This window comes from Streptomyces sp. NPDC088097 (genome assembly GCF_044741845.1).
GTDB lineage: Bacteria > Actinomycetota > Actinomycetes > Streptomycetales > Streptomycetaceae > Streptomyces.
Genome location: NZ_JBIUTJ010000001.1, coordinates 568,804 through 624,601, shown reverse-complemented (window position 1 = coordinate 624,601; position 55,798 = coordinate 568,804). Strand labels below are relative to the sequence as shown.

Annotated in this window: 50 protein-coding genes and 1 pseudogene (1 of these 51 cut by a window edge); 27 read left to right on the top strand and 24 right to left on the bottom strand. The window is 72.9% G+C overall.

Annotated features, from left to right (window positions below):
• The first annotated feature begins 57 nt into the window (after positions 1–57).
• From ACIOD1_RS02800 to hutH, 5 genes are all read left to right on the top strand, one after another.
• Complete coding sequence (locus ACIOD1_RS02800) at positions 58–924, top strand: biotin--[acetyl-CoA-carboxylase] ligase (protein WP_365618012.1); 867 nt, start codon at positions 58–60, stop codon at positions 922–924.
• A 201-nt stretch (positions 925–1,125) separates the two neighbouring features.
• A complete protein-coding gene (locus ACIOD1_RS02795) occupies positions 1,126–2,298 on the top strand; it encodes an adenylate/guanylate cyclase domain-containing protein (protein ID WP_401899778.1) in 1,173 nt (390 codons plus the stop codon).
• A 41-nt stretch (positions 2,299–2,339) separates the two neighbouring features.
• Positions 2,340–3,143: an enoyl-CoA hydratase-related protein gene (locus tag ACIOD1_RS02790; RefSeq protein WP_365618071.1), complete on the top strand. Its 804-nt coding sequence runs from the start codon at positions 2,340–2,342 to the stop codon at positions 3,141–3,143.
• A 105-nt stretch (positions 3,144–3,248) separates the two neighbouring features.
• Positions 3,249–4,367 carry a sensor domain-containing diguanylate cyclase gene (locus ACIOD1_RS02785; protein ID WP_365618009.1) on the top strand — a complete coding sequence of 373 codons (1,119 nt, stop codon included), beginning with the start codon at positions 3,249–3,251 and terminating at the stop codon, positions 4,365–4,367.
• Between the two features lie 85 nt (positions 4,368–4,452).
• Entirely contained in the window at positions 4,453–5,994 is a 1,542-nt protein-coding gene (gene hutH, locus ACIOD1_RS02780; protein WP_365618069.1) for a histidine ammonia-lyase, read from the top strand.
• Positions 5,995–6,082: 88 nt separating this feature from the next.
• Here the strand turns inward: hutH and ACIOD1_RS02775 are convergent, their stop codons facing one another.
• A complete protein-coding gene (locus tag ACIOD1_RS02775; protein ID WP_365618007.1) occupies positions 6,083–6,445 on the bottom strand; it encodes a hypothetical protein in 363 nt (120 codons plus the stop codon).
• Between the two features lie 146 nt (positions 6,446–6,591).
• Here ACIOD1_RS02775 and ACIOD1_RS02770 point away from each other — a divergent pair, with 146 nt between their 5' ends.
• From ACIOD1_RS02770 to ACIOD1_RS02745, 6 genes are all read left to right on the top strand, one after another.
• Entirely contained in the window at positions 6,592–6,894 is a 303-nt protein-coding gene (locus tag ACIOD1_RS02770) for a hypothetical protein (RefSeq protein ID WP_365618006.1), read from the top strand.
• A gap of 144 nt (positions 6,895–7,038) precedes the next feature.
• Positions 7,039–8,292 (top strand): Ig-like domain-containing protein, encoded by a 1,254-nt coding sequence (locus ACIOD1_RS02765; protein WP_365618004.1) that lies wholly within the window; start codon positions 7,039–7,041, stop codon positions 8,290–8,292.
• A gap of 160 nt (positions 8,293–8,452) precedes the next feature.
• Positions 8,453–9,931, top strand: a complete 1,479-nt coding sequence (locus ACIOD1_RS02760) for an ABC transporter permease (RefSeq protein WP_365618002.1) — start codon at positions 8,453–8,455, stop codon at positions 9,929–9,931.
• Positions 9,932–10,037: 106 nt separating this feature from the next.
• Entirely contained in the window at positions 10,038–10,715 is a 678-nt protein-coding gene (locus tag ACIOD1_RS02755) for an ABC transporter ATP-binding protein (RefSeq protein WP_365618000.1), read from the top strand.
• 34 nt (positions 10,716–10,749) lie between these two features.
• The gene (locus ACIOD1_RS02750; RefSeq protein ID WP_365617998.1) at positions 10,750–11,718 is read left to right on the top strand and encodes a GNAT family N-acetyltransferase; all 969 of its coding nucleotides are present in this window, start codon (positions 10,750–10,752) and stop codon (positions 11,716–11,718) included.
• Between the two features lie 108 nt (positions 11,719–11,826).
• Complete coding sequence (locus ACIOD1_RS02745; RefSeq protein WP_401899774.1) at positions 11,827–12,432, top strand: hypothetical protein; 606 nt, start codon at positions 11,827–11,829, stop codon at positions 12,430–12,432.
• 21 nt (positions 12,433–12,453) lie between these two features.
• Here the strand turns inward: ACIOD1_RS02745 and ACIOD1_RS02740 are convergent, their stop codons facing one another.
• Positions 12,454–13,377 (bottom strand): helix-turn-helix transcriptional regulator, encoded by a 924-nt coding sequence (locus ACIOD1_RS02740; protein WP_365617994.1) that lies wholly within the window; start codon positions 13,375–13,377, stop codon positions 12,454–12,456.
• Positions 13,378–13,574: 197 nt separating this feature from the next.
• Between ACIOD1_RS02740 and ACIOD1_RS02735 the strand changes: the two genes are divergently transcribed.
• On the top strand, positions 13,575–14,621 hold the full coding sequence (locus ACIOD1_RS02735) for an NAD(P)-dependent alcohol dehydrogenase (protein WP_365617992.1): 1,047 nt from the start codon (positions 13,575–13,577) through the stop codon (positions 14,619–14,621).
• A gap of 165 nt (positions 14,622–14,786) precedes the next feature.
• Positions 14,787–16,949, top strand: coding sequence for a sulfatase-like hydrolase/transferase (locus ACIOD1_RS02730; protein ID WP_401899772.1), 2,163 nt, complete (start codon positions 14,787–14,789; stop codon positions 16,947–16,949).
• Positions 16,950–17,025: 76 nt separating this feature from the next.
• Here ACIOD1_RS02730 and ACIOD1_RS02725 read toward each other — a convergent pair whose 3' ends face one another.
• The 6 genes from ACIOD1_RS02725 to ACIOD1_RS02700 form a co-directional block, all read right to left on the bottom strand.
• A complete protein-coding gene (locus tag ACIOD1_RS02725) occupies positions 17,026–17,481 on the bottom strand; it encodes a hypothetical protein (RefSeq protein ID WP_401899770.1) in 456 nt (151 codons plus the stop codon).
• Positions 17,474–18,148: a peptide-methionine (S)-S-oxide reductase MsrA gene (gene msrA / locus ACIOD1_RS02720; protein WP_401899768.1), complete on the bottom strand. Its 675-nt coding sequence runs from the start codon at positions 18,146–18,148 to the stop codon at positions 17,474–17,476. Before msrA ends, ACIOD1_RS02725 begins: the two co-directional genes overlap by 8 nt.
• Before the next feature lie 72 nt (positions 18,149–18,220).
• Positions 18,221–19,381: a hypothetical protein gene (locus ACIOD1_RS02715; protein ID WP_401899766.1), complete on the bottom strand. Its 1,161-nt coding sequence runs from the start codon at positions 19,379–19,381 to the stop codon at positions 18,221–18,223.
• Positions 19,381–21,081: a M48 family metalloprotease gene (locus ACIOD1_RS02710; protein WP_401899764.1), complete on the bottom strand. Its 1,701-nt coding sequence runs from the start codon at positions 21,079–21,081 to the stop codon at positions 19,381–19,383. Before ACIOD1_RS02710 ends, ACIOD1_RS02715 begins: the two co-directional genes overlap by 1 nt.
• Before the next feature lie 160 nt (positions 21,082–21,241).
• On the bottom strand, positions 21,242–22,282 hold the full coding sequence (locus ACIOD1_RS02705) for a hypothetical protein (RefSeq protein ID WP_401899762.1): 1,041 nt from the start codon (positions 22,280–22,282) through the stop codon (positions 21,242–21,244).
• A gap of 96 nt (positions 22,283–22,378) precedes the next feature.
• Positions 22,379–23,491 carry a hypothetical protein gene (locus ACIOD1_RS02700; protein ID WP_365617980.1) on the bottom strand — a complete coding sequence of 371 codons (1,113 nt, stop codon included), beginning with the start codon at positions 23,489–23,491 and terminating at the stop codon, positions 22,379–22,381.
• 126 nt (positions 23,492–23,617) lie between these two features.
• On the opposite strand from ACIOD1_RS02700, the gene ACIOD1_RS02695 reads away from it, so the two are divergent.
• Positions 23,618–24,775 (top strand): cystathionine gamma-synthase, encoded by a 1,158-nt coding sequence (locus ACIOD1_RS02695; RefSeq protein ID WP_365617978.1) that lies wholly within the window; start codon positions 23,618–23,620, stop codon positions 24,773–24,775.
• A 42-nt stretch (positions 24,776–24,817) separates the two neighbouring features.
• On the opposite strand, the gene ACIOD1_RS02690 is transcribed toward ACIOD1_RS02695, so the two are convergent.
• From ACIOD1_RS02690 to ACIOD1_RS02680, 3 genes are all read right to left on the bottom strand, one after another.
• Complete coding sequence (locus ACIOD1_RS02690) at positions 24,818–25,069, bottom strand: hypothetical protein (protein WP_365617976.1); 252 nt, start codon at positions 25,067–25,069, stop codon at positions 24,818–24,820.
• Positions 25,066–25,536: a sigma factor-like helix-turn-helix DNA-binding protein gene (locus ACIOD1_RS02685; protein ID WP_401899759.1), complete on the bottom strand. Its 471-nt coding sequence runs from the start codon at positions 25,534–25,536 to the stop codon at positions 25,066–25,068. The genes ACIOD1_RS02690 and ACIOD1_RS02685 overlap by 4 nt, the downstream gene beginning before the upstream one ends.
• Positions 25,537–25,631: 95 nt before the next feature.
• On the bottom strand, positions 25,632–26,153 hold the full coding sequence (locus tag ACIOD1_RS02680) for a MarR family transcriptional regulator (protein WP_365617973.1): 522 nt from the start codon (positions 26,151–26,153) through the stop codon (positions 25,632–25,634).
• Between the two features lie 301 nt (positions 26,154–26,454).
• On the opposite strand from ACIOD1_RS02680, the gene ilvA reads away from it, so the two are divergent.
• The 3 genes from ilvA to ACIOD1_RS02665 all read left to right on the top strand — a co-directional run bounded on the left by ilvA (position 26,455) and on the right by ACIOD1_RS02665 (position 29,821).
• The gene (gene ilvA / locus ACIOD1_RS02675) at positions 26,455–27,687 is read left to right on the top strand and encodes a threonine ammonia-lyase (RefSeq protein ID WP_365617971.1); all 1,233 of its coding nucleotides are present in this window, start codon (positions 26,455–26,457) and stop codon (positions 27,685–27,687) included.
• Between the two features lie 215 nt (positions 27,688–27,902).
• Positions 27,903–28,967 carry an ATP-binding cassette domain-containing protein gene (locus tag ACIOD1_RS02670; RefSeq protein ID WP_365617969.1) on the top strand — a complete coding sequence of 355 codons (1,065 nt, stop codon included), beginning with the start codon at positions 27,903–27,905 and terminating at the stop codon, positions 28,965–28,967.
• Positions 28,964–29,821: an ABC transporter permease gene (locus ACIOD1_RS02665; protein ID WP_401899757.1), complete on the top strand. Its 858-nt coding sequence runs from the start codon at positions 28,964–28,966 to the stop codon at positions 29,819–29,821. Before ACIOD1_RS02670 ends, ACIOD1_RS02665 begins: the two co-directional genes overlap by 4 nt.
• Positions 29,822–29,900: 79 nt before the next feature.
• Here ACIOD1_RS02665 and greA read toward each other — a convergent pair whose 3' ends face one another.
• Together greA and ACIOD1_RS02655 are read right to left on the bottom strand one after the other, a co-directional pair.
• Positions 29,901–30,398 (bottom strand): transcription elongation factor GreA, encoded by a 498-nt coding sequence (gene greA / locus ACIOD1_RS02660; protein WP_365617968.1) that lies wholly within the window; start codon positions 30,396–30,398, stop codon positions 29,901–29,903.
• A 243-nt stretch (positions 30,399–30,641) separates the two neighbouring features.
• Entirely contained in the window at positions 30,642–31,055 is a 414-nt protein-coding gene (locus ACIOD1_RS02655) for a DUF4307 domain-containing protein (protein ID WP_365617966.1), read from the bottom strand.
• Between the two features lie 105 nt (positions 31,056–31,160).
• On the opposite strand from ACIOD1_RS02655, the gene mca reads away from it, so the two are divergent.
• Both mca and ACIOD1_RS02645 read left to right on the top strand, forming a co-directional pair.
• Entirely contained in the window at positions 31,161–32,048 is an 888-nt protein-coding gene (mca, locus tag ACIOD1_RS02650; RefSeq protein ID WP_365617964.1) for a mycothiol conjugate amidase Mca, read from the top strand.
• On the top strand, positions 32,045–32,278 hold the full coding sequence (locus ACIOD1_RS02645) for a hypothetical protein (protein ID WP_365617963.1): 234 nt from the start codon (positions 32,045–32,047) through the stop codon (positions 32,276–32,278). Before mca ends, ACIOD1_RS02645 begins: the two co-directional genes overlap by 4 nt.
• A 141-nt stretch (positions 32,279–32,419) precedes the next feature.
• Here ACIOD1_RS02645 and ACIOD1_RS02640 read toward each other — a convergent pair whose 3' ends face one another.
• A complete protein-coding gene (locus ACIOD1_RS02640) occupies positions 32,420–35,752 on the bottom strand; it encodes a tetratricopeptide repeat protein (RefSeq protein ID WP_401899755.1) in 3,333 nt (1,110 codons plus the stop codon).
• Between the two features lie 122 nt (positions 35,753–35,874).
• On the opposite strand from ACIOD1_RS02640, the gene ACIOD1_RS02635 reads away from it, so the two are divergent.
• Positions 35,875–36,618, top strand: coding sequence for a DUF4344 domain-containing metallopeptidase (locus tag ACIOD1_RS02635; protein WP_401899753.1), 744 nt, complete (start codon positions 35,875–35,877; stop codon positions 36,616–36,618).
• Here the strand turns inward: ACIOD1_RS02635 and ACIOD1_RS02630 are convergent.
• The gene (locus ACIOD1_RS02630; protein ID WP_401899751.1) at positions 36,611–37,558 is read right to left on the bottom strand and encodes a hypothetical protein; all 948 of its coding nucleotides are present in this window, start codon (positions 37,556–37,558) and stop codon (positions 36,611–36,613) included. The two genes, ACIOD1_RS02635 and ACIOD1_RS02630, sit on opposite strands and share 8 nt — an antisense overlap.
• Positions 37,559–37,607: 49 nt before the next feature.
• Positions 37,608–39,035 carry an APC family permease gene (locus ACIOD1_RS02625; RefSeq protein WP_401900446.1) on the bottom strand — a complete coding sequence of 476 codons (1,428 nt, stop codon included), beginning with the start codon at positions 39,033–39,035 and terminating at the stop codon, positions 37,608–37,610.
• A 283-nt stretch (positions 39,036–39,318) separates the two neighbouring features.
• Between ACIOD1_RS02625 and ACIOD1_RS02620 the strand changes: the two are divergent.
• The 4 genes and pseudogenes from ACIOD1_RS02620 to ACIOD1_RS02605 form a co-directional block, all read left to right on the top strand.
• A pseudogene (locus tag ACIOD1_RS02620) lies at positions 39,319–39,477 on the top strand (DUF255 domain-containing protein); the annotation flags it as partial.
• Between the two features lie 212 nt (positions 39,478–39,689).
• Positions 39,690–40,235 (top strand): Uma2 family endonuclease, encoded by a 546-nt coding sequence (locus ACIOD1_RS02615; RefSeq protein ID WP_401899748.1) that lies wholly within the window; start codon positions 39,690–39,692, stop codon positions 40,233–40,235.
• Between the two features lie 259 nt (positions 40,236–40,494).
• Complete coding sequence (locus ACIOD1_RS02610; protein WP_401899746.1) at positions 40,495–42,549, top strand: thioredoxin domain-containing protein; 2,055 nt, start codon at positions 40,495–40,497, stop codon at positions 42,547–42,549.
• Positions 42,550–42,810: 261 nt separating this feature from the next.
• Positions 42,811–44,052 (top strand): glycosyltransferase, encoded by a 1,242-nt coding sequence (locus ACIOD1_RS02605; protein WP_401899744.1) that lies wholly within the window; start codon positions 42,811–42,813, stop codon positions 44,050–44,052.
• An 85-nt stretch (positions 44,053–44,137) separates the two neighbouring features.
• Here the strand turns inward: ACIOD1_RS02605 and ACIOD1_RS02600 are convergent, their stop codons facing one another.
• Positions 44,138–44,851, bottom strand: coding sequence for a hemolysin III family protein (locus ACIOD1_RS02600; RefSeq protein ID WP_401899742.1), 714 nt, complete (start codon positions 44,849–44,851; stop codon positions 44,138–44,140).
• A 218-nt stretch (positions 44,852–45,069) separates the two neighbouring features.
• Here ACIOD1_RS02600 and ACIOD1_RS02595 point away from each other — a divergent pair, with 218 nt between their 5' ends.
• Positions 45,070–46,902: a phosphoenolpyruvate carboxykinase (GTP) gene (locus ACIOD1_RS02595; RefSeq protein WP_401899739.1), complete on the top strand. Its 1,833-nt coding sequence runs from the start codon at positions 45,070–45,072 to the stop codon at positions 46,900–46,902.
• A 69-nt stretch (positions 46,903–46,971) separates the two neighbouring features.
• On the opposite strand, the gene ACIOD1_RS02590 is transcribed toward ACIOD1_RS02595, so the two are convergent.
• Genes ACIOD1_RS02590 through ACIOD1_RS02575 form a run of 4 tightly spaced genes read right to left on the bottom strand, consistent with a single transcriptional unit; the run spans position 46,972 to position 51,533 of the window.
• Positions 46,972–47,592: a hypothetical protein gene (locus ACIOD1_RS02590; protein WP_365617946.1), complete on the bottom strand. Its 621-nt coding sequence runs from the start codon at positions 47,590–47,592 to the stop codon at positions 46,972–46,974.
• Positions 47,579–49,216, bottom strand: coding sequence for a VWA domain-containing protein (locus tag ACIOD1_RS02585; RefSeq protein ID WP_365618064.1), 1,638 nt, complete (start codon positions 49,214–49,216; stop codon positions 47,579–47,581). Before ACIOD1_RS02585 ends, ACIOD1_RS02590 begins: the two co-directional genes overlap by 14 nt.
• 32 nt (positions 49,217–49,248) lie before the next feature.
• Positions 49,249–50,436: a toxic anion resistance protein gene (locus ACIOD1_RS02580; protein ID WP_365617944.1), complete on the bottom strand. Its 1,188-nt coding sequence runs from the start codon at positions 50,434–50,436 to the stop codon at positions 49,249–49,251.
• Entirely contained in the window at positions 50,433–51,533 is a 1,101-nt protein-coding gene (locus ACIOD1_RS02575; protein WP_401899735.1) for a hypothetical protein, read from the bottom strand. Before ACIOD1_RS02575 ends, ACIOD1_RS02580 begins: the two co-directional genes overlap by 4 nt.
• Positions 51,534–51,676: 143 nt before the next feature.
• On the opposite strand from ACIOD1_RS02575, the gene ACIOD1_RS02570 reads away from it, so the two are divergent.
• The gene (locus ACIOD1_RS02570) at positions 51,677–52,111 is read left to right on the top strand and encodes a hypothetical protein (protein WP_401899733.1); all 435 of its coding nucleotides are present in this window, start codon (positions 51,677–51,679) and stop codon (positions 52,109–52,111) included.
• 123 nt (positions 52,112–52,234) lie between these two features.
• Here the strand turns inward: ACIOD1_RS02570 and ACIOD1_RS02565 are convergent, their stop codons facing one another.
• The 3 genes from ACIOD1_RS02565 to ACIOD1_RS02555 all read right to left on the bottom strand — a co-directional run bounded on the left by ACIOD1_RS02565 (position 52,235) and on the right by ACIOD1_RS02555 (position 55,295).
• Positions 52,235–52,627: a hypothetical protein gene (locus tag ACIOD1_RS02565; RefSeq protein WP_365617937.1), complete on the bottom strand. Its 393-nt coding sequence runs from the start codon at positions 52,625–52,627 to the stop codon at positions 52,235–52,237.
• A gap of 171 nt (positions 52,628–52,798) precedes the next feature.
• Positions 52,799–54,010 (bottom strand): pyridoxal phosphate-dependent aminotransferase, encoded by a 1,212-nt coding sequence (locus ACIOD1_RS02560; protein ID WP_365617935.1) that lies wholly within the window; start codon positions 54,008–54,010, stop codon positions 52,799–52,801.
• 802 nt (positions 54,011–54,812) lie between these two features.
• Positions 54,813–55,295, bottom strand: coding sequence for a hypothetical protein (locus tag ACIOD1_RS02555; RefSeq protein WP_401899730.1), 483 nt, complete (start codon positions 55,293–55,295; stop codon positions 54,813–54,815).
• Positions 55,296–55,677: 382 nt separating this feature from the next.
• Here ACIOD1_RS02555 and ACIOD1_RS02550 point away from each other — a divergent pair, with 382 nt between their 5' ends.
• Positions 55,678–55,798: the 5' end (the start) of a macro domain-containing protein gene (locus ACIOD1_RS02550; RefSeq protein ID WP_365617933.1), read on the top strand. Its footprint extends 356 nt past the window's final position; only the first 121 of its 477 coding nucleotides appear in the window; its start codon is at positions 55,678–55,680; the stop codon falls past the right edge of the window.

The following is a 55,798-nucleotide window of genomic DNA, read 5'->3' as shown; positions in this document are numbered from 1 at the left end:
GTATCGGCGGGCATGGCGCTCGGCAGTGCGGCGTTTGACACACCTACATTGGCTTGCATGACGCCTTCAGATGCTTCAGCCGGAGCTTTCGCCGGACGCTGGTCGAGTCTGGACCGGCCGCCCCTCAACACCGCGGCCCTCACCCGGGCCCTCGTCACCGGGGACGGGCTGTGGACCTCCCTGGAGGTGGTCACGGCCACCGGGTCCACCAACACCGACCTCGCGGCGCGGGCCGCGGACCTGCCCGAGGGCGCGGTGCTGGTCGCCGAGGAGCAGACCGCCGGGCGCGGCCGGCTCGACCGCACCTGGACGGCGCCGCCCCGCTCGGGGCTTTTCTTCTCCGTCCTGCTCAAGCCGGGCCCCGACGTGCCGCAGGAGCGGTGGGGGTGGCTGACCCTGCTCGCCGGGGTGGCCGCGGCGCGCGGGCTGTCCCGGGCGGCGGGCGTGGAGACGCAGCTCAAGTGGCCCAACGACCTCCTCGTCGCGGTGGAGGGGGAGGAGCGCAAGACGGGCGGCATCCTCGCGGAGCGGGTCGCGGAGGGCGTGGTGCTCGGGATCGGCCTCAACGTCACGCTGACCGAGGACGAGCTGCCGGTGCCCGTCGCGGGGTCCCTGCTCCTGGCGAAGGCCTCCGTCACGGACCGCGAACCGCTGCTCAAGGCCGTGCTGCGCTCGCTGGAGGAGTGGTACGGCCGCTGGCGCGAGGCCGGCGGGGACCCGGCCGAGAGCGGGCTCCAGGAGGCGTACGCCGCGGGCTGCGCGACGCTGGGCCGACACGTGCGCGCGGAGCTGCCGGGCGGGCGCACCCTCACCGGAACGGCCGAAGCGGTGGACGCCGACGGGCGGCTGGTGATCCGTACGGTCGAGGGCGAGCGCGAGCCGGTGGGCGCGGGCGACGTGGTCCACCTCCGCTCGGTGCGCTGACCCGGGCGCGGCGGGCCCGCCGCGGTGCCCCGCCGGGCGACCCGGTCGAAAGTCGCCTCCGGGGCTGCGGGCTCCCGGAGGCGGACCGGCCTCCGGGAGAAGGAGTGAGCTACGGCACACCTGCCGTATGGTTTAGGCGATCCCGGTCCCGCGGTGATCACCCGGTTCGGAAGTGCGCACGGAATGGACAGGAGGCGGCCCTTGCCCGTCGACGACTCTGCGTCCGGCGCGTCCGGCGCGTCCTCGTCCCCCTCGGGCGCCGCACCCGGCCCCGCCGGGCCGATCGGGCGTGATCAGCACACCCCGATGCACGAGGTGGACCACACGGCGCAGCCGACGGCCGATCCCCTCGCGATCCGGCTGGAGCAGCTCATCCTGGGGGCCGAGCGGCGCTACACGCCCTTCCAGGCGGCCCGTAGCGCCGGGGTGTCCATGGAGCTGGCCTCCCGGTTCTGGCGGGCGATGGGCTTCGCGGACATCGGCCAGGCCAAGGCCCTGACGGAGGCCGACGTGCTGGCGCTGCGGCGCCTGGCGGGTCTGGTCGAGGCGGGGCTGCTGAGCGAGCCCATGGCGGTGCAGGTCGCGCGCTCCACGGGGCAGACGACCGCCCGCCTGGCGGAGTGGCAGATCGATTCCTTCCTGGAGGGGCTGACGGAGCCGCCGGAGCCGGGCATGACCCGCACGGAGGTCACGTACCCGCTGGTCGAGCTGCTGCTGCCGGAGCTGGAGGAGTTCCTCGTCTACGTGTGGCGGCGCCAACTGGCCGCGGCCACCGGGCGGGTGGTGCAGGTCGCCGACGACGAGGAGATGGTCGACCGGCGGCTCGCGGTGGGCTTCGCGGACCTGGTGGGCTTCACGCGCCTGACGCGGCGCTTGGAGGAGGAGGAGCTCGGCGAGCTGGTCGAGGCCTTCGAGACGACGGCGGCGGACCTGGTGGCCGCGCACGGCGGCCGGCTGATCAAGACGCTCGGCGACGAGGTGCTGTACGCGGCGGACGACGCGGCGACGGCGGCGGAGATCGCGCTGCGGATGATCGAGACGATGGAGGCGGACCCGCAGATGCCGGAGCTGCGGGTCGGGATCGCCTTCGGGACGGTGACGACCCGGATGGGCGACGTCTTCGGCACGACGGTGAACCTGGCGAGCCGGTTGACCTCCATAGCCCCCAAGGACGCGGTCCTGGTCGACGGGGCGATGGCCGAGGAGCTGAGCCGGACGGGCGCGGCGCCGAAGTCGGAGAAGGACGCCGAGACGGAGGAGGGCGGCGGCACCTACCGCTTCGCGCTCCAGCCGATGTGGCAGCGGCCGGTGCGCGGGCTGGGCGTCGTGGAGCCCTGGTCGCTGACGCGGCGGACGCCTAAGATCCCCGGGTAACGTTCGTTAACCGTTTCCGGGGAGAGTGCGGCGTGGCTGCTGTGGACGAGGTCCGTTTCGGCGAGTTCGTGGCGGTGCGACGGCACGGCGAGGGCGGCGTGGTCGCCGAGCTGGTGCTCGACCGGCCCAAGGCGATGAACGCGGTCTCGACGGAGATGGCCCGTTCGATCGGCGCCGCGTGCGCGGCGCTGTCCGCCGACGCCTCGGTGCGGGTGGTGGTGCTGTCGTCCACGCACGAGCGGGCCTTCTGCGTGGGCGCCGACCTCAAGGAGCGCAACTCCTTCTCGGACGCCGAGCTGGTGCGCCAGCGGCCGACCGCGCGCGCCGCGTACGGGGGCGTCCTGGAGCTGCCGATGCCGACGGTGGCGGCCGTGCACGGGTTCGCGCTGGGCGGCGGCTTCGAGCTGGCCCTGGCCTGCGACGTGATCGTGGCCGACGAGACGGCCGTGGTCGGGCTGCCGGAGGTGTCGGTGGGAGTGATCCCCGGCGGTGGCGGTACGCAGCTGCTCCCGCGCAGGGTCGGGGCGGCCCGGGCGGCCGAGCTGATCTTCACCGCGCGCCGGGTGGAGGCGGCGGAGGCCCTGTCGCTGGGGCTGGTGGACTCGCTGGCCCCGGCGGGCGAGGACCGCGCGCGGGCCCTGGAGCTGGCGGCGTCGATGGCGGCGAACTCCCCGGTCGGGCTGCGGGCGGCCAAGCGCGCGCTGCGGCTGGGGCACGGGATGGACCTGGCGGCCGGGCTGGAGATCGAGGACGCGGCCTGGCGGACGGTGGCCTTCTCGGGGGACCGGGCGGAGGGCGTCGCGGCGTTCAACGAGAAGCGGAAGCCGAACTGGCCGGGGGAGTGACGGGCGCGCCCCCGCGCGGCTCTGCGTGACCTCGGACGGGGTGGCGGGGGGCCAAAAGCCGCGCCCAATTGTCTACAAATAGGACAAACCCTCTAGCCTGGGGTGATGGGACTTGACGGGCGGCTCCGGGCCGTCGTGAGCCTCGCGCAGGCGATGGCGGCCGCTTGCGCGCCGCGGGACAGTGTCCGGGCCGCCGCGCGGGGGGCGAGGCTGGCGCTGGACGGTTCCTTCGCGGCGATCTCGGCCTGGGAGCGGGAACGGGGGCGCCTGCGGGTCCTCGTGAACGAGGGGGAGCGACGGCCGGGGGAGGTGGAGTTCCCCGAGGACGAGTCCTACCCCGTGCACGACTTCCCCGAGATCACCGAGTTCCTGCACGAGCGGTGGGTCGGCGGCGGCGGGGCGCACGCCTGGGTGGAGAGCGCGGTCGGCGACCGACCCGGCCGGCGCGGCGAGGTCCTGCGCCGACGTGGCCGCGGGACCTGCGTGGTCGCGCCGATCGTGCTCAGCGGGCGGGCCTGGGGCGAGCTGTACGTGGCGCGGGACGAGGGTCTGGCCGACTTCGACGAGGACGACGCCGAGTTCGCGACGGTGCTGGCGGCGGTGATCGCGGCCGGGCTCGCGCAGAACGAACGCCTCGAAGAGGCCCGACGGCTCGCCTTCACCGACCCGCTGACCGGTCTGGCCAACCGCCGCGCCGTCGACATGCGGCTGGACGAGGCGCTGGAGGAACACCGGCGCACGGGCGCCGTGGTGAGCCTGGTCGTCTGCGATCTCAACGGCCTCAAGAAGGTCAACGACACCCTGGGCCACGCCACCGGCGACCGGTTGCTGGAACGGTTCGGATCGGTGCTGAGCCTGTGCGGCGCCATACTCGGCGGCGGCGCTTTGGTGGCCCGGCTGGGCGGCGACGAGTTCTGTCTGGTCAGCGTGGGGGCGTCCGCCGACGAGGTGGTACGGGTCACCGAGGAGGTCTGCGTACGGGCCGCCGAGCTGGAACTCGGCGAGGGGGTGGCCTGCGGGGTCGCCTCGACGGGGGACCCGATCGGGCCCGTGAAGTCCTCGCGGCGGCTCTTCAGGCTCGCGGACGCCGCCCAGTACAAGGCCAAGGCCGCTCGGGCGGCGGGGCCCGTGGTGGCGGGCCGGGACACCGCGGTGGTGCGGCTCGCCGACGCCGCCGCCCGGGAGACCCCGGGGGACCGTCGACGCTTCCGCGGTCGTCCGTGACCTGCCGGTGGGCCGCGTCCGGGGGCGGCCGGGACGGGAGCTAGTGACATGAAGGGATTCAGTCCGTAGGGTGCTGAATATGGATATGCACACTGTCGTGGTGGGAACGTCCGGGACCACCGCCGAGGACGTCATCGCCGTCGCCCGCGGCAACGCGCGGGTCGAGCTGTCCGGCGAGGCGCTCGCCGCCCTCGGCCGCTCCCGCGCGATCGTCGACGCGCTCGCCGCCAAGCCCGAGCCCGTCTACGGGGTCTCCACCGGCTTCGGCGCCCTGGCCTCCCGGCACATCAGCCCCGAGCTGCGCGCGCAGCTCCAGCGCAACATCGTCCGCTCGCACGCCGCCGGCATGGGGCCGCGCGTCGAGCGCGAGGTCGTCCGCGCGCTGATGTTCCTGCGCCTGAAGACGGTGGCCTCCGGGCACACCGGCGTACGCCCCTCCGTCGCCCAGACCATGGCCGACGTGCTCAACGCCGGGATCACCCCCGTCGTCCACGAGTACGGCTCCCTCGGCTGCTCCGGCGACCTCGCGCCGCTCTCCCACTGCGCCCTCGCGCTCATGGGCGAGGGCGACGCCGAGGGCCCCGACGGGGCCGTCCGCCCCGCCGGCGAGCTGCTCGCCGAAGCCGGCATCGAGCCCGTCGAACTGCGCGAGAAGGAGGGCCTCGCCCTCCTCAACGGCACCGACGGCATGCTCGGCATGCTGGTCATGGCCCTCGCCGACCTCGGCAAGCTCTACACCTCCGCCGACATCACCGCCGCCCTCACCCTGGAGGCGCTCCTCGGCAGCGAGAAGGTCCTCCAGCCCGAGCTGCACGCCATCCGCCCGCACCCCGGCCAGGGCGCCTCCGCCGCCAACATGGCCGCCGTCCTGCACGGCTCCGGGCTCACCGGCCACTTCCAGGAGGAGTCCGCCCCGCGCGTGCAGGACGCGTACTCCGTGCGCTGCGCCCCGCAGGTCGCCGGCGCGGGCCGCGACACCATGGCGCACGCCGCCCTGGTCGCCTCCCGCGAACTGGCCGCGGCCGTCGACAACCCGGTGGTGCTGCCCGACGGACGCGTCGAGTCCAACGGCAACTTCCACGGCGCCCCCGTCGCCTACGTGCTGGACTTCCTGGCCATCGCCGCCGCCGACCTCGGCTCCATCGCCGAGCGCCGCACCGACCGCCTCCTCGACAAGAACCGCAGCCACGGCCTGCCGCCGTTCCTCGCGGACGACGCCGGCGTGGACTCCGGGCTGATGATCGCCCAGTACACGCAGGCGGCCCTGGTCAGCGAGATGAAGCGGCTCGCGGTACCGGCCTCGGCCGACTCGATCCCCTCCTCGGCCATGCAGGAGGACCACGTCTCCATGGGCTGGTCGGCCGCCCGCAAGCTGCGCACGGCGATCGACAACCTGACGCGGATCATCGCGATCGAGCTGTACGCGGCCACCCGCGCCATCGAGCTGCGCCACGGGCTGACCCCCGCGCCGGCCAGCCGGGCCGCCATCGCGGCGACCCGCGCGGCGGGCGTCGAGGGCCCCGGGCCGGATCGTTTCCTCGCCCCCGACCTGGCCGCCGCCGACGCCTTCGTGCGCTCGGGCGGGCTGGTCTCCGCCGTGGAGCCGGTGACGGGGCCCCTGGCCTGACGGCACCCTCGGCCCACGCCGGGGCGGACACACCAAGGGCCGCACCCCTCGCCGGGGGTGCGGCCCTCGTGCGTGCGGCGCCGGGGCGCTACGGGGTGCGGGAGCGGCGTACGGAGAAGGCCACGAAGCCCGCTCCGACGCCCAGGCACAGGGTGCCGCCCATGACGTACGGGGTGGTGTCGATGCTGCCGGTGTCGGCGAGCGCGAGGCTGACGGGGGAGCCCTGTGACGCCGAGTCGGAGAGGGGGTGTCCCTCGCCGTCGGAGCCGTTCGCGATGCTTCCGGTTCCCGTACCGGTGCCGGTGACGGTGCCCGTGTTGGCCGCCGCCGGGGCGGCGTCCGAGCCCGTGGAGGGCCCGGGCGCCGTGGCGTTGGCCGACGGGACGAACCAGAGGACGGCGAGGAGGGTGGTCGCTCCGAGAGCGGTGAGAAGAGGTCGTCGTGCGGACACGGTGCGATCCCCCTTGCGGACGAAGCGAATTGGCCGTGTGCGCCGATGCTAGTGAAAGGGGCGGGTCGTGGGAAAGTCGGGGCTGTCGCGGGCTTACTCTCCGTCGTATGAACCCTTCTGAGACATCACGATACGTACGGCTTCGGGTGGATTTGGTCCTTGAGGTCTCCGACTCCGACGCACTCACCGGCGCCGCCCTCGCGCACATCAAGGCCGACGAGTTCATGCCGGACGAGGAGCGCGGCCACGCCGAGGCGGCGGTCCGCGAGGACGAATCCGAGGCGCTGGCCTACCTGGTGGACCCCACGGACCTGGTCGCCGAACTGGTCGGAGTGGAACTCGCACAGGCCTCTTGGAGCAGCGAACCGGTCGAATACGACCCCGAGTCCCTGGAGTGGGACCTCGACGGGGAAGATGGGGACTTCGAGGAAGAGGCCGACAACGCCTGACCGTGGGGTTCCACACAGTCGAACGGAATGTGGAACCGAAACACGTTGTTCACGCGTTGTCAGGACGAGCAGGGGGTCATGCCCCCTGCCCGGCCCGATCCCGGGAATGCAGCCTCGGGATTTCCGGCAACGATGGAGTGACGTGTGAGGACGTACAGCAAGCGGCGGAACAGGTCCCTTGTGGCCGTGTCCGCCGTGCTCGGCGGCGTACTGATGCTCTCGGCCTGCAACGACGGGGGCACCGAGAAGTCGCAGGGCAGCGCGGAGACGGGGAAGTCGCAGAAGGATGTCGACGCGGCCGCGGCGAAGGACACCTCCAAGGCGCGAATAGCGATCACGCCCAAGGACGGTGCCACCAACGTCGGTCTGAACGACGCGACGAACGTCACCGTCAGCGACGGAACGCTCACCAAGGTCGAGCTGAAGACCGTCGACGGCGCGGCGGTGACCGGCAAGATCTCCACCGACGGCAAGAGCTGGAAGCCGGAGGGCGCGCTCAAGCGCTCCACCAAGTACGCCCTGTCGGCGACAGCGAAGGACGAGGCCGGGCGCGAGGCGCACGAGAACGCCTCCTTCACGACCGTCTCCCCGGAGAACAGCTTCATCGGCTCGTTCGTGCCGGACGAGGGCGAGACCGTCGGCGTGGGCATGCCGGTGTCGATCACCTTCAACAAGCCGATCAAGGACCAGAAGGCCGTTCTGGCGGCCATCAACGTCTCCTCCAGCAGCGGCCAGGAAGTCGTCGGCCACTGGTTCGGCAACCAGCGCCTGGACTTCCGTCCCGAGGAGTACTGGAAGGCGAACTCGACCGTCACGCTGAAGCTGGCGCTGGAGGGCGTGCAGGGCGCCCCGGGCGTCCAGGGCGTGCAGAGCAAGACCGTCACCTTCAAGATCGGTCGCAGCCAGGTCTCCACGGTCGACGCGAAGACGAAGACGATGACGGTCACCCGTGACGGACAGGTCCTCAAGACCATCCCGATCTCGGCGGGCTCCCCGGACAACCCCACCTACAACGGCCAGATGGTGATCTCCGAGAAGTTCAAGGAGACCCGGATGGACGGCGCCACCGTCGGCTTCAAGAACGGCGAGGGCAAGGGCGAGTACGACATCAAGGACGTCCCGCACGCGATGCGGCTGTCCACCTCCGGCACCTTCATCCACGGCAACTACTGGGGATCCGACTCGATCTTCGGCAGCGTGAACACCAGCCACGGATGCGTCGGTCTGAACGACTCCAAGGGTGCGAACGACCCGAGCACGGCCGGTTCCTGGTTCTTCGACAACTCGCTCATCGGCGACGTGGTCACCGTGGTGAACTCCCCGGACAAGACCATCAAGGCGGACAACGGGCTCAACGGCTGGAACATGAGCTGGGCGGAGTGGAAGGCCTCCGCGTGAGGCCTCCGCACCACGGCTGACGGCTGACCGCCGACGGCGGGCACCACGGGCGGCGGGAACCCCGAAAGGGTTCCCGCCGCCCGTTTTCCGTTCCGTCTTCTCATACGACTCTTACCCGGGCCTTATCCGCACATCAGGGCGGCTGCCTAGCTTCACCCCCATGTTCTTCACCTACCTCCGGCGCGAGTTGCGCCGACGCAGGAAGGCCGCGCTCGTCGTGGCCTCCGGACTCGCCCTCGGCATCGCCCTCGTCATCGTCGTCACCTCCGTCACCGCCGGCATGAGCGCCGCCCAGGACAAGGTCCTCCAGTCGCTCTACGGCCTCGGCACCGACATGACCGTCACCAAGGCCCAGAAGCCCGCGGAGGAGGGCTCCACGGCCGCCCGGCCGCGCTTCCGCTTCGACGCCAAGGGCGAGGGCGAGGGCGGTGACGCCGACACCGAGCAGAGCAGCGACCTGGTCATGCCGCAGGGCTTCGAGACCCTCGACGCCGCCACCGTGGGCAAGGTGGCCGGCCAGGACGGGGTGTCCGGCGCCGTCGGCGGGCTCAGCCTGCAGGTGATGAAGGTCAACGGCCAGTTCAGGCGCGGCGAGTTCAAGCGCGCCGAGGGCAGCGGCGCCGCGCAGACCAAGCCGGGCGCGACCGCCGGCGGCCAGGGCGGAGCCGTGCAGGGCGGCGGCGCCGACTTCGACGTCAACTCCTTCTCCGTGTACGGCACGGACGTCACCCGGCCCGAGCTGGGCCCGCTGACCACCTCGAAGATCACCGCGGGCCGCGGGTTCGCCGCCGGCGAGACCGACGCGGCCGTGGCCGTCCTCGACAGCGCCTACGCCAAGAAGAACAAGCTGGAGGTCGGCGCCGAAATCACCGTCAAGAAGGCCAAGTTCAAGGTGGTCGGCATCGCCACCGCCGACAGCGGCGACGCCGCGGCCAACGTCTACCTGCCCCTGAAGCAGGCCCAGACCCTCGCCGAGACCCCCGACAAGATCACCACGGTCTACGTCCAGGCCAAGGACTCCCAGGGGATCGCCTCCGTCAAGCAGGCCATCCAGAAGAACGTCCCCGACACCACCGTCACCACCTCCGCCGACCTCGCCGACACCGTCTCCGGCTCGCTCTCCACGGCCTCCTCCCTCGCCTCCACCGTCGGCACCTGGCTCTCCTACACCGTCCTCGCCGCCGCGTTCCTCGTCGCCGGCCTGCTGACCTCCTCCGCCGTCTCCCGGCGCGTGCGCGAATTCGGCACCCTGAAGGCCCTCGGCTGGAAGAGCGGCCGCGTCACCCGCCAGGTCGCCGGAGAAGCCCTGGTCAACGGCCTGATCGGGGGAGTCCTCGGCATCGCCCTCGGCCTCGGGGCCGCGTACGTCATCACCGCCGTCAGCCCGAGCCTCACCGCACAGCTCGCCGGCGGCGCGGGCCGCGGCGCCGGTGGCGGGGGCGGTCCGCGCATGTTCGGCGGGAGCGCCCGTCAGGCCGCCGGCAAGGCCGTCGACGTGGCCCTCACCGCGCCCGTCTCGCTCGCCACCATCGGCCTGGCGGTGGCCCTCGCGGTCGCCGGCGGACTCATCGCGGGCGGCTTCGGCGGCTGGCGCGCCTCCCGCCTGCGCCCGGCGGACGCCCTGCGCCGCGTCGAGTAGCGGCGGGCGGCGCCGACGCCCAACCGCGCGGTCCGCGCGGCCCGTCGGCGCCGAGGCCCGCACCGGCCCCGCCCCGTACACCCCACCGCACGATCGAGGGAACCAGATGTACCAGCTCACCGGAGTCACCAAGCGCTACCAGCGCGGCAAGGAAACCATCGACGCCCTCGCCGGCGTCGACCTGACCATCGAGGACGGCGGCCGGCTCGTCATCCAGGGCCCCACGGGCGGCGGCAAGTCCACCCTCCTGCAGATGCTCGGCGCCCTGGACCGACCGACGGCCGGACAGGTCGTCCTCGACGGGCTCGACCTGGCCACCGTCTCGGAGGCGAAGCTCACCCGGGTCCGCGCCGAGAGCATCGGCTTCGTCTTCCAGTCCTTCAACCTCATCCCGACCCTGACCGCCCAGGAGAACGTCGAGACGGCCCTCGTCCCCCTCTCCCTGAAGGCTGCCGAACGGCGCGCGAGGGCCGCCGAGGCCCTGGAGTCCGTCGGCCTCGGGGAGCGGATGGGCCACCTCCCCGGGGAGATGTCCGGAGGCCAGCAGCAGCGCGTCGCCATAGCCCGGGCCCTGGTGAAGAAGCCCAAGGTGCTCCTCGCCGACGAACCCACCGGCAACCTCGACGAGTCCATGCGCGACGAGGTCATGGAGCTCCTCGAAGGCCTGTGGAAGGAACACGGCCTGACCTTCGTGATGGTCACCCACGACAGCGCCCTCGCCAAGCGTGCCCCCCGGGTGGCCACCATCCGCCGCGGCCGGGTCACGGTCACCGAAAACCCCTGAGCGTCGGAGGGGGGCCCGGCCTAGGGTCGTCGGCATGACGAGGATCCAGCGGCTGTCCGTGCCCCCGACCGACGCCGAGACCGACCTGTGGTGGGCGCTCCAGGTGGCCGCCCACGCCGCCGACGCGGCCGACCTGCCCGGTCTGCCCGCGCCGGCCCGGGTGGAGACGGCGGGCCGATTGCGGGTGGCTCCCGTCCGGGGCCGCCTGGTGCACTGGGCCACCGGGGACGGCGACGGACACGCCGCCCTGCTGCTGTTCACCGACCCGGGCAACACCCACACCGCGTTCCTGGAGGAGCTGACCGTACGGCCCGACGCGCGCCGGCGCGGGCTGGGCACGGCCCTGTGGGAGCGGGTCCGGGAGGAACTCCTCGCCGGGGGCCGCACCTCCGTGGAGCTCGTCGCCGACCTGGGCGGGCCGGGGGCGGCCTTCGCCGGGTCACTGGGCTTCCGGAACGTCCTCCCGATGGGCTGGTACGTCCAAGAACTGGCCGACCGGGCCCCCGAGGCGCCGGCCGCCCCCGGCTACGAGTTCCACACCTGGCCCGGACCGGTCCCCGAGGAGTGGGCCGGCGCCGCCGCCGTGGCCCACGGGGCCATGGAGGACGCCCCGGGCGGGGACGGCGACGAGCGGTTCCCGTCCTGGACGGGGGAGCGGGTCCGGGCCGTCCAACAGCTCGTCGTGGACCGGGGCGGGGAGATCACCACCGTCGCCGCGGTCACCCCGGACGGGGAGGTGGCGGCGTACACGGTGCTGGTGCTGCCCGATCCGCAGGGCTCGCGCGCCCTCCAGTACGACACCGTCGTCGTCCCCGCCCACCGGGGCCGCGGCCTCGGCCGCGCGGTCAAGCTGCGCATGGTCGCGGAGGCCGCCGCGCGCCGTCCCGGACTGCGCCGCATCGGCACCACGGTCGCCGACGAGAACACCGCGATGCGGGCCGTGAACGAGGCCCTGGGCTACCGGCGCGAGCGCGCGGCGGCCCTCTTCCAGCTCAAGCTCTGACCACCCCCACGGGGTGCGGGGTCCGGCGGGATCGGAGAAGCTGGGCATGGTCGCGCAGCGTCGGCGACCGGCCGCACGCACGGACGGACGGGCGAGGAGGGTGGTCGCGTGGACACCTCAGGAAACGGCGGAACCGGGGCGTCGAAGACGTCCGAGGAGTCGAGGAAGTCGAACGGCCCGAGCGGGCCGAACGGGCCGATGGGCTCGGACGGGCCGAAGGCGGCCCGGGGCACCACCGCCGCCAGGGCCCGCAGGGTCGCGCTGCTGTGCGCGGCGGCGGCCCTCGCGGTGGGCGGCGCCGTACCGGCTTCCGCCTCGGTCGCGCGGGCCCGTACCGCGCCGGTCGTGGACCTCGACGAACCCGTGGTCGTCGACTGCGGCTCCCAGGGCCAGGTGCGCCCCCAGGACTTCCTCCTCGCCTGCGGCGACGGCAACAGCCGACTGGTCGGGCTCGACTGGAACACCTGGGGAGCCAAGACCGCGACGGCCGTCGGCACCGACATGGTCAACGACTGCCGCCCCTACTGCGCGGCGGGCCGCTTCCGTCCGTTCCCGGTCGAGGTCACCCTGGCCAACCCGAAGCCCTGGCCGGCCCACCCCGAGATGAGCCGCTTCACCACGGTCCGGCTGCTCTACCCGAAGACCGTTCCCGCGCCCATCCCCAAGGACGTCACCTACAAGATCGTCTACGGGCCCGACGACTCGCTCCCCTAGGGCATGTCCGAGGGAGCGCCGTCAGGTCGTCGTCCCCTCGCCCGACGGCGGCGCCGGAGCCGGAGCCGGAGGCGCCGTCGGGTCCGGCCTGAGGTGGGCCGGGGCCGACCAGGACGACAGCAACCGCAGGGCGTCCGCCGCCGGCGAGCCCGGCTCGGCATGGTAGGTCACCAGGAACTGCGCGGGATCGTCCGGCAGCGTCAGCGTCTCGAAGGACAGCACCAGCTCGCCGACCAACGGGTGCCGCAGCCGCTTCAGCCCGTGCGTTTTGTCGGCCACCGTGTGCGCCGCCCACAGCCGGCGGAACTCCTCGTTCTTCACCGAAAGCTCCCCGACCAGCGCGGAGAGCTGCTCGTCGTCCGGGTGCTGGCCCGCGTACATGCGCAGGTTGCTGACCACCTCGCACGCCCGGCACTCCCAATCCGCGTACAGCTCCGCCGTCGCCGGATCCAGGAACACCAGCCGCACCAGGTTCCGCTCGGCCGCCGGCAGCGCCCCGAAGTCCCCGAAGACGGCCGCGGCCAGCGGGTTCCAGCCCAGGACGTCCTGGCGCCGCCCCACCAGGTACGCCGGTACGCCGTCCATCGCCTCCAGCAGCGTGTGCAGCTCCGGGCGGACCTGCTGGGGGCGCCGGGCCCGGGCGCCGCGCCCGCGGGAGCGCGGGCTCGCCAGGTGGTGCAGGTGCGCGGACTCGGTGCCGTCCAGGCGCAGCGCCCGCGCGATGGCGTCGAGCACCTCCGCCGACACGTTCTGACCGTGCCCCTGTTCCAGGCGGGTGTAGTACGCCACCGACACCCCGGCGAGCTGCGCCAGCTCCTCGCGGCGCAGCCCCGGCACCCGGCGGTGGCGCCCGTAGTCGGGCAGCCCCACGTCCTGGGGGCGCAGGCGTGCGCGGCGGGTGCGGAGGAACTCGCCCAGTTCGGCTCGCGGATCAAGCTGGTCCATAGCGCAAGTATCCCGGGGCGGGGCGCCCCGCGCGGGCCCCAGCCTGACCCCGCCAGGGGTAGGTCCACCGGTCCTAGGCTCGGCAGGGGGCTGGGTGACGGGCGGGGAGCGGGGCATGGTGGAAGCATCAGTACGGACGTCACGGCCCGACACCCCCGGGCCCGCCCGGCGTCCTCGTCCGAGGAGAGAGCACCCCCATGTCCGTCACCCAGGTACCCGCCTACGCCGCCCCCGCCGCCAAGGCCCCGCTGGAGCGCACCACCGTTCCGCGCCGCCCGGTCGGCGAACACGACGTACTGATCGACATCAAGTTCGCCGGCATCTGCCACTCCGACATCCACCAGGCCACCGACGGCTGGGGCGAGGGCATCTTCCCGATGGTCCCCGGCCACGAGATCGCCGGTGTCGTGGCCGAGGTCGGCCCCGGAGTCACCCGGTACACGGTCGGCGACCGGGTCGGCGTCGGCTGTTTCGTGGACTCCTGCCGCGAGTGCGAGTACTGCCTCCGGGGTCAGGAGCAGTTCTGCGTCAAGGGCATGGTCGGCACGTACAACTCCCGCGACAAGAACGGCGACCCCACCTACGGCGGCTACTCCACCCACGTGGTCGTCGACGAGAACTACGTCCTGCGCATCCCCGAGGGCGTCGAGCTCGACGTCGCCGCCCCGCTGCTGTGCGCCGGGATCACCCTGTACTCGCCGCTGCGGCACTGGAAGGCGGGCCCGGGCAAGAAGGTCGCCATCGTCGGCCTCGGCGGCCTCGGCCACATGGGCGTCAAGATCGCGGCCGCGCTCGGCGCCGAGGTCACCGTCCTGTCGCAGAGCCTGCGCAAGAAGGAGGACGGCCTGAAGCTGGGCGCCTCCCACTACTACGCGACCAGCGACGAGGCCACCTTCACGGACCTGGCCGGCACCTTCGACCTGATCGTCTCCACCGTTTCGGCGCCGCTGGGCCTGGACCGCTACCTGTCCCTGCTGAAGGTCGACGGCGCCCTCGTGAACGTCGGCGCCCCGGAGGAGCCGGTCGAGCTGAACCTCTTCTCGGTCATCGGCGGCCGCAAGACCCTCGCGGGCTCGATGATCGGCGGCATCCCGGAGACCCAGGAAATGCTGGACTTCTGCGCCGAGCACGGTCTGGGCGCGGAGATCGAGGTCATCTCGGCGGACCGGATCAACGAGGCCTACGAGCGGGTCCAGTCCAGCGACGTCCGCTACCGCTTCGTCATCGACACGGCGACCATCTGACGGCCGGACCACCGCTCACCCCCGCAGGCGACCCCGGGCCCGGTGCCCGGGGTCGTTCGCGCGCCGGGCGCCGTCACACGTTCTTCATGCCCCGTGCATGGTCTCCGCCGGCCCCGCTGTCGATGATCTCCTCACCGCCCTTCCGCGCAGTCGAGGAGTCCGCCCATGCCCAGCCGCCGCCACTTCCTCGCCGGATCCGCGGCCGTCGTCGGGCTCGCCGCCCTGCCGCAACCGGGCGCCCTCGCGGCGGCCCCCGCCGCACCGGCCGGGCCCCCGAACCTCGTCGTGGTCCTGGCCGACGACCTGGGCTACGGCGACCTCGGCGCGTACGGGCAGAAGCTGATCACCACCCCGCGCATCGACCGGCTCGCCGCCGAGGGGCTGCGCTTCACCGACGCCTACGCCGCGGCCGCCGTCTGCGCGCCCTCCCGCGCCGCGCTCCTGACCGGCCTGCACACCGGCCACGCCCCCGTCCGGGCCAACCCCGACAGCGGCGGCCAAGGGTCCCTGCGCGACGGCGACACCACCGTCGCGGAGGTGCTGCGGGCGCGCGGCTACCGTACGGGCCTCTTCGGGAAGTGGGGCTTCGGGCCCGAGGCCGCGGACCAGCCCAGCCACCCGGGCGCGCGCGGGTTCGAGGAGTTCTACGGGTACATCGACCACGGGCACGCCCACCAGTACCGGCCCGCCTACCTCTGGCACAACGGGGCCAAGGAGACCCTCGCGGCCGGCACCTACGCCCCCGAGGCCATCGCCGCCCGCGCCCTGGACTTCATCGACGCGCACGCCGCCGGACCGGACCCCTTCCTGCTCTTCCTCACCCCGAACCTCCCGCACGCGCCCAGCGAGGTCCCCGACGTCGGCGCGTACGCCTCCCGCACCTGGTCGCAGTCCGACAAGGCGCACGCGGCGCAGATCAGCCTCCTCGACGCGCAGGTCGGCGCGGTCGTGGACCGGCTGCGGGCGCGCGGGATCGCGGAGCGGACCGTCGTCCTGGTCGCCTCCGACAACGGCCCCCACGAGGAGGGCGGGGTGAACCCGGACCTGTTCGACGCGAACGGCCCGCTGCGCGGCTACAAGCGCAACCTCTACGAGGGCGGCGTCCGGGTCCCGCTGATCGCCTGGGCCCCCGGCCGGATCGCGGCGGGCACCACCAGCGCCCGCCCCACCCCGCTCCACGACCTCCTGCCCACCCTCGCCGACCTGGCGGGCGCCCCCGCCCCCACGGACATCGACGGGCTCTCCGCCGCCCCCGTCCTGGCCGGCATGCCCGCCCTCGCCCCGCTCCACGGGCACCTGTACTGGTACCGGGACGAGCAGGGGGTCACCAGCCGGGCGAACGCGCAGGACGGCGGCCGGGCGAAGCGGGTGGCGGAGGCGATCCGCAAGGACGACTGGAAGGGCGTACGGTTCGCCCCCGCGCGGGACCGTACGGCCCCCGACGGGCAGTGGCGGTTCGAGCTGTACGACCTGGCGACCGACCTGGGGGAACAGCGGGACGTGGCCGCCGCGAACCCGGCCGTGGTCGCCTCCCTGACGGCGCTGCTGCGCTCCTCCTGGGCGGACACCTACCCGCGCCGGGCCTGGGGCCTGACGGTGGCCTCGGACGGCGTCACGGCCACGACCCGCCTCGCCAACGGCTCCGCCCGCGCCTGGACGGACGTACGGGTGGGCTTGGCCGTGCCGACCGGCTGGACGGCGGTCCCGGCCGGGGCGGTCACGGCAGCCACCCTGGCCCCGGGGGCATCACTGACCACGGTGTGGAAGGTGACCGCGCCCGCCTCGACGGGATCCGGCCGCCTCACGGCCTCCGCCACCACGTCGGCGTTCCGCTTCACGACGCCCTCGGACTTCGCCCCCCTGCCGGCGCCGCCCACGGCCGACGCCTACCTCAGCGACCTCCCGTGGGTCTCCGCCGCCAACGGCTGGGGCCCCGTCGAGCGGGACCGTTCCAACGGCCGCAAGGAGGCGGGCGACGGCACCCCGATCGCCTTCGGCGGGGTCGTCCACGCCAAGGGGCTGGGGGTCCACGCCCCGTCGGAGGTCGTCTACCACCTGGGCGGGCGCGCGGGCCGCTTCACGGCGCTGGTCGGCATCGACGACTTCTCGACGAAGCAGTCGGCGGCCGGAGCCACCCGCGCGGTCGTCCGCGCGGACGGCCGGACCCTCCTGACGACCCCCACCCTGACCGGAGCCTCGGGCCCCGTCGCGATCGACCTCGACGTCCGCGGGGTCCGCCTGCTCCACCTGGTGGTGGAGGACGCCAACGCGAACTCCGCCTTCGACCACACCTCCTGGGCCCGAGCCCACGTAACGGTGGTTCAGTAGCCCGAGGGCCTTGCGGACAGCCAGCCGACGCGCCGCTCCCGGAGCCGGGTCAGTTGCTCGTGTCGTGGGTCGGGTTTCACTCGGCCGCCCCCGTGGGTGTCCAGTCGTACCGGTATCGGTTCGTGGTCCGGTCGAACGTCGCTTCGACGGGGTGGGGCGGCAGCCCGAACGCGTCCTCCAGCCACTGGAGCAGGGCCGCCGTCAGCCCTTCCGGCTGGTAGTCGCACTCGGGGAACACCACGCGGTGGACGGTGACCAGGGTGTGGCCGCCCGCCGCGCGGTCCTGGATCGCGGGGGCGCCCAAGGCCAGGCCGTGGCGCAGCCGCTCGGTCTCGTCCGCACGCAGGCGCGATCCCCCGCCCGACGGCCCGGGAGCGCGGACCGGTGTGGTGTCGAGCCACACCCGGTCCGCGACCGGTTCGCCGCGCGCGGGGGCCCCGGCGGTGACGTCCGCCGAGGCCGTCAGCTCGATCCAGATCCCCCAGGGCCCCCGGCGGAGCCGGTAGAGGGTCGTGCGGACGTCCTCAGGCATCCGCCGACGGGGCCGCGGCCACGCCGATCGGGCAGGAGACGCCCGTCCCGCCGATGCCGCAGTAGCCGTTGACGTTGCGGTCCAGGTACTGCTGGTGGTACGGCTCGGCGGGCCAGAACGGGCGCTCCGAGGCGGGCAGGACCGCCGTGGTGATCTCGCCGTATCCCGAGGACGTCAGGACCTTCTGGTAGGCGGCGCGGGAGGCTTCCGCCGTCGCCTGGAGGGCCGGGGAGTGGGTGTAGACCGCGGAGCGGTACTGGGTGCCGACGTCGTTGCCCTGGCGGAAGCCCTGGGTGGGGTCGTGGGACTCCCAGAACAGCTTCAGCAGGGTTTCGTAGGAGACGAGGGACGGGTCGAAGACCACGCGGACGACCTCGGTGTGGCCGGTCCCTCCCGAGCACACCTCCTCGTACGTCGGGTTCTCCGTGAAGCCGCCCTGGTAGCCGGCCAGCGTGGTCCACACGCCGGGGGTCTGCCAGAACTTGCGCTCCGCGCCCCAGAAACAGCCCAGGCCGAAGTCGGCGACCTGAAGGTGCTCGGGGTACGGGCCGGTGAGCGGGTTGCCGAGGACCGTGTGGCGCTCGGACAGGGAGAACAGCGCGTGCGCGCGGCCCGTCAGGGCCTCCTCGCGGGTGGGCAGCTCGGGCGTGCGGCGGTACGAGAACATGGGGATTCCCTCCTTGTAGGAGTCACAACGGCCGGGGGCCGGACGGGATTCCCGTCCGGCCCCCGGAGTCCCTCACGGGCCGGACGTGACGTCCACCGCCCAGTCGCGGGCATGGGCGTACCGCCGGCGCGGGTTCTCGGCGTACGCCCACGGCGTCGAACCGACGTACCCGTCCACGTGCCGGAACTGCTCGACGGCCTCGGAGTCGCGGTCCTGCCAGAACAGGGTGAAGGCCAGCATGTGCCGGATCCACACCACGCCCGGGTGCTCCGGATCGGCCTCGGCCAGGTCCTGGAGCGCCGCGTCTGCGGCCGCGACGACCTCCGGCTCCTTGTACCAGGTCTCGATGTCGATGTCCTCGTCCTGCGACTCCTGCTCGAAGTACGCGAGCAGCGGGAGCAGCGTCAGCAGGTCGCCGGGCTTGCCCGAGGCGGCCGACTCCCGGGCGAAGGCGAGGGCCGACTCGTGCGAGCCGCGCCACTTGGCGCACCAGTACTGGAGGGCGTTGGTGTGCGCGAACAGCATCCTCGGCGCGCGGGAGGTGATCTCCGCCCACAGGGCGCGGTAGCGCTCGTGCGAGTAGCCCGTGGCCATGGCGACGGACTGCTCGACCACGTACGGGAGCGGGTCGGCGGGGTCGGCGAGCGCCTGGGCCTCCCGCACGGCCCGCTGGGCGAGCGGGAGGAGCTGGTGGAACAGCCGGAACTGCTCCTGCGTGGTGTGACCGCTCACCTTGTTTCCGCGGACGTTCCACGCCGTCACCACGGCCGCGTGGGCGTTGACCAGGGCCGCCGACGGGTCGGTGGGCCGGGCCGCGCGCCAGGCGAGCAGCCAGGCGTCGTCCTCCTTGGCGGCCTGCTCGGCCGTGGCCAGGACCCGCTGCCAGCGTTCCTCCCAGTCCTGGCCGGCGGCCTCGACGTAGGCGGCGCCGGCCTCCCAGTCGCCGCCGCGCAGGGCCTCCAGGACGGTCGTGCGTTCCGGGCTCTGGGGGCCGGGTCGGTCGAGGTCGAGGTCGGCCTCCGCGACGAAGCCCAGCGCGACGGCCGCCACGCCCTTCGCGTCCCGGGCCAGCGCCTCGCGGTCGGCGTTCTCCCCCTCCAGGGCCGCCGTCCCGGCGTTCAGGGCGTCGAGTTCGGCGGTCAGCCGCTTGGCCTTGCCGATCACGTAGAAGCCGCGGGCGACGTACAGGGCGATCGAGAGCGCCAGGACGCCGAGGACGGCGAGGAAGATCATCACGGGGCGAGTACCAGCTTCCGGAGGGGTGCGGTGTCACAGGAGTCGGCGACGGCGGCGTCCAGGGCGGACTCCAGCCGCTCCTCGAAGTCGTCGGCCGGGTAGCGGAGGGTGGTCGGCTCGGACCAGGACAGCTGCCAGCGGATGGTGCCGCGGGCCATCAGCTCGGCGCCGACCAGCTCGTCCAGGGCCTCGCGCAGCACGGCCCGGGAGATCTCGCGGGCCGCGCGACCGGTGGCGGCCGCCGCCTCCTCGGACCGCGGGAAGCGGTTGGTCAGGCGTCCGCGCACCCCCGGGTCGGCGTCGAAGGCGTCGAGGAGGGCGGGCAGCGCGTCGGCGGGGCGGGCGGGTGCGTGCGCGGCGGGGGCGTGCGGGGCGCTGGTGTCCGGGGCGGCGGAACCCGGGGCGGGGGCCTCCCCACCGGTCGGCGGCGGCGCGATCACGCCCTCGGCGGCCAGGGCCTCGCGGAAGGACTCCGTGCCCCGGCCGATGCGGTGGGTCATGCTCTCGTGGACCAGGTCCGCCCAGTCCAGCCGTCGCAGCGCCAGGGCCGCCGGGGTGAGCACGAGGGGCTCCAGCGCCGCCATCGCCGCGTCCGCGTCGGAGAGCAGCGCCAGTGAGGGGCGGGCGGTCCGGGAGGCGAGGCCGTCGTCCGGGAGGGCCTCGACGCGGGCCACGCGGTCGGCGAGCGCGGGGTGGGAGTCGTACGGGTCGGTGGGTTCGGTCGGCAGCTCGGAGCGCCGCGCGTCCAACTCCTCGGCGCGGGCTTCGAGCAGGTGGCGCAGGCCGCCGAAGACCTGGCCGGGCAGCGGCATCAGCCCGGCGTCGAGGCCGATGGTGGCGTAGCAGCGCATGTAGAAGCTGTGCGCGGGGTCCAGGACGTTCAGCTCGCGCAGCGCGGAGGCGGTGGCGTCGCGGCCCGCGACGCGTACGGCGGCCAGGTCGGCGGCGAACTCCTGGCGGCGGGAGCCGGAGAGGGTGGCCCGCATGTAGAACTTCGCGTAGCGGGTGTAGACGCCGGCCATGATCCGGTACGAGAAGCCCTCGCCGTCCGTGTCGATCTCCTTGGCCTTCTTGCCCTTGGCGGTCCGTCGGGCGGCCCGCTCCTCCTGCCGGACCCGCTCCCTGGACTTCGTACGGTCGGCCCGGTCGTGGAAGTGGCCGATCGTGCGCCTCAGCTGCGACTGGCCCCGGACGATGAGCGGGGTCAGGCGGGTGTCGAGGTTGGCGTAGTGGCCCATCTCGTGGGCGAGCACGGCGCGCAGTTGCCACTCGTCGAGGCCGGCCATCAGCGGCAGGCCGATGACGAGGCGGCGGGTGCCGGGACGCAGGCCGAGCAGGCGGGCGTCCTCGGAGACGGCGGCGTTGACGTCCTCGACGAGGAGGATCTCGTCGGGTGCGCGGGTGCCGACCTCGGCGGCGATCTCGTGCACCGTCCGCCACAGGACGGGCTCCCGCGCCTCGGTGACGGGGACGCCGCGCATCGCGTCGACCTTGGGCGTGCGGAGCATGAACATGCCCCGCAGGACCGGGATGGCCAGGACGACCACGCCGATGAGCAGCTTGCCCATGATCGCGCCGCTCAGCCAGAGGCCCGCCCCCCAGTACAGGAGCCCGAGGAGGACGAGCAGGACGACGCTGAGCAGGTAGAAACCGGCGAGCAGGACGAGGGCGCGCAAGGCGCGCAGTGAAGCGCCCATCAGGAAGGATCCCCCCACGGGATGTCGGTGGTACGTGGTAAGTGCTGCGTGTGTGGTGGCTCGGCGTGCGGCGGTTCGGGCCCGGTGGCTCGGCGCGCGGTCGCTCGGCGCGCGGTGGTTCGGGCCGGGTCGCTCGGCGTGCGGCGCCGGCCAGGGCTCCTCAGCCCCGGGCCGGGTCCCGGTCCTTGCGCGAGCCGTGCGCGGCGAGCCCCCGGGCCAGGTCGAAGGCGGCCACCGGGCCGGCCGGGTCCCCGTCCCAGGGCGTCGCGCCGCAGTACGGGCCGATCCGCCGGAACTGCTCCAGCGCGGCCCCGTGCAGGCCGGCCTCGCCGAGGTGGTGCGCGAGCCGGTGGCGCAGCCGGTCCGAGGACCCGGTCCCGGCCGGTACGGTGTCCAGCCGTCGGGCCACCTCGATCAGGACGGCCCGGTTCCGCTCGGAGCGGGGGCCGCTCGCGCCGCGCCCCTCGTCCAGCGCGTGCAGGTAGACGCCGGGCAGGGGGCTGCCGTCCGGGGCGTCGCGCACGGCCCGCTCGGCGAATTCGGTCATCAGCTGCGGGGAGCCGTGCCACTTCGCGCACCAGTACTGGAGCGCCTGGAGGTGGCCGCCGTAGTGGTGCGGGGCGCGCAGGGTCAGGTTGCGCCAGAGGTCCGCGAACTGGCTGTGGCCGTACGACATCGCCCGCGCAGCCATGATCATGACCACCCAGGGCCCCGGGTGTTCGGGGGCCAGGTCGGCGGCCCGCTGCGCGGCGGCCATCGCCGCCGGGAGCTGCGCCTCGAAGCTGCGCATGTCCTCCGTCGGGACGTCCCGGGCGTAGGCCGAACCGCGCACGGCCCAGGCCCGGCGCACGAGCAGCAGCGCGTGGACCGTCCCGGCGTCGCCGTCGGCGGGTTCGGCCGTGCGCCAGTCGGTGAGCCAGCGGTCGTCGTTGCCGGCGACGCGGGTCAGCAGTTCCAGCCGGTTCCACCGCTCGTCCGGGTCGTCCCCGGCGGCCCGGACGTACGCGGCGACCGTGCGCCACTCCCCGTCGTAGGCCGCGCCGACCACGGCGTCCCGCTTGGCTCGCGGGTCCGGGTCCTGCGCCGGGCCCGCCGAAGAGGGGTCGAGCAGGGCGCTCGGGACCAGGCCGAAGTCGGCCGGGTCGAAGCGGGTGCGGGCCCAGCGGGTGGCGAGGAGGCGGGTGGCGCGGTTCAGGATCACGGGCGGATCATGCTTGGTTCCGGCCACTTACGGCAACTTTATTGGCCAAAGCTTGGTTGCTCCGCGCCCCCGCCCGCCCCCCCGCCCCCGCCCGCGTCAGTGCGGAAGCGTCGCCGGGGAACCGCCGTTGGCCTCGTAGCCCGCCACGGCCATCGCCCGGTACACCGCGTACGAGGCCGCCGGCTCCCCGGCCACCGACCACGGCAGCGCGCCCACGTAGCCGTCCACGTGCCGCACCTGCTCCATGGCCTCCGCCCAGCGCTCCATGTTCACCAGGAACAGCAGCAGCATGTGCCGCACGTGCGCCAGCATCGGGTCGTCGGCGCGCGCCTGGTGCACCGCGTACAGCGCACCCTCCACCGACCGCGTCACGACCGCGCCCCGCCAGAAGGTGCTGACCAGGTTCACCTCGGGCAGGTGCTCGTACACCGCGAACAGCGGCAGCGCCGCCAGCAGCGAGCCGTGCGGGGCGCGCGCCGCCGCCGCGTGCGCGAAGGCGTCGGCCTGCTCCCGCGAGCCGTGCCACTTCTCGCACCAGTAGTGCAGGGCCGCCAGGTGCGCGCCCATGTGCTGCGGGGCCACGTCCATCACCTTCGCCCACAGCGCGTCGAACTCCGCCTCGGAGTACCCCAGCGCCCGGGCCACGGCCAGCTCCGTGATGAAGGGGACCGGGTCGCCCGGGGCCAGCATCGCCGCCTTGCGGCACGAGTCCCGGGCCTCCTCCAGGATGATCCGGTGGTCGTCGGAGCCCACCCCGCCCGAGTGCCGCCACGCCTGCTGCACCAGCAGTTCCGCGTGCACCTGGGCGCCGCCCGCGTCCTTCTCCGCCTCCAGCCGCCAGGCCTTCAGCCACCGCGCACCCACCCCGGGCTCCCGCGCCAGCTCCAACGCCGCCGACCCGCCGAACGCCTGGACGCGCTGCCAGCGCTGCTCGCCCTCCTTCGGGGTCCCCGCCAGTAGGCCCGAGGCGGCCTGCCACTGCCCGCTGCGCTGCACGTTGCCGAGGGCGTCCATCAGGTCCTGGTCGGGACCGGGCACCCGGATGTCCAGCTCCTCCTCGCGCGCGAACCCGTAGTTCGCCGGGTCGGCGGCGTCCGGACTGTCGGGCGCCACCAGCCGGGGGCCGCCACCGCCGCGCCTGGCCCGTACGAACTGGAACGTCACGGCCGTGACCAGGGCGAGCCCCACCAGGACCCAGATAATCTGCATGCCGCCCAGCGAACCAGACGCCGTGGGGGAAGGCCAATGACACCCCGTACGCACGGACCGAGCGCGCCGCCGACGCGGTCGGGGCAGGGGAGGAGCCGGGCCGGGACGGGGCATAGCATCTGATCCATGAGCGACGACAGCCACGAGCACCAGAGCTTCGAGACCCGCGCGATCCACGCGGGCAACACGGCGGACCCCCGGACCGGCGCGGTCGTGCCCCCGATCTACCAGGTCTCCACCTACAAGCAGGACGGCGTCGGCGGACTCCGCGACGGCTACGAGTACAGCCGCAGCGGCAACCCGACCCGTACCGCCCTGGAGGAGAACCTCGCCGCGCTGGAAGGCGGCCGACGCGGCCTCGCCTTCGCCTCCGGGCTCGCCGCCGAGGACTGCCTGCTGCGCACGCTGCTCTCCCCGGGCGACCACGTGGTCATCCCGAACGACGCCTACGGCGGCACCTTCCGCCTCTTCGCGAAGGTCGTCTCCCGCTGGGGCGTCGAGTGGTCGGTCGCCGACACCTCCGACGCGGACTCCGTGCGCGCCGCCCTCACCCCGAAGACCAAGCTGATCTGGGTCGAGACCCCCTCGAATCCGCTCCTCGGCATCACCGACATCGCGGTGGTCGCGGACATCGCCCGCACCGCCGGGGCGAAGCTGGTCGTGGACAACACCTTCGCGTCCCCCTACCTCCAGCAGCCCCTCGCCCTCGGCGCCGACGTCGTCGTGCACTCGCTGACCAAGTACATGGGCGGCCACTCCGACGTCGTCGGCGGCGCCCTGGTCACCGCCGACGAGGCACTCGGCGAGGAACTCGCCTACCACCAGAACGCGATGGGCGCCGTCGCCGGCCCCTTCGACTCCTGGATCGTGCTGCGCGGCATCAAGACCCTCGCGGTGCGCATGGACCGGCACGCGGAGAACGCCGCGAAGATCGTGGAGGTGCTCCGGCGCCACCCGAAGGTCACCAAGGTCCTCTACCCGGGCCTGCCCGAGCACCCGGGCCACGAGATCGCCGCCAAGCAGATGCGCAACTTCGGCGGCATGGTCTCCTTCCAGGTCGCCGGTGGCGAGGAGGAGGCCGTCGCGGTCTGCGGCCGGACCAGGATCTTCACCCTGGCCGAGTCCCTCGGTGGCGTCGAGTCCCTCATCGAGCACCCGGGCCGCATGACCCACGCCTCGGTCGCCGGCTCGGCCCTGGAGGTCCCGGCGGACCTGATCCGCGTCTCCGTCGGCATCGAGAACGCCGACGACCTCATCGCGGACCTCACCCAGGCCCTCGGCTAGTACGCCCGGTACGGCGCGCGTTCCCCGCTCCCGGACAGGGGCCTACCAGCCCTCCAGGGGCGGGGAGACGTCGCTCGGCGGCGCGACCCAGGGGTGGGTCAGCGCCGCCCACACCGTGAAGGTCACCGCCGCCGCCCACAGCACGCACCAGCCCAGCCGGCGCAGGGCCAGGCGGCGGCGCAGCAGCTTCCTCCCCCGCAGTGCGGCGGCCTGGGCGAGCCCCGCCGGAACCTTCGGGTGCGGCCCCTCCATCAGGCGCCTGACCTGGGCTTCCTTACGGTCATAGGGGCTCATGCGGCGCCCTGTCGGGGTTCCGGGGCACCGGCGGTGGAGCGCATGGCGGCCACCGCCCGGTTGCACACCGCCTGGACCCGCTCCGGGGGCAGGCCGAGTTGGGCGGCGGTGACCTCCTCCGCGACGCCCTCGTAGACCCGCATCACCAGCACGAGCCGCTCCAGCGGGCTCAGCCGCGCCAGGACCCCGGTCCCGCCGGGGTGGCGCCAGGCACCGCGCGCGTAGGCGGCGCACAACTCCTGGCGGGTGTGGTCGTACGGATCGTCGTCGCGCACCCGGTCCCAGTGCGCGTACGTACGGGCCAACGCGCCGGCGAGGAGCCGGCGGGCGGCGGACGCACCGGCCGGCGGGTCGGCGGGGGATTCGGCGGTCAGCAGGATCGCCACGTGCAGGAGCCGCCCCGCCGCACCCGCGACGAAGGCCTCGAACTCCGGGTCGCGCCCCGAACGCCGTTCCACAGCACACATGGTGGGGCCGGGGACACCACCCCGGTCAAGAGGTGGGACGGTTCCGCATCACGCGGCCGGGCGCACGCGACGCCGCGCTCCGGGTCGGGCTCCGGTCAGGAGGCCGGGCCGCCTTCGGAGGCGGCGGCCATCAGCTCCGACAGGGAGCCGTTGAAGCGGGTCAGCAGCGCGGTGAACGCCTCGCGCTCCTCCGCCTCCCAGCCCTCGGTGACCCGGGCCATCAGCTCGCGCCGCGAGGAGCGGACCTCCTCCAGCCGGGCCAGCCCGCGCGGGGACAGGGCCAGGACCACGGCCCGGCCGTCCTCGGGGTGCGAGGTGCGCTTGACGAGCCCGCTGTCGACGAGCGGGGCCACCTGCCGCGTGACGGTCGAGGAGTCGATGCCCATCCCGCCCGCGAGCGCCTTCACGCCCATCGGACCTTCCAGGTCGAGCCGGTTCAGCAACAGGTACGCAGCCCGGTCCATCGAGTTGCGGGCCTGGCCGACGCCGCCCAGGCGGGTCTGCTCGGCCCGGCGGGCGAAGACCGCCACCTGGTGCTGGAGCGCGTCGAGGAGACCGGCTCCGGCGGGCGCTTCGGCCGCCGTGGGCAGGTCGGAACTGGCCGGGATGGAGGGCATGGCCGTGGGCTCTCTTCGCATGGGGCCGACAAGGATGGGGGACAGAGTACGCGGCCGTGCGGCGGCACGTACGCCGCGTACGAGAACTGGTACGGCCCTTGGGTCGGGCCGCCTCCGACCCGTCCCGGATGGCGAGATTTCGCCCCTTCCGCCCCCCTCTCCCGAGCCTTCCCCGAGCCCCTTGCGAGCCTTCCCCGAGCCCCCGCGCGCCCTCCCTTCCCGGAGTCCCCGCCGGCCCGTCCGGTCGGCGCCCGGGTTTCGCCCACCCTGCGTCCCGCGCGGGGGCTGCGAGACTGGCGGCATGAACTACCGCGTGCCCCAGCCCGTCCCGCAGGTCATCCTCGACGACGTCCGGGGAGCCCAGAAGATGCTCTCCGGGGTCTCCCGGATGACCGCGATGGAGGGCAGCCGGCACCTCTCGGCCCTCACCGGCTCACCGGTCCACTTCAAGTGCGAGAACCTCCAGCGGACCGGCTCCTTCAAGCTGCGCGGAGCGTACGTGCGCATCGCGGGCCTGCGCCCCGAGCAGCGCGCCGCCGGGGTCGTCGCCGCCAGCGCGGGCAACCACGCCCAGGGCGTGGCCCTGGCCTCCTCCCTGCTCGGGGTCCGCTCGACGGTGTTCATGCCCGTCGGGGCGCCGCTGCCGAAGGTGGCCGCCACCGAGGAGTACGGCGCCGAGGTGATCCTCTCCGGCCAGGTCGTCGACGAGACCCTCGCCGCCGCGCAGGAGCACGCCGACCGCACCGGGGCCGTGTTCATCCACCCCTTCGACCACCGCGACATCATCGCCGGCCAGGGCACGGTGGGCCTGGAGATCCTGGAGCAGTGCCCCGAGGTCCGCACGATCCTCGTCGGCATCGGCGGAGGCGGCCTCGCGGCGGGCATCGCCGTCGCGGTGAAGGCCCTGCGCCCGGACGTACGGATCGTCGGCGTGCAGGCGGCGGGGGCGGCCGCGTACCCGCCCTCGCTCAAGGTCGGGCACCCCGTCTCGATCGACAACCCGAACACCATGGCGGACGGCATCAAGGTCGGCCGCCCCGGGGACATCCCCTTCGCGATCATCGGCGAACTCCTCGACGACGTCCGGACGGTCTCCGAGGACGCCCTCTCCTCCGCGCTCCTGCTGTGCCTGGAGCGGGCCAAGATGGTCGTCGAGCCGGCGGGGTGCAGCCCCGTGGCCGCCCTGCTCAGCGAGCCCGAGCTGTACGGGGGCGGGCCGGTCGTCGCCATCCTGTCCGGCGGCAACATCGACCCCCTCCTCCTCCAGCGGATCCTGCGCCACGGCATGGCCGCCGCCGGCCGCTACCTGTCGCTGCGGCTGCGCGTGACCGACCGGCCGGGCGCCCTCGCGGGTCTGCTCGCGGTGCTGTCCACCGTCGACGCCAACGTCCTGGACGTCAGCCACGTACGCACCGACCCGCGCCTCGGGCTCACCGAGGTCGAGGTGGAACTGCACCTGGAGACGAAGGGTCCCGAGCACTGCGCCATGGTCGCCCGCACCCTGCACGGCGCGGGCTATCCGGTCATGAGCTGATCGGGACCGGGCCCAATGAGCGCGGGGACGAACCGGAACGACCGGAGCGGTGACCGGAGCGGCCCTCCGGGCGACCGGGGCCGACAAATCCGTGGCGGCACCCGATATGACTCGATAGCGTCCGGGGGCGTCGGGCGGGGAAGGCCCGGCGGCTCCGGGATCTTCCCGGGCACCCCACGACCGCGCAGGCTCCGACTCGCTCCGGGAGAACCCCCATGCCAGGTGCCATATACGCCGAAGGGTTGGTCAAGACCTTCGGCGACGTCCGTGCGTTGGACGGTGTGGACCTCGACGTCCCCGAAGGCACCGTCCTGGGCCTCCTCGGCCCGAACGGAGCCGGCAAGACCACGGCCGTACGTGTCCTGACCACCCTCCTGCGGCCCGACAGCGGCACGGCCTCCGTCGCCGGGATCGACGTCCTCAAGCACCCCAACGAGGTCCGGCGCTCCATCGGCCTCTCCGGCCAGTTCGCCGCCGTGGACGAGTACCTCACCGGCCGCGAGAACCTCGACATGGTCGGCCGGCTCTACCAGATGAGCGCCAAGGAGGCGAAGGCGCGGGCGGCGGAACTCCTGGAGCGCTTCCACCTCGCCGACGCCGCCGACCGCACCGCAAAGACCTACTCCGGCGGAATGCGCAGGCGGCTCGACCTCGCCGCGGCCCTCGTCGTGCGCCCGCCGGTGATGTTCATGGACGAGCCCACCACCGGCCTCGACCCCCGCAACCGCCAGGCCCTGTGGGACGTCGTCGAGGAACTCGTGGCGGGCGGTACCACCCTCCTGCTCACCACCCAGTACCTGGAGGAGGCCGACCGGCTCGCCCACGACATCGCCGTGGTCGACCGGGGCAAGGTCATCGCCCGGGGCACCTCCGACGAACTCAAGGCCCGGACGGGCGGCGAGCGCGTGGAGGTCGTCGTCCACGAACGCGCGCACATCCCGGGGGCGCGGGAGGTCCTCGCCGGCTTCGGCAAGGGCGAGACCACCGTCGAGGAGCACACCCGCAAGCTCACCGTCCCGGTCTCGGGCGGCGCCAAGCTGCTCGCCGAGGTGATCCGGGAACTGGACGCGCGCGGCTACGAGATCGACGACATCGGCCTGCGCCGCCCCACCCTGGACGACGTGTTCATCTCCCTCACCGGCCACGCCGCCGAACTCGCGGCGGAGGAGAACCGCGACGGGGAGGCGGCCGAGCCGGACCGCAAGGGCAGGAAGGCCCGCAAGGCGGCGCGCGACGGGAAGAACACCACGGACGAGACCGCGCGGAAGGCGGCGAAGTGACCATCACGTCCTCACCCACGGAACGCGTCGCACCCCGGCCGCAGGGCGGAATCGTCCAGAGTGCCCGGGACTCCCTGGTCATCGCCAAGCGGAACCTGATCCGGATGTCCCGCATCCCCGAGATGATCATCTTCGGCGTGATCCAACCGGTGATGTTCGTCGTGCTCTTCAGCTACGTCTTCGGCGGCTCGATCAGCGTCGGCGGCAGCCTCTCCCCGGCGGCCTACCGCGAGTTCCTGATGGCCGGCATCTTCGCCCAGACCGTCACCTTCGCCACTGCCGGCGCGGGCGCGGGCATCGCGGACGACATGCACAAGGGCCTCATCGACCGCTTCCGCTCGCTGCCCATGGCCCGCGGCGCGGTCCTGACCGGCCGCACCCTCGCCGACCTCGTCCAGACCACCCTGACCGTGGTGGTCCTGGCGATCGTGGCCCTCCTCGTCGGCTGGCGCACCCACACGAGCGTCGGCGAGGTGCTGGCGGGCTTCGCCCTGCTGCTCCTGCTCGGGTACGCCTTCTCCTGGATCGGGGCCCTGATCGGCCTGTCGGTGCGCACCCCGGAGGCGGCCACCTCGGGCGGGCTGATCTGGCTGTTCCCGCTGACGTTCATCTCGAACGCCTTCGTCCCGGCCGAGAACATGCCGACCTTCCTGCGGCACATCGCGGAGTGGAACCCCTTCAGCGCGACCGTCCAGGCGGCCCGCGAGCTGTTCGGGAACCTCCCCGAGGGGTACCCGGTCTCGCAGGCGTGGCCGATGCAGCACGCGGTGCTCGCGTCGGTCCTGTGGTCCGTGCTGATCGTCGTGGTCTTCCGCACCCTGGCCGTGCGCAAGTACCGCTCGGCGACCGCCTGACGCACGACCGCCAGACGCACGGAGCCCCCGCCGGACCAGGTCCGGCGGGGGCTCTCGGGCGGGTCTCCCGAAGGAGTGATCAGCCGGTGAAGGGCTTGACGGCCAGGATCTTGACCGCGGCCTTCTTGCCGTTCGGCAGCTCGTACTCGGCGTCCTCGCCGATCTTCTTGTCCATCACACCGCTGCCCAGCGGGGACTGCGGGGAGTAGGTCTCGAAGTCCGAGGAGGCGTACTCGCGGGAGGCCAGCAGGAACTCCAGGGTGTCGTCCTCGTCGCCGTCGAAGGCGATGGTGACGAGGGTGCCGGGGGCCACCACGCCGTCGGAGGCGGGGGCGGTGCCGACCTTGGCCTTCTCCAGGAGCTGCGTGAGCTGGCGTACGCGCAGCTCCATCTTGCCCTGCTCCTCCTTGGCCGCGTGGTAACCGCCGTTCTCACGCAGGTCGCCCTCCTCGCGGGCGGCCGCGATCTTGACCGCGATCTCCGTGCGTGCGGGACCAGAGAGGTAGTCCAGCTCGGCCTTCAGCTGGTCGTACGCCGCCTGGGTCAGCCAGGTGACGCTCTCGCTCGTCTGGGTCACGGGTGCTCCTCGTCGGTACAGGGACTTCGTCGGTACGGGGGACTGCACAGTCGCCCACAGCGCGGTGGGCGAAACCACGAGCCTAACAATTCGGGAAGAAAAGGGGGAGGACACACTGCGTACGAAGTGTGTCATCGAGGTTCTCCAGGGCCCGGAAGCGGTGAGGGCGCGGCCCTCGGCCCGAGACCGTTCCGTCCGCCGGCCCGGCGGGTCCCGGCGGGCTTAGGCGGGTCCCCGCGGGTCTCAGCCCTCGGTCGGGGCGGCCTGGCAGCCGATCAGCTCGACCATGGTGGCCCGTGCGGTGGTCTTGAGGGTGACCACCTCGTCCACGCGCTTCTCGCCGGCGGGGATGGTGAAGTCGGCCCGGCCCACCTCGGTGTGGTCCTCGTCCTGGGAGCTGAGGGTGCAGACGCCGACGACGGAGGCGTCCTTGCGGACCTCCAGGTGCACCTTGACCTCGGAAGCGGAGGCGATCTTGAACTTGATCACCTCGGCGCTGACGGCCTGACCGCCGACGTAGTCCCAGCCGATCCAGCCGACCACGGCCAGCAGGACAACCCCGAGCCCGGACCCGACGATCTTGAGCTTCCGGTCCGCACGCTCGTCCGCCGACCGGCCGTACCGGCCCTCGGGGAGCCCTTCGCGCACCGCGCTCATGATCGTTTCCTCTCGCCGGTGAGGTGAGGCACCCCTGGAATTTTCCGCCCCCCGGTTCGGTCACTATAGAAGCCAGTCTCGTGCCCAATCACAGAGGATCCTGTCTTGACCGAGCAGCTTCGCCTGATGGCAGTCCACGCCCACCCCGACGACGAGTCGAGCAAGGGCGCGGCCACCATGGCCAAGTACGTGTCCGAGGGGGTGCCCGTGCTGGTGGTGACGTGCACCGGCGGTGAGCGGGGCTCCGTGCTGAACCCCAAGCTCCAGGGGGACACGTACATCGAGGAGAACATCCACGCCGTCCGCGCCAAGGAGATGGACGAGGCCCGCGAGATCCTCGGCGTCGAGCAGGAGTGGCTCGGCTACGTGGACTCGGGCCTGCCCGAGGGCGACCCGCTGCCGCCGCTGCCCGAGGGCTGCTTCGCGCTCGCGGACGTCGACGAGGCCGCCGGAGAGCTGGTGAAGAAGATCCGTGCCTTCAAGCCGCAGGTCATCACCACCTACGACGAGAACGGCGGCTACCCGCACCCCGACCACATCATGACCCACAAGATCTCGATGGTGGCCTTCGACGGAGCGGCCGACACCGAGAAGTTCCCGGAGGCCGAGTACGGCCCGGCCCACCAGCCGCACAAGCTGTACTACAACCAGGGCTTCAACAAGCCGCGCACGATCGCCCTGCACGAGGCGCTCCTCGCGCGCGGCCTGGAGTCCCCCTACGGCGAGTGGCTGGAGCGGTGGAAGGAGTTCGAGCGCAAGGAGCGGACGCTGACGACGCACGTCCCCTGCTCCGACTTCTTCGAGATCCGTGACAAGGCGCTCATCGCCCACCGCACGCAGATCGACCCGGACGGCGGCTGGTTCCGCGTCCCGATGGAGATCCAGAAGGAGGTCTGGCCCACGGAGGAGTACGAGCTGGCGAAGTCGCTCGTCGACACTTCCCTCCCCGAGTCCGACCTCTTCGCGGGCATCCGGGAGAATGCATGGACATGAGCGCTACGCAGGCAGCAGTCACCCAGCTCCTTCCCCTGGCCGCCGACACCTTCGACAAGAACAAGGTGACCCCCGGGATCCTCGGGTTCATCGTGTTCGCGGCCCTCGCCCTCGGCGTGTGGGGCCTGATGAAGTCGATGAGCCGGCACATGGGCCGCGTCGACTTCCAGGAGGCCCCCGAGCGGGCTTCCGCCGGCTCCCCGGCCGCGGACGGCGCGAAGACCCCGTAGGACCGCCCCGCTCGCACGCCCCGCGGGGCCACCCGCGCGGAGACCGCCGCCCCACCACACGGGTACCGGGGCGGGGCGGCGGCTTCCGCGCGGGCGCGGGCAGCCGTGCTTCCGTGCCCGTGCTCCCGTACGCGCTTCCGCCTACGGTGACGGGACGCCCATGATCTCGCGGGAGTGGAGGTTCGGGACCATGCCCAGGCGCCAGGCCTGCCAGCCCTCGGCCGGGTCCACGCCCCGACCCAGGACCACCGTGTAGGCCTCCAGGCAGTCCTCCAGCCGGGCGTCGCGCAGCGGGTGCCGGGCCTGCGACAGCCGGGTCAGTTCCCCGCGGGCCTCCTCCAGGGCGTTCGGGGTCGCGTACGGCAGGACCGTGCAGCGCAGGAAGCGGGCCCAGTCCTCGCCGCGCCGGTCGCCGTACGAGACGAACAGCCGGGTCGCCTCCTCGCACAGCGCGACCGCCTGCGGCAGCCGCCCGTTGCCCGCGTCGATCACCGCCAGCTCCAGGCAGGTCCAGCCCTCGCCGTGGGCCAGCCCGATCCGGCGGAAGTCGGCCCGCGCGTCCACCAGCAGCTGCCGGGCGAATCCCGAGTTGCGCAGGTTCCCCGTCTGGGCCGCCCGCTGGTCGCGGGTGACCCGGCCCGAGTGGTGGCGGGCGTGCGCCAGGCCGTACACGTCCCGCATCCGCGAGAACATCGTCCGGGCCCGCTCCAGCTCCCGCACCGCCTCGTCCCGCTCCCCGGCCTCCTCCAGGGCCTGCCCCAGGTAGTACAGGGTCCACGCCTCGCCCCGCGCGTCCTCCGCCAGCCGGTGTCGGGCCAGCGCGTCGCGCAGCCGCTCCAACGCCGGGTCCGGATCCCCGTCGACCACCCGGGCCCGACCCAGCTGGGTCAGCGCCCAGGCCTCGCCGCGGTCGTCGCGGGTGCGCCCGTACAGCTCCAGGGCCAGGCCCAGCTCCGCCTCGGCCCCCGCCACGTCCCCCCTGCGCAGGTGGACCTGACCCAGCTGGAAGTGCGCCCAGGCCTCGCCGTGGACGCTCTCGCTCTCCCGGTGCAGGGCCAGCGACCGCTCCAGCAGGTGCGCGGCCTCCGCCAGCCGGCCCCGGTCCCGTTCCACCGCCGCCAACGCGTGCAGTCCCCAGGCCCGGTCCCCGGCCAGCTCCTCCGGCTCCTGCAGGACGAGCGCCTCGCGGATCCGGGTCGCCGCCTCCGGCAGGTTTCCCTGGTGGTGGAGGGTGATCCCCAGGGAGACCAGCGCCATGCCGGCGGCGGCCTCCTGCCGGTCCTCCTTGTACTGGTCCACCAGCGAGGTCAGGGTGGTGCGGGACTTGTCCAGCTCCCCGAGCTGACGCGCCGCGATACCCGTACGCCACTGCACGGAACGGTTCAGGCGACCCTCGTCCACCGCCCGCGTCAGCTCGTTGATCTCACCGAGCCGGTACAGGTCCCCCCGCAACAGGCAGAAGTCGCAGAGCGCGCCCAACAGGTCCAGCACCACCTGCCGGTCCACGCCCTCCGAGTTCCGCAGCGCCGCCGTGATGAAGCTGGACTCCTCGTCCAGCCAGCGCAGTGCCGCGTCCAGCGAGGCGAAGCCGTGCCCGCCGAAGTGGTTGGCGCGCGTCGACATCTTCCCGTCGACCATCCGGATCACCGAGTCCGCGAGTTGCGCGTAGTCCCGGATCAGTCGCTCGTGCGCCGCCGCCGACTCGGCCCGGTCCTCGTCGGCCGTCAGCCGCGCCGCCGCGTACGCGCGCACCGCGTCGTGCATCCGGTAGCGCTCCCCGCGTACGAGGTCCAGCAGCCCGGCATCGGCCAGCTCGCCCAGCAGCCGCCCGGCCTCCACCCGGTCCGCGTCCACCAGGGCCGCCGCCGCGGCGGCCCCGAGGGAGGCCCGCCCGGCCAGGGTGAGCCGCCGCAGCAGGCGGCGCCGCTCCTCGGGCAGGCGGGCGTAGGCCAGGTCCAGGGCGTGCTCCAGGGAGGCGGCGGCCCCGTCCGAGGCCCGCGCCGAGCCGATCGGAGCCAGCACGCGCAGCGCCAGCGGCAACCCGGCGGCCAGCTCCAGCAGCGCGGCCTCCCCGGCCGCCGGGCGCCCGCCGGTCTGCCCGGCGCGCAGCACCTCGGCGGCATCCGGCTCCGCCAGGCGCGCCACCGGCACCTGGTGCACCCAGGCTGCCAGGTCGGGCGGCAGCTCCAGCGGCGCCCGCGCGGTGACCAGCACCAGGCTCTCGGAGCGCTCCGGCACCAGCGCGCGGACCTGCTCGGGATCCACCGCGTCGTCCAGGACCACCGTCACCGGGAGCCCCCGCAGGTGCTGGTGGTACAGCTCGCCCAGCCGGCGCACCTGCTGCTCCGCCGAGGCCCCCTCGCGGAAGAGCAGCTGCTCGCGCGGGGCCCCCAGCCGGTTCAACAGGTGCAGCAGGGCCTCCCGCGTGGACAGCGGAGCCTCCCCGGGCGCGGTGGAACCCCGCAGGTCCACCAGGCACGCCCCGCGGAACTGGTCGCGCAGGACGTGCGCCGCCCGCAGGGCCAGGGCCGTGCGCCCCGCCCCGGGCTCCCCGTGCAGGACCACGACCACCGGCCGGGTCTCCGTACTGGCCCGGGCCGCCTGCACGAACTGCGCGATCCGGGTCAGCTCGGCCCGACGGCCCGCGAAGACGGCTCCCGCGTCCGGGAGTTGCCCGAAGGAGTGCTCCAGCACGGCCCGCCTGCGGGCCTCCGCGCTGCGGTCGGAGCGGCCGCCCGGCGGGCGCGCGGATCCGGCGAGGGCCGTCCCGGGCCCGGACCGGGATCCGGACCCCGACCCGGATCCGGTCGCCGAGCCGATGCCGATGCCGGATCCGGACCCGGCGCCGGTCGAGGCGCCGCCACCGCCCGGGCCCGTCCCGTTGACCCCGCCGTTCACCCCGCCGTTGACCGAGGCCCGGCCGCGCGCGGGGGTGCGTACCGCCGTCGCCATCAGGCGCCGCTGCTCCAGGAAGGGGCGTACCCCGCGCACCTCCAGCGCCGTCAGCCACTGCAACCTCAGCTGCTGGGGACCGCCCGGGCGGCCCGCGGCCCCGGCCCGGCGGTTCGCCGCCGGCAGGTGCGCGGCGGTCACCTTCACCACCGTCGTCGCCGCCCCCGCGACGCCCACGACGACGCCCGCGCCGAGCGCGGTCCCGCCCGAGACGCCGAGGGACAGGTCGGCCCCGGCCGCGGCGACGGCCGCGACCGCCGTCACCCACAGGGCCGTCGAGGTGTTCCCGCGCCGGAAGGCCTCCCCGAGGGTCTGCGACCCGGCCGCGATCTCGTCCACGGCCGCCACGTACGCCGCGTACTCCTCGGCGGCGGCCCCGGCGATCGTGTCCAGGGACTCCACGCCGAGTGCGAGCAGGGCCTCCTTATCGACGGGCGTCCCCGAACCGGCCGCCCGCCGGGCCTCTTCCTCCACGGCCCGCTCCAGCACCCGTTCGGCCTCGACACGATGGTTGTCCCGCATCGGCATCCTCCTCGCAGAGCTCCCCATCGGAGTGCAAGTGTCCTGCGGGACTGCCATCGGCGCGAGGAATCTGAGCTATTTCAGAGGGAGTTGGAGTGTATTCGGTCACATAGGGTGGTCCGATGGCCAGACACCGGTGGGCGTGGGCACTGTGCGCGGCGATCCTGTCGCTGCCGGCGACCGGATGCCAACAGGCGCCGCCCGCGCCGGGATTCGCCCTGACCTACGAGGAGCCGGACGCCGCCGACCGCGACGCCCGCCGCTTCCTGCGCGACGGACGGATCGCCGAGTCGGCCCTCGCCGAACTCAACGCCTACGTCGACCTCCCGCACCGGGTCGCCGTCGTCGCCCGCTCCTGCCGGGGCGAAGGCACCGGCTACGACCCCGACACCCGCCGCATCGAGCTCTGCTACGACGACCTGGCCGAGGAACGCGCGCTGTTCGACCCCGCCGGCGGCGTCGGCGACGGGCAGGTGGCGGAGCTGGTGCGCGAGACCCTCCACCACGAGGCGGGCCACGCCCTCGTCGACGCGCTGCGCCTGCCGGTCGACGGCGACCGGGCCGAGGAGGCCTCCGCCGACGACTTCGCGCGCCTGGTGCTGCTGCGCGCCGGCCCCGCGGGCGAGGCCGCCCTCCTGACCGCCGCCCGCGCCTACGACCTGGGGGCCATCGCCGACCCCGTCCCCGACCCGGCGGACGAGCACGCCCCGGCGGCGGACCGCGCCCGGGGCCACCGCTGCGCGGTCCACGTCGAGGCCCCGCAGCGCCATCCGGAGCTCGCCACACCCGACCGAGCGGACTGCGCCGGCGCCTGGCGGGCGGCCCGCGACGGCTGGATCCGCGCCCTCGCCCCGCTGCTCAGGTGACGGGGCCCACCCGGTCGCGCCACCGCCGGAACAACGTCTCCGGGTCCCCGCTGTACGCCCACGGCAGGATCGTCGCCCGGTTGTCCAACAGGGCGAAGACCGGCCCCGCCGCGTCCTCCATCCCGGCGTGGACCAGCCCGTGCGCGAGGTGGTTGAGGTCGGCGACGTCCTGGGCCGACTCGCCCGTGCGCCCCCCGATCCACTTCCCCAGCGCCTCCCGCAGGTCCCACCGCGCCCGGTCGCCGCTCCAGTGCGTGGACAACCCGATCGAGCCGCGCCCCTCGGTCTCCTGGAGGTGGCGGTAGTGCTCGGCCCGCGCCACCTGCGGCAGTACGGCCAACGGACAGCCCGGCGGCGCGTAGACGGCCGCGTCCCAGGCGAAGTTGTACGCCTCCCCGGGCGAGCCGTGCCAGCGCGCGGACAGGTAGCGCAGCGCCTGGTGGTGGCCCTCGCGGTGGAAGGGGTCGCGGGCGCGCAACTCGCGCCACCAGTGGCCCGTGTTCGAATCCCCGCCCTCGTACAGCCGGGCCAGGGTCACGAGGGAGACGTACGGGTGCGGGTCGGCCGGAGCCAGTTCGCAGGCCGTCAGACAGACCCGGGCCACCCGGTCGAGCCCGTCCCGCCCCGGCGTCGACCCGTCCCGCGCCAGGGCGAACGCCCGCATCACCTCCGTCTCCGCGCGCAGCACCGCCGCGTCCGGATCGGTGGGGTCCGCGGCCTGCCACACGTCGACCGTCCGCCGGTCGGCCGCCGCGTCCGCGAGCAGCCGTACGCGGTGCGAGCGCCGGTCCCAGTCCGTGCCGGGCTGCTCCGCGAGCAGGTCGCGGGCTCCCTCCCAGCGCCCCAGCACCATGTCCTGGCAGGCCTCCTCCAACGGGCGGTCGCCGTAGGTGCGGTCGTAGACCGGAGCGCCGGAACGGCGTCGGAGCCAGGCGGACATGCGCACTCCTCGGGGGTGGGGGAGGTGGTCGGGAGGTCCCGGACCGGGGTCAGAAGTCGCTCAGCACACCCGTGCGCCCCCGGGCCGCGCCACGCCCCTGGGCGGCGGCGAACCCGGGCCCGCCCTGCGACTCCCCGCCGGAGGGCTCCCGTTCGGGATCCAACGGCCTCGGCCGGAAGTACGCCTCGCCCCGCATCCGGGCCGCGGCCATGGGCACCACCCCCAGGGCGAGCGCCCCGAGGCCGATCGCGAGCGCGGAGCCGGACAGCTCCGGCAGGGACATCGCGAAGATCCACGCCATGAACAGGGCCCCGCCCAGCGGCCACAGCCCGACGAAGAGGAACGTGCCCGCTGAGCGGAAGAGCACCCTGCGGTGCGCGACCACCGCCGACAGGCCGGCAAGGGCGTAGTAGAAGGCGATGTGCAGGCCGATCCCGCTGACCGCGTCCCGGACGAACCGCTCTCCGGACCCGGCCCGGGCCGCCGCCGCGACCAGCAGCAGGGCCACCGCCGCCACCGAGGCCGTCGCCAGGGCGGGGGTCCGCCAGGTGCGGTGGATCCGGCCCAGCGCGCTCGGCACCGTACGGTCGCGGCCCATCGCGAAGAGGGTCCGGGTGGCCTGGAGCATGCTGGTCTCCAGGGTGGCCACCATCGACAGCAGCACCGCGAGCACGAGCAGCCGCCCGCCCCAGCCCGGCCAGACGGCCTCGCCCAGCTCGGACAGGTACCCGTCGGGGTTGCTCCGCACCGCGTCCGGGCCGATGACGGTGAGGGTCGCCACCGTGAACAGGGCGAACACCGTAAAGGAGGTCACCACGCCGACCAGCCCGCCCACCCCGAAGGACCGACGGCCGCCCCGCGTCTCCTCGTTGAGGTTCCCGGCCACGTCCCAGCCCCAGTAGGCCACCCCCGCGACCAGCGCCCCGGCGACGAAGCCGTGCGAGGCGTCGAAGTGCCCGAAGCCGAACCAGGACGCCGAGAACTCGGGCCCCTTCCCGTGGCGCACCAGGGCCGCCACCGCGAAGACGAGGAGCAGCGCGAGCTGCGCGCCGGTGATGATCCGCCGGGCGTTCGGGCCGATCCGCGCGCCCAGCGCCACCACGACCGCCATCACCACCACCCACCCGGCGCCCACGGCCGTGGCCGGCCCGGTCCGGGCGGCGAGGGCCGGGTCGACGAGGGCGAGGGTAGCGGCGCCGGCGGGCAGGGTCGCGGAGACGAGGAAGGCGGTGGCGGCGACGACCAGCGCCCAACCGCCGAGGAACCCGAGGAAGGGGTGCAGCGCCCGCGCCGCCCAGGAGTACGTGGCCCCGGCGTTGACGTCGAGCCGGCCCAGGTGCCGGAAGGCGAGCGCGATCCCGATCATCGGCAGCGCGCAGTACAGCAACACGGCCGGCCCGGCGACCCCGACGGTGGCGATGAGCGCGGGAAGCGTGGCGGCGACGGTGTAGGCGGGTCCGCAGCCCGCGACGGCCATGACCGCGGAGTCGAAGGTCCCCAACGTCCCGGCCCGCAGCCCGCCTCCGTCATCGTGACGGGCCCTCTTGCTCACGCGGTGCTCCTTCCGGTGGTGTCACAGGGCCAAGATCTTGCCGACGCCTCCGGGCTCGCACAAGGCCTACTCTTCGGTTTCTTTTGTGGATCGCCATCCAGGCCAACGAAAACAATGACTTCACGCCTCTCGCCCTACGGATTTCGTCGCCACCCCATCCACCCCCCACGCCCGGCCCACCGGTGGACGCGGCCGATGGATTGGGCGCATGCCGAACCGCCTCGCGAACGAGACCTCGCCGTACCTGCTCCAGCACGCCGACAACCCGGTCGACTGGTGGCCCTGGTCGCCCGAGGCGTTCGCAGAGGCCCGCGAGCGCGGGGTGTCGATCCTCCTCAGCGTCGGCTATTCGAGCTGCCACTGGTGCCCATAGATGAACACAAGCGGGTAGTCCTGACCTGGGATGTTTCCGGAGAGTGTTGACGTGGATGCTTATGGTGCGCGACTGGGGCAGGGCATCAACGCTCGGACTGGGGATCAGCACCCCCGCTGCTCTTACTGGGCCGGCACACCCGTAGTGGATCCCGTGCGGGGCCGTGGCAGCCCCATATTCTGAGAGGCGACAGGAAGGAGCCGTTGATGAGCGTCGACGCGGTCATGCACGCCGAGTTCCCCGCCGGGTACGTGGTCTTCTTCGGTACCGATGGGAAGGTGATCATGACTCCGCGGAGCTTTGAGCACTCCAGCACGATCAAGTCGATGCAGATCGACTCGCTCTCGCTCGGCCGGCACGCGAAGACCGCCTCCGACGTCTACCTGGACTTCCCGGCCGATGAGAACTCCGCCCCGGACTTCGCGATCCTGCGGGAGGACGCCCAGCGACAGGGCAAGCGCTACGGCTTTGAGGACGTGCTGCTGATCGCCGAGGTGGTGTCCGTCTCCTCCGCGCGCAAGGACTACGACGACTGCACCGCGAAGTACGGCCGCTACGGCATCCCGGTCTACGTGGTGGTGGACCCGTACGCCGCGGAGGTCGTCGTCCACACCCAGCCCACCGGCTTCGGCTACATCGCGGCTCACACGCACAAGTACGGCTCGGGCAAGCTGCCCATCGAGCTGGCCGACGGGCGGACCTACACCCTCGACCTGGACGAACTGCCCCGGCCCGAGTTGGACACCCGCTGACCGAATAGCGGAGGCCGGCCCGCGCTTCCGCGAACCAGGGGTCCTACGCGTGCGTGGACCGGGTCCGGCGGCGCCGGTCTACCGCTCCGTACGGCGCAGGAACTGCCGGCCCAATACACCCAGGGCGAGCGTCTGCACGATGGGGGTGCTGTGATTCTTACCCCGCAACCGGGTTGCGATGGCGGGCTTCGCGCGGTGACCCGGCCGGGTGGGGTGCCGTGGGCGGGTCCGGGGGTGCTCGTAAGCGAGGATGGGCGGCATGTCGAACCGCCTCGCGAACGAGACCTCGCCCTACCTGCTCCAGCACGCCGACAATCCCGTCGACTGGTGGCCCTGGTCGCCGGAGGCGTTCGCGGCGGCGCGGGAGCGGGGGGTGCCCGTGCTGCTCAGCGTCGGGTACTCCAGCTGCCACTGGTGCCACGTGATGGCGCACGAGTCCTTCGAGGACGAACTGGCCGCCGCCTACATGAACGAACACTTCGTCAACATCAAGGTCGACCGCGAAGAGCGCCCCGACATCGACGCCGTCTACATGGAGGCCGTGCAGGCTGCCACCGGCCAGGGCGGCTGGCCCATGACCGTGTTCCTGACCGGGGAGGCCGAGCCCTTCTACTTCGGGACCTACTTCCCGCCCGAGCCCCGGCACGGGATGCCCTCCTTCACGCAGGTCCTCGAAGGCGTCCGGACCGCCTGGGTCGGCCGGCCCGAGGAGGTCGCCGAGGTGGCGCAGCGCATCGTGCGCGACCTGGCCGGGCGTCAGCTCGACTACGGCAAGGCCGAGATGCCCGGCGCCGAGGAACTGGCCGGCGCGCTGCTCGGGCTGACGCGCGAGTACGACTCCGTCCGAGGAGGCTTCGGCGGGGCGCCGAAGTTCCCGCCGTCCATGGCGTTGGAGTTCCTGCTGCGCCATCACGCCCGCACCGGCTCCGAGGGCGCCCTCCAGATGGCCGCCGACACCTGCGAGGCGATGGCCCGGGGCGGGATCTACGACCAGTTGGGCGGCGGGTTCGCGCGGTACGCCGTGGACCGGGAGTGGATCGTCCCGCACTTCGAGAAGATGCTCTACGACAACGCGCTGCTGTGCCGGGTGTACGCGCACCTGTGGCGCACGACCGGATCGGATCTCGCCCGGCGGGTGGCGTTGGAGACCGCGGACTTCATGGTCCGCGAACTGCGCACCGAACAGGGCGGTTTCGCCTCCGCCCTGGACGCCGACAGCGAGGAGCCGCTGAGCGGGAAGCACGTCGAGGGGGCCTACTACGCCTGGACCCCCGCGCAACTCGACGAGGTGCTCGGCGAGGCCGACGGGGCCCTGGCCCGCGCGTACTTCGGGGTCACCGAGGAGGGCACCTTCGAGCACGGCACGTCCGTGCTCCAGCTCCCCGCGGACGGCCCGGCCGTCGAGCCGGAGCGGATCGCCGGAATCAAGGAACGGCTCCTCGCGGCCCGCGCCGAGCGCCCCGCGCCCGGCCGGGACGACAAGATCGTGGCCGCCTGGAACGGCCTGGCCGTCGCCGCGCTCGCCGAGTGCGGGGCCTTCTTCGACCGGCCCGACCTGGTCGAGCGGGCCACGGAGGCCGCCGACCTCCTCGTGCGCGTTCACATGGACGGCGCCGCCCGCCTCGCCCGCACCAGCCGTGACGGCCGCGTCGGCCCCAACGCCGGGGTGCTGGAGGACTACGGCGACGTCGCCGAGGGGTTCCTGACGCTGGCCGCCGTCACCGGGGAAGGGGTCTGGCTGGAGTTCGCCGGCTTCCTCGTCGACCTGGTCATGGCCCGCTTCACCGCCGAGGACGGCTCCCTCTACGACACCGCGCACGACGCCGAACAGCTGATCAGGCGCCCGCAGGACCCCACCGACACCGCCGCCCCCTCCGGTTGGACCGCCGCCGCCGGGGCGCTGCTCTCGTACGCCGCGCACACCGGCTCGGGGCCCCACCGGGAGGCGGCCGAGCGGGCGCTCGGGGTGGTGCAGGCCCTCGGGCCGCGCGCCCCGCGCTTCATCGGGCACGGGCTCGCGGTGGCGGAGGCGCTCGTGGACGGGCCGCGCGAGGTGGCCGTCGTGGGACACGCCGACGATCCGGCGCGGGCCGAGCTGCACCGGACGGCGCTGCTGGGCACGGCTCCCGGGGCGGTCGTGGCCGTCGGAGTGCCGCGGGAGGCGGACGGCAGCGGCGGGGAGTTCCCCCTCCTTGCCGACCGCCCGCTCCTGGGCGACCTCCCGACGGCGTACGTGTGCCGGCACTTCGTCTGCGCGCGGCCCACGACGGAACCCGGTGAACTGGCCGAGCAGTTGGGCGCGACGCGCACCTGAATCCCGTCGAGACCCCGGTGCGCCCCGAGCGGTGGGGCCGTAGCGACGTCCCGGCGAACCCGTGCGTCCTCGTCGGCGACGCGCTCCGGCTCGGAGCTGTTCACCGCGGAGTGGCACCCGCGGGGGGCGCCGTCCGGTTCTACAGGGCGGAGCTGGAGACGACCTCGGCCCGGCCCCGGCCTCCGCCCGCGGCGCGGGTGAGGGCCGCGTCGAGATCGTCGAGATCCGCCGCACCGACCGCGAGACCGGGAGCTGAGCGCCATGAGCGAGGACCTGTGGCACCGCCACGCGCCGGGTGATCCGAAAACCGCCGCCGCGCGGGCTCCGGCCGCAGGCGGCGTGACGGTGATCATCCCGACCCGCAACGAGGCGGCGGGCGTGGTGGAGTTGCTCGTGCGGCTGCGCGAGGCGCTGCCCGCCGGACGGGAGTGGGAGGTGCTGTTCGTCGACGACTCCACTGACGACACCCCCGCCGTCATCGAGCGGGCCGCCGCCGACTGCCCCTTCCCCGTCGACGTCCTGCGCCGCGAGAGCCCCGAAGGCGGTACCGGCGGGGCCGTCGTCGCCGGGATCGCCCGCGCCGGATCCGACTGGATCGTCGTCATGGACGCCGACCTGCGACATCCGCCCCATCTGGTCCTCGAACTCGTCGACGAGGGCGTGCGCACCGGCGCCGACCTCGTCGTCGCCACCCGTCGCCTGCCCGGCGTCGGTGGCGACGGGCGCGCGGGACTCGCCGGCAGCCGCCGCGTCGTCGTCTCGCGGGCCGCGAACTGGCTGGCCAAGGGGCTGTTCCCGCGCGCCCTGAGCGGGATCGGCGACCCGACGAGCGGCTTCTTCGCGGTGCGCCGCTCCGCCCTCACCGCCGTCACCGCCGAAGCCCCCCGACCCGCCGAAGCCCCCCGACCCGCCGGGGCCCGGCGACCGCTCGGCCACGAGGTCCTGCTGGAGTTGGCCGTCCGGTGCCGCCCCGCCCGCAGGGCGGAGGTCCCGTTCGTCCGACGGGACCGGTACGCGGGGGAGTCCGGGCCCACCGTCCGCGAGGGGTTGCGCTTCCTCGCGCACCTGGCCGCCCTGCGGTCCGCGAGCCCGCTCGCCCGGATGATCGGCTTCGGGCTGGTCGGGCTCTCCGGGTTCGTCCCCAACCTGGCCGCGCTCTGGCTGCTCACCCACGCCGGGATCCAGTACCTCGCCGCCGAGGTGCTCGCCAACCAGGCCGGGGTGCTGTGGAACTTCCTCCTCATCGAGACTCTGCTCTTCCGCGACCGCCGCCACCACCGTCACTGGGCGGACCGGCTCGGCCGCTTCGCGCTCCTCGCCAACGCCGACCTGCTGCTGCGCATCCCGCTCATCGCGCTGTTCGTCGCGAAGCTCGGCCTCGGGGTGCTGCCGGCGACGGCCCTCGCGCTCGTGACCACCTTCGTGCTGCGCTTCGCCGCCACCGAAGCCCTGGTCTACCTGCCGCGAGGCCCGCGCGACGCGGCGGCCGACCCCGAGGGGTGAGCGCCGGTCAGGGGGGCGCCGGACGGCGAACGGCCCCGGCCCCGGCGGAATCCGCCGGGGCCGGGGCCGTTCGCCCGTGCCGGTCTCAGTGTGAGTAGGCGGCCATCGAGATGCCGACGTAGTGGGCCACGAAGGCGGCCAGCGTCAGCAGGTGGAAGACCTCGTGGAAGCCGAAGAAGCGCGGGGAGGGGTTGGGGCGCTTCATCCCGTAGATGACCCCGCCCGCGCTGTAGAGCAGACCGCCGACGATCACCAGCACCAGGACGGCGATCCCGCCGGTCCGCATGAAGTCGGGCAGGAAGAACACCGCCGCCCAACCCATCGCGATGTAGCACGGGGTGTACAGCCAGCGCGGGGCGCCGACCCAGAAGACGCGGAAGGCGATGCCGGCGGCGGCCGCGATCCACACCGCCCACAGCAGGGTCCGCCCGGTGGAGTCCGGGAGCAGCAGGACGGTCAGCGGCGTGTACGTGCCGGCGATGATCAGGAAGATGTTGGCGTGGTCGAGGCGCCGGAGGATGGCCTCGCCGCGCGGCCCCCACGTACCGCGGTGGTAGACGGCGCTGACTCCGAAGAGCAGGCAGGCGGTGAGGACGTACACCCCGCAGGCCACGCGCGCCCGGGTGGACTCCGTGAACGCCATCAGGACCAGGCCCGCGACCACCACCGCGGGGAACATCGCGGTGTGCAGCCAGCCGCGCATCAGTGGCTTGGCTTCCAGAGTGGCCTCGGCGGCTTCGAGGACCTGGACGACCGGGGAGGCTCCGGCGGCCGGTTCGGCGGCGGCGTCAGAAGTCATGGCCACATGCTACCTACGGTTGCGTAGGTTTCCGTCAGTCCTCTTTACGGAAGATTGACGGACGTGGCGATGCTCACGTGAGAGGCCCCCTGGACATATGGGCATACGCACCGGATGATCAGATGAGTGCGGTCGGCACCGGATGAGCGGAGCGCGAAGCGTCCGGGTCGCAGCCCCCACGGGGCAACACCAAACAAACCCCTCAACAAGGAGCAATCGTGGCGCGCGACAACGCGGCTCCCACTTCCATCCCGACGACTCACCAGGAGCTGATCTCCTGGGTGGACGAGATCGCCGCCCTGACCCAGCCGGACCGTGTCGTCTGGTGCGACGGTTCCGAGGCCGAGTACGAGCGCCTGTGCGAGGAGCTCGTCGCCAAGGGCACCTTCAAGAAGCTGGACGAGGCGAAGCGCCCGAACTCGTACTACGCGGCCTCCGACCCCTCCGACGTCGCGCGCGTCGAGGACCGGACCTTCATCTGCTCCGAGAAGGAGGAGGACGCGGGCCCGACCAACCACTGGAAGGCCCCTTCCGAGATGAAGGAGATCTTCGCGGGGGACCAGGGCATCTTCCGCGGCTCCATGAAGGGTCGGACGATGTACGTCGTCCCCTTCTGCATGGGCCCCCTCGGCTCCGAGCTCTCCGCGATCGGCGTCGAGATCACCGACTCCGCCTACGTCGCGGTCGCCATGCGCACCATGACCCGCATGGGCAAGGCCGTCCTCGACGAACTCGGCACCGACGGCTTCTTCGTCAAGGCCGTCCACACCCTCGGCGCTCCGCTCGCCGAGGGTCAGCAGGACGTCGCCTGGCCCTGCAACACCACCAAGTACATCTCGCACTTCCCCGAGAGCCGCGAGATCTGGTCCTTCGGCTCCGGCTACGGCGGCAACGCCCTCCTCGGCAAGAAGTGCTACGCCCTGCGCATCGCCTCCGTCATGGCCCGCGACGAGGGCTGGCTCGCCGAGCACATGCTCATCCTCAAGCTCACCCCGCCGGCGGGCGAGTCCGAGGGCCCGAAGTACATCGCCGCCGCCTTCCCCTCCGCCTGCGGCAAGACGAACCTCGCCATGCTGGAGCCCACGATCCCCGGCTGGACCGTCGAGACCGTCGGTGACGACATCGCCTGGATGCGCTTCGGCGAGGACGGCCAGCTGTACGCGATCAACCCCGAGGCCGGCTTCTTCGGCGTGGCCCCCGGCACCGGCGAACACACCAACGCCAACGCCATGAAGACCATGTACGCCAACACCGTCTTCACCAACGTCGCGCTCACCGACGACGGCGACGTGTGGTGGGAGGGCATGACCGAGACCTCGCCCGCCCACCTCACGGACTGGAAGGGCAACGACTGGACCCCGGACTCGCAGAGCCCGGCCGCCCACCCCAACGCCCGCTTCGCCGTCCCCGCCTCCCAGTGCCCGACGATCGCCCCCGAGTGGGAGGACCCCAAGGGCGTCCCGATCTCCGCGATCCTCTTCGGCGGTCGCCGCGCCTCCGCCGTCCCGCTGGTCACCGAGTCCTTCGACTGGAACCACGGCGTCTTCATCGGCTCGAACATCGCCTCCGAGAAGACCGCCGCCGCCGAGGGCAAGGTCGGCGAACTGCGCCGCGACCCCTTCGCCATGCTGCCGTTCTGCGGCTACAACATGGGCGACTACATGGGTCACTGGATCGACGTCGCCAAGGGCAAGGACCAGTCGAAGCTCCCGAAGATCTACTACGTGAACTGGTTCCGCAAGAACGACGCGGGCAAGTTCGTGTGGCCCGGCTTCGGCGAGAACAGCCGCGTCCTGAAGTGGATCGTCGGCCGACTCGACGGCACCGCCGAGGGCGTCGAGACCCCCATCGGCGTCCTGCCGACCCTGGAGTCCCTCGACACCGACGGCCTGGACCTCCCCACCGCCGACCTGGAGTTCCTCCTCGCGGTCGACAAGGAGATCTGGCGCGACGAGGCCGCCCTGGTCCCCGAGCACCTGAACACCTACGGCGACCACACCCCCAAGGAGCTGTGGGACCAGTACCACGCGCTCGTCGAGCGCCTGGGCTGATCCCCGCCCCACCCCCCCAGAACCGCGGCCGGCTGTCCCCGGCCGAGGACCGACGCGGGATGCCCCGACCTAGGGCTCCCCGCGACCTTCCAAATAGGTCGTGTGCGTCTGCTGACGGCGGGCCTCCACATCGTGGAGGTCCGCCGTCACGCGTTCCGCCTCCTCGAACAACACCGACAGCTGGCGTTCCAGGTGCCGCTCCGGAGATTCCCCGCCCGGCGTCAACCTCGTCCACCAGCGGGTCCGGTTGTAGGTGTCCACGCACTCCGGCACGTCCAGCCGGATCGCCCGCGACAGCGTGTGCACCGCCTCCGGCTCCGTGGCCAGCACGTCGGCCACCCACCCCGGATCCAACAGCGCCCCGTACAGATCGAGCAGCTCGCTCAGCTTGCCCTCGGCCGCCGGCGCCAGCTCGACCTCCGCCACGTACTCCCGCAGCCGGACCAGGTCCTCCCGTACGACACCCAACTGCTCGGCCGGATCGGGGAAGTACGGGGCGTCGATCCGGTCCGGCGGGGCGATCAGCGCGCCCGCCCCGTACAGCCCGGCGATCACCACCGGCCAGTACGTCCCCGCCACCCCGGCCAGGGTCAGGCCCAGACCCGCCAGCCCGCCGACGCTCCCCGCCAGGTTCTTGCGCGACTCCAGGAACCCGAGCGTCCGCGCCCACGGCCCCCTACTGGTAGCCACGGATCTCCTCGAAGGCCCCGCCCAGGGAGCCGTTGCCGTCGGTGGCGTCGAAGAGCCGGCCGCCGGTCAGATCGGTGATGTGGGTCAGTTCCTTGCGGTCCGAGTCACCGAAGAGCACCGCGAACACGGGAGTGTGCCGCTGCCCCTCCGGCAACCCCTCGTAGAAGGAGTCGAAGTCCTGCACCTTGTCCCCGCTCTGACCGTCCGTCATGAGCACGATCGAGGTGAACGCGTCGGCGTTCCCCTCCCCCAGGTGCTGGTACGCCGCCTTGAGACTCCCGTACACGGCCGTACCGCCCTCCGGCCGCAAGGACTTCACGTCCGCGCGGACGGCGTCCAGGGCCGGCCCCGGATTCCCCGGTTCGACGACGTGCGTCAGCACCTTCTTCACCTTGTCACCGAAAGGCAGCAACGTCACCTCCTCCCGGTCCCGAAAACGCCGACCCGTACCCGAACTCCCCGTCCCCGTCAGCTCGGTGAGCGCCGCCTTCAGGCGACCGATCCGGTCCTCCTCCGCCATCGAACCGGAGGTGTCCAGCACGTAGACCGTCCGCGAGGGCCGGCGCAGGTCGTTCTCGTACGAGGCCAACAGCCCGTCCGCCACCGCACGCGAACCGGGGAACGGCAGCTCCCGCCGCTTCTCCGTGTCCAGCCCCGCCGCCGGAGCCACCCCGGCCGCCACCGGCCGCCGGAAGGTCCGCTCCGTGATGGCCTTCTGCGCCGCGTCACCCCGCAGGTAGTCCGTCAGCCGGCGGCCCGAATCCCGCGCGCCGGCCGGCGCCGACGTCAACAGCGTCAGCGGGTAGTGAGCCGTCACCACCCCGTCCTTCGGACGCACCACCGTCAGCGGCGCCTTCGAACCGGCGTTCATCGACAGCAGCACCGACTCGTAGTTCACCAGCGCGTCCACGTCCGCGCGCTTCGCGTACGCCGTCGCCAGCCAACCCGAGGAACCCGAGGTCAGCTTCTGTCCCTTGAAGAACTCCCGCAGCCGCGGCTGCGCCTTGGCGACATCGGCCTCGGTCAGCGCCGACTGCGCCCCCGACAGGCCCGAGGCCACCGACACCAGCGCGGAGAAACCGGAGTTGGAGCGCACCGGGTCCGTCATCCCGTACGACAGCTTCCCGGCGGCCACGGCCTCCTCGACCGCCGACCAGGTCACCTCCTGCGGCTTCCAGCCCAGTCGGGCCATCGCCTCCGGCCTCACCCCGACGGCCACCGGCGAGGACATCACGGGGGTCTCGTTCGCCAGTTTCGCCGCGGACTCCGGCCGCAGCCGCAGGTAGTCGTTGGAGGAGAGCCAGATCGCGTCGTACCTCCCGTCCGCCCTCCCCGACGCCACCTGCTCGGCCGCGTCCAAGGTCCCCGACCAGGTGAAGTCGACCGACACCCCGGTCTCCTTGCCCGCCGCCTTGAGGATCGGCTCCATGTCCGTCAGCTCGCTGGACGCCAACACCCGCAGCCTGCCCTCCTTGTACGGCTGCGGCTTCGCGTCCCCCGAACCGGCCGAACCACCGGAGGCGCCCGACGCGCCCGCGCTCGACGCGGGCTCCTGCGAGGTGCAGGCCGCCGCCCCCAGCAGGGTCGCGGCCAACGCCACGGCCGTCGCCAACCGCCGACGCATCCGCGCCACGCGCGGCCTCCTCGTACGGGTGCTCATCGCTCGCCGCCTTCCAGGGCGCTCGTGGTCCGGGTCCGGGCCAGGTGGTCGGAGGCCGACCGGAGCTCCCCGGTCAGGGACTCCACGGTCGCCGCCATGTTCTCGGTGGCCCGCACCTTGAAGGTGTCGATCGCGTCCAACGTCTCGTAGATCTGCGCGAACGCCACCCGCAGGGTCTCGGCGCCCACCGCCGGATCGGCGGCGATCCGCTGGATGTCCCCGCTCTGCGTGGACAGCATTTCCGCGTTGCCCCGGATCAGCTCCTCCGTCGTCCCCTTCAACGCGTCGACCTGCGCGATCACCTTGCGCTGGTGCTCCAGGGCCGACGCCAACATCACCGCGATCCGCAGCGCGGACACGGTGGTGGTCGCGGCCCGGTCCACGCCCTTGATCAACTCTTCGTTGTTGCGCCGCACCACGTCCATCGCCAGGTACCCCTGCGCGCACACCGCCAACTGCGTCAACAGGTCCTGGTGCTTCTGCCGCACCGGGAACAGCACGTCCGCGCGCATCGCGTCGGCCTGCCCCGGATCGGCGCGTTCCGTCTCGGAGATCCGCAGCTCCACCGCCCCGTCCAGGGCCTCGGTGAGCACCGCGTACTCCTGGAGCTTGCCCATGGTCTCCCACAGGCGCGCCCGCTCGGTGTGCAGGGCGGCGTTGTCGCGGCGCAGCTCGTCCTGACCGCCGCGCAGCGCGCCCACGATCCGGTTCAAGGTGGCCTGCGAGGAGGCGTACTTCGCCACGTGGTCGCGGAACCTGTTCCCGCCGGGCAGCTTCGAGAGCAGCCTGCCGAACCCCTTCGCGGGCGCGTCCCGCGGATCGAGGTCCTCGACGGTGCGCCGCAGCTCGACGAGCGACCCGGCGACCCTGGCCTGGGCGTCGCCGGACCCGTCGGAGCCCAGCGAGCGCACGGCCCGCTCCAGCATCCGGTTCGACTGTTGGGCGGCGGCACGCATGTCGGCCGAGCCGAGGGCCGAGATCTCCCCGATGCGGCCGGCGAACTCGGGGGAGCGGACGTCGATCCCGGCGAGCTGCTCCACGCACTCCCCGGCGCGACGGGACATCTCGTCCCGCACCCCGTCCTGGAGCGGAACCAGGCCGGAGGCCTGCTCCCGGAGGACGGGGGCGACGGGCTCGGGCGCGGTGAGGACCAGCGGCGCGTCCTCGGGCGGTGTCGGTGTCACGGTGTGTCCCCCTGTCCCGTGGCGCGGGCGGCCAGCGCCTTGAGGACCTTCACGGTCGGTGCGCCGACCTGGCGGATGCCGGTCAGCTGCGGGTTGAGGTAGCCGCCGTACGGGGCGGTGGCGGCCGTGAACTCGGCCACGCCCTCCTGCGGGCGGAACCCGTGGCGCACGGCCAGCTCGCGCAGCCTCGGATCGGTGGCGAGGAGGTTGCCGAGCTCCGCGGCGCCCTCGCCGATCGGTACGAAGGTGTGCGGGGAGTTGACGGTGGTGTCCGGGTAGAGCACCACCATGCCCGCGGCCTCCCCGGTGGCCTGCTTCTGCGTCAACAGCGCGGCCACCTGGGCCTCGTAGGCCAGGACCAGGGGCTCGCCGCTGCCGCTGATGAAGGAGCGGAAGGGGCCGTCGGTGCTCGGCTCCAGGGAGCCCTGCACGGAGATCAGCTTGCGCAGCAGGGGACCGGCGCGGTCGATGCCCGCCTGGTCGGAGACCACGGTCTTGTCGTTGGCGACATTGGAGGCGGCGCCGATGAAGAGCGCGCCCGAATTGGAGGTGGACGGGTCGGTGGTCTTGATGAATACCGTGCCGCTCAGCTCGGCGTGGGCGGCGGATCCCGGCAGCTGCTGCCAGGTCCGGTTCTCGCCGGCCGCCTTGAGGAAGGGCTCCATGAGGAGGGTGCCGGTGTTCTTGCCGTTCATCCTCACGAGCCCGTTGTCCGCGAGGACCTTCGCCGCGTTGGCGCGGGCGATGACCACGAGCGGCGAGAAGAAGGGCTTCGCGGTCTGCGCGCCCTTCACCCCGGCCTTGGCCTGGATCTCCTCGGCGGGTTCACTGCTGCTGGGGAAGGCGAAGTCGTACTCCTTGAGGGCCAGTTGGTCCATGGCCCAGGAGCCCGAGGTCTCCGCCTTCACGGTGTAGCCCTTGTTCGCGAGGGCCTTGACTACGTCGGGGTCGCGGAAGAACTCGGACTTCTCCGACCCGATGACGCCGCGCACGGTCTTCGTTGCCGTGCCCTCCGGCTCTTGTCCCCCTGCGAAGATCACGGCGATCACGCCGCCGATCAGGAGGACCGCCAGAGCGATTCCCAGGATGCGTCTCACGGGTGCAGCGTCCTCGCGGAAACCCACATTCCGCGCGGCGTTGGGTGAACGTCGGGTGTCCAGGCGGTCCCACTTCGAAATGCTGTGTGGGCCCGTGGGTGCTGGTGGGCGGGGCGGGAGGCCGGGAGGATCGTGCCATGGGCGTGAGCGCGTTGAAGTGGCAGGGCTGGCTGGTGGGCCTGATGGGCCTGGCGGCACTGTTGGTGTTCGCCCCGCTGGGGCTCTACGTATGGGCCAGCGGGGGTGGCGCCGGTGCTCCGGCGCCGCGTGTCGCCGCGCCCGAGGTGCGGGTCGCCGAGTGTCGGATCGACCCGGTCAGCCGGCGGGTGGTGGCGGTGGTGGAGGCGCGGGGCGAGGGCTCGTACGTGGTGACGGTGGAGTTCCGCGACCGGGAACTCCCGGGCCCGAACACCCGTACGTCCCAGTCCTTGATCCGCATCCCGGGTCTCACCCCGGACCCCGCGGCCCGCGCGGAGGCCCTGGGACCCGTCTGGCCCCCGGCGACGACCCCGTGGTGCGGCATCGCCTCGACCACCCCGTCGCCGACCGCGACGACGGCGGACGCGACGACGCCCTGACCCGCCCGCGGAGCGGGTGGACGGGCGTCGAGCCGGGGCGCGGCGGCGGTCGCGGGGGAGAAGCGCGCCCCGGCACGCGTATGGCGCCCGGTCCGGAGCCTCGACGGCCCCGGACCGGGGCCGTCAGAGGGCGCCGGCCAGGTCGACGGAGTCGAGGGCGGCGGCGTGCGCGTCCATCCGCTCGGCGGCGAGGATCGCCGCGGCGGTGTCGGCGCGGGAGGCGGCGACGAGCAGGGCCCGGGCCGCGAGGTCGTGGGCGCGGTGGTGCAGCGCGGCGGGGTCTTCGGGGGAGTGCGCGGAGGCGCGCGTCGGCCGGGCGCCGCGCAGGCGCGTCACCTGGTCGGCGATGTGCTCGGCGGCTTCGTCCAGCCCGAGTTCGTCGGTGACGGCGAGCAGCGCCGAGAGGTGTCCGGCGAGCTGGATGTCGAGGGCCTCGCCACGGCTGCTGCGCGGGTACTGGTCGCGGTGGCCGCCGTTGTGGTGGACGACCGTCTTGGAACGGGTCGGCTCGTACATGATCGTGGCCTCCTGCGTGGTCAGGAGACCATCCTACATTGGATCCGTTCTAAAGTTGACCTGAATCCTGAAGTCTGAACCCTGCGCCTTGGGCCTCACGTCCTGAACCCGGGACCCCACGCCCTGACACGACACGGCCGGGGCCCCGTACGGGACCCCGGCCGCGGGTGTCTAGTGCTGGCTGTAGCCGTCCAGGAAGGTGCCGATCCGGGTCACGGCGTCCGCCAGGTCCTTCGCGTTGGGCAGGGTCACGATCCGGAAGTGGTCGGGCTCGGGCCAGTTGAAGCCTGTACCGTGCACCACCATGATCTTCTCGGCCCGCAGCAGGTCAAGGACCATCTGCCGGTCGTCCTTGATCTTGTAGACCGCCGGGTCGAGCTTCGGGAAGGCGTACAGCGCCCCCTTCGGCTTCACGCAGGTGACGCCCGGGATCTGCGTGAGCAGGTCGTACGCGACGTTGCGCTGCTCCAGGATCCGACCGCCCGGCAGCACCAGGTCCTCGATCGACTGCCGCCCGCCGAGGGCCGTGGCCACCGCGTGCTGCGAGGGCATGTTGGCGCACAGTCGCATGTTCGCGAGGATCGTGAGGCCCTCGATGTACGAGGAGGCGTGCTTCTTCGGGCCGCAGACCGCCATCCAGCCGGACCGGAAACCGGCGACGCGGTAGTTCTTCGACAGGCCGTTGAAGGTGAGCGTCAGCAGGTCCGGCGCGATGGCGGCGGTGTTGGTGTGGGTCGTGCCGTCGTAGAGGATCCGGTCGTAGATCTCATCCGAACAGACCACCAGGTTGTGGCGGCGGGCGATGTCCGTGAGCCCGCGCAGCATCTCGTCGTCGTAGACGGCGCCGGTCGGGTTGTTCGGGTTGATGATCACGATCGCGCGGGTGCGGTCGGTGACCTTGCGTTCGACGTCGGCGAGGTCCGGCATCCAGTCCGACTGCTCGTCACAGCGGTAGTGCACGGCCGTGCCGCCCGCGAGGCTCACGGAAGCGGTCCACAGCGGGTAGTCCGGAGCGGGGACCAGCACCTCGTCGCCGTCGTCGAGCAGCGCCTGCATCGACATCTGGATCAGCTCGGAGACCCCGTTGCCGAGGTAGATGTCCTCGACGTCCAGGGCGATGCCCTTGGTCTGGTAGTGCTGCATGACGGCGCGCCGCGCCGAGAGCAGCCCCTTCGCGTCCCCGTAGCCGTGGGCGCTGCCCAGGTTGCGGAGCATGTCCTCAAGGATCTCCGGCGGGCACTCGAAGCCGAAGGCCGCGGGGTTGCCGGTGTTGAGCTTGAGGATGCGATGACCTGCCGCTTCGAGCCGCATCGCCTCTTCGAGGACGGGTCCGCGGATCTCGTAGCAAACATTGGCGAGCTTCGTTGACTGGATCACCTGCATGACGGGAGCTTACGGGCCGCGGGGCCCGCCCGCCGAGCCTTTATGGCCGCACTCAAGTGAGCGATATGTCCCGTTTAGCGCGAAGGGTGGGTGGCGGTGGTGTCCGCCCTTTGAAACGGCGGCCACGCGCCGCCCCGACCTGCGGATCGGATGGCTCCCGGCGCGGCCGGACATCCGTGTTGCGCTCGTCACCTCGGGGAACTCCGCAGCACGGCCGAGGAGCCCAGGGTGTCCGCGATCGGTGGGGCGGGATACGGCCGAACGGGGGAGCGGGAGATGCCGAGGAAGGGCGTACGGAGAGACGCGGGCGGGGGTGGGGCCGGCGGGGGCGGGGGGAACCTCGGCGGTGCACCGTTGACCGGTCTCGCGGATGGTGTGGGGGTTTCCCGCCAGTCCACTGTCCTTCCGTGCCGGTCCGGTCCCTCAAGGGCGCTCCCTACGGTCACGTCGCTACGCGATGGCCTTCGGCCACCCTTGACCGACCGGCCCGTCCCGGAATGCCAAAGACTGTCGGGAAGCCCCCAAAAGAACGGGCTGGTCTGAAGTGACGAGGAGCGGCCCCGTCATAGGCGATGGGACGGCCGCTTCGGCGAGCACGCATGGCATTCGGGTCCCTCACAGCCCCTTTCAGGACTCGACTCGGACCACTCCACACCGCAGGTTGATCAGGACACCCGAACGGCACCGAGGGCGCATCGGATCGCTACACACTTGCTCTCGGCTCAGCGACTGCGACCCGTCAGGGGCTGGGCACGGCCGCCGCAGGGGCTTGATGGTCGGTTGATGTCGCCGTGCGGCCGCGTCAGGTGTTGGTGTTGAGGAATCCGATGATTACGGCGCCCCACCAGCAGGCCTGCGAGACGAGGGCGGTGAGGCCTCCCCAGATGAGGAGCTTGGAGCCGACCGGGTCCTCGGCCGCAGCGTCGAGACGGCGGCCGAGCAGGCCGGCTTGAAGGCCGTTGAGGGTGAGTGCGGCCACCAACGCCAGCTTGGTGAGCGTCAGGGGCGAGTGCAGGTCGGGGTGGAGCATCAACCCACTCAGCACCAACCCGCCGAGGCCGACCCAGATGGGCACGTGCAGGCGGGAGGTCGCCCCGATCACCTCGGCGATGGTGCACCGACCGGTTGCCCAGAGCAGTCCGTAGTAGTCGGCGGAGAGAACCGCGCCGAAACCGAGGACGAGAGAGGCGAGGTGCGCGAACAAGGCGGCCGTGTGCATCGTCGCGTCTGTCTGTAGGTGGAGCGAACACCACAGGCCGGCGGTCAGCATGAGCAGCGCAGCCAAGGCCCCCGCCGCCACCGTCCACCACGAGTCGTAGAGGCGGATCGGGCGGGGGGAAAGTCTCGCGGCAGGGGGCGACATCTGAGCTGGCTCCGGGGAACGAAAACGACATGAGAGGCCTCAGTTAGGCGAGGTAAGGCTTACCTAAATAACAATCCTCGTCAATCCGTGTCCACTACCCAAGACCGCAGGCAGGACCACGGACAGTGATCACCTCCCTCACCTCCCTCACCTCGGATGTCCCGGGGTCCCCTTGCGAGCAGAGGCCGGCCCAGTGGACTGGCGGGAAACCCCCACACCATCCGAGAGACCGCCCCACACAGGTACCGCCGAGGTTCCCCGCAGCCCCCGCCCCCTTGTCAGAGGCCGCCCGTAGGCTGCCTCGATGAAGCCGCTCAAGATCATTGCGGGGGACGCGACCAGTCCCCAGGGGAAGGGCCCCAAGGTCATCGCGCACGTGTGCAACGACCTCGGGGGGTGGGGGAAGGGCTTCGTTCTCGCCGTCT

What these genes read in the sequence shown, in the direction of transcription:
- ACIOD1_RS02800 (WP_365618012.1), top strand. Translation starts at nt 58, where the DNA reads ATGACGCCTTCAGATGCTTCAGCCGGAGCTTTCGCCGGACGCTGGTCG.
- ACIOD1_RS02785 (WP_365618009.1), top strand. Translation starts at nt 3,249, where the DNA reads ATGGGACTTGACGGGCGGCTCCGGGCCGTCGTGAGCCTCGCGCAGGCG.
- hutH (WP_365618069.1), top strand. Translation starts at nt 4,453, where the DNA reads ATGCACACTGTCGTGGTGGGAACGTCCGGGACCACCGCCGAGGACGTC.
- ACIOD1_RS02760 (WP_365618002.1), top strand. Translation starts at nt 8,453, where the DNA reads ATGTTCTTCACCTACCTCCGGCGCGAGTTGCGCCGACGCAGGAAGGCC.
- ACIOD1_RS02755 (WP_365618000.1), top strand. Translation starts at nt 10,038, where the DNA reads ATGTACCAGCTCACCGGAGTCACCAAGCGCTACCAGCGCGGCAAGGAA.
- ACIOD1_RS02750 (WP_365617998.1), top strand. Translation starts at nt 10,750, where the DNA reads ATGACGAGGATCCAGCGGCTGTCCGTGCCCCCGACCGACGCCGAGACC.
- ACIOD1_RS02740 (WP_365617994.1), bottom strand. Translation starts at nt 13,377, where the DNA reads ATGGACCAGCTTGATCCGCGAGCCGAACTGGGCGAGTTCCTCCGCACC.
- ACIOD1_RS02735 (WP_365617992.1), top strand. Translation starts at nt 13,575, where the DNA reads ATGTCCGTCACCCAGGTACCCGCCTACGCCGCCCCCGCCGCCAAGGCC.
- ACIOD1_RS02730 (WP_401899772.1), top strand. Translation starts at nt 14,787, where the DNA reads ATGCCCAGCCGCCGCCACTTCCTCGCCGGATCCGCGGCCGTCGTCGGG.
- ACIOD1_RS02725 (WP_401899770.1), bottom strand. Translation starts at nt 17,481, where the DNA reads ATGCCTGAGGACGTCCGCACGACCCTCTACCGGCTCCGCCGGGGGCCC.
- msrA (WP_401899768.1), bottom strand. Translation starts at nt 18,148, where the DNA reads ATGTTCTCGTACCGCCGCACGCCCGAGCTGCCCACCCGCGAGGAGGCC.
- ACIOD1_RS02715 (WP_401899766.1), bottom strand. Translation starts at nt 19,381, where the DNA reads ATGATCTTCCTCGCCGTCCTCGGCGTCCTGGCGCTCTCGATCGCCCTG.
- ACIOD1_RS02710 (WP_401899764.1), bottom strand. Translation starts at nt 21,081, where the DNA reads ATGGGCGCTTCACTGCGCGCCTTGCGCGCCCTCGTCCTGCTCGCCGGT.
- ACIOD1_RS02700 (WP_365617980.1), bottom strand. Translation starts at nt 23,491, where the DNA reads ATGCAGATTATCTGGGTCCTGGTGGGGCTCGCCCTGGTCACGGCCGTG.
- ACIOD1_RS02695 (WP_365617978.1), top strand. Translation starts at nt 23,618, where the DNA reads ATGAGCGACGACAGCCACGAGCACCAGAGCTTCGAGACCCGCGCGATC.
- ACIOD1_RS02690 (WP_365617976.1), bottom strand. Translation starts at nt 25,069, where the DNA reads ATGAGCCCCTATGACCGTAAGGAAGCCCAGGTCAGGCGCCTGATGGAG.
- ACIOD1_RS02685 (WP_401899759.1), bottom strand. Translation starts at nt 25,536, where the DNA reads ATGTGTGCTGTGGAACGGCGTTCGGGGCGCGACCCGGAGTTCGAGGCC.
- ACIOD1_RS02680 (WP_365617973.1), bottom strand. Translation starts at nt 26,153, where the DNA reads ATGCCCTCCATCCCGGCCAGTTCCGACCTGCCCACGGCGGCCGAAGCG.
- ilvA (WP_365617971.1), top strand. Translation starts at nt 26,455, where the DNA reads ATGAACTACCGCGTGCCCCAGCCCGTCCCGCAGGTCATCCTCGACGAC.
- ACIOD1_RS02670 (WP_365617969.1), top strand. Translation starts at nt 27,903, where the DNA reads ATGCCAGGTGCCATATACGCCGAAGGGTTGGTCAAGACCTTCGGCGAC.
- ACIOD1_RS02655 (WP_365617966.1), bottom strand. Translation starts at nt 31,055, where the DNA reads ATGAGCGCGGTGCGCGAAGGGCTCCCCGAGGGCCGGTACGGCCGGTCG.
- ACIOD1_RS02645 (WP_365617963.1), top strand. Translation starts at nt 32,045, where the DNA reads ATGAGCGCTACGCAGGCAGCAGTCACCCAGCTCCTTCCCCTGGCCGCC.
- ACIOD1_RS02640 (WP_401899755.1), bottom strand. Translation starts at nt 35,752, where the DNA reads ATGCGGGACAACCATCGTGTCGAGGCCGAACGGGTGCTGGAGCGGGCC.
- ACIOD1_RS02635 (WP_401899753.1), top strand. Translation starts at nt 35,875, where the DNA reads ATGGCCAGACACCGGTGGGCGTGGGCACTGTGCGCGGCGATCCTGTCG.
- ACIOD1_RS02630 (WP_401899751.1), bottom strand. Translation starts at nt 37,558, where the DNA reads ATGTCCGCCTGGCTCCGACGCCGTTCCGGCGCTCCGGTCTACGACCGC.
- ACIOD1_RS02625 (WP_401900446.1), bottom strand. Translation starts at nt 39,035, where the DNA reads ATGGCCGTCGCGGGCTGCGGACCCGCCTACACCGTCGCCGCCACGCTT.
- ACIOD1_RS02615 (WP_401899748.1), top strand. Translation starts at nt 39,690, where the DNA reads ATGAGCGTCGACGCGGTCATGCACGCCGAGTTCCCCGCCGGGTACGTG.
- ACIOD1_RS02610 (WP_401899746.1), top strand. Translation starts at nt 40,495, where the DNA reads ATGTCGAACCGCCTCGCGAACGAGACCTCGCCCTACCTGCTCCAGCAC.
- ACIOD1_RS02605 (WP_401899744.1), top strand. Translation starts at nt 42,811, where the DNA reads ATGAGCGAGGACCTGTGGCACCGCCACGCGCCGGGTGATCCGAAAACC.
- ACIOD1_RS02600 (WP_401899742.1), bottom strand. Translation starts at nt 44,851, where the DNA reads ATGACTTCTGACGCCGCCGCCGAACCGGCCGCCGGAGCCTCCCCGGTC.
- ACIOD1_RS02585 (WP_365618064.1), bottom strand. Translation starts at nt 49,216, where the DNA reads ATGCGTCGGCGGTTGGCGACGGCCGTGGCGTTGGCCGCGACCCTGCTG.
- ACIOD1_RS02565 (WP_365617937.1), bottom strand. Translation starts at nt 52,627, where the DNA reads ATGTACGAGCCGACCCGTTCCAAGACGGTCGTCCACCACAACGGCGGC.
- ACIOD1_RS02560 (WP_365617935.1), bottom strand. Translation starts at nt 54,010, where the DNA reads ATGCAGGTGATCCAGTCAACGAAGCTCGCCAATGTTTGCTACGAGATC.